This is a genomic window from Ruegeria sp. CDSC021 (assembly GCF_059610845.1).
Genome location: NZ_JBXWOK010000004.1, coordinates 1 through 54993, shown reverse-complemented (window position 1 = coordinate 54993; position 54993 = coordinate 1). Strand labels below are relative to the sequence as shown.

61 protein-coding genes (1 of these 61 only partly in view) are annotated in these 54993 nt (G+C 57.4%); 26 read left to right on the top strand and 35 right to left on the bottom strand.

The window, feature by feature from the left end; all coding sequences use genetic code 11:
• From AC2FGB_RS08875 to AC2FGB_RS08855, 5 genes are all read right to left on the bottom strand, one after another.
• A protein-coding gene (locus AC2FGB_RS08875) for a 2-hydroxyacid dehydrogenase (protein WP_496693877.1) crosses the window boundary here: on the bottom strand, positions 1-21 show its 5' end (the start). It extends 930 nt beyond the left edge of the window; only the first 21 of its 951 coding nucleotides appear in the window; its start codon is at positions 19-21; the stop codon falls past the left edge of the window.
• Positions 21-359, bottom strand: a complete 339-nt coding sequence (locus AC2FGB_RS08870; RefSeq protein ID WP_496693878.1) for a tRNA-binding protein — start codon at positions 357-359, stop codon at positions 21-23. The genes AC2FGB_RS08875 and AC2FGB_RS08870 overlap by 1 nt, the downstream gene beginning before the upstream one ends.
• The gene (gene proC / locus AC2FGB_RS08865; RefSeq protein WP_142636570.1) at positions 352-1167 is read right to left on the bottom strand and encodes a pyrroline-5-carboxylate reductase; all 816 of its coding nucleotides are present in this window, start codon (positions 1165-1167) and stop codon (positions 352-354) included. Before proC ends, AC2FGB_RS08870 begins: the two co-directional genes overlap by 8 nt.
• Before the next feature lie 36 nt (positions 1168-1203).
• Positions 1204-1704: a type III secretion system chaperone family protein gene (locus AC2FGB_RS08860; RefSeq protein WP_142636568.1), complete on the bottom strand. Its 501-nt coding sequence runs from the start codon at positions 1702-1704 to the stop codon at positions 1204-1206.
• Between the two features lie 308 nt (positions 1705-2012).
• The gene (locus AC2FGB_RS08855; protein ID WP_142636566.1) at positions 2013-2261 is read right to left on the bottom strand and encodes an accessory factor UbiK family protein; all 249 of its coding nucleotides are present in this window, start codon (positions 2259-2261) and stop codon (positions 2013-2015) included.
• 97 nt (positions 2262-2358) lie between these two features.
• Here AC2FGB_RS08855 and lgt point away from each other — a divergent pair, with 97 nt between their 5' ends.
• The 5 genes from lgt (at position 2359) to AC2FGB_RS08830 (ending at position 6571) form a co-directional block, all read left to right on the top strand.
• Positions 2359-3240 (top strand): prolipoprotein diacylglyceryl transferase, encoded by an 882-nt coding sequence (gene lgt / locus AC2FGB_RS08850; protein WP_496693879.1) that lies wholly within the window; start codon positions 2359-2361, stop codon positions 3238-3240.
• On the top strand, positions 3240-4307 hold the full coding sequence (locus tag AC2FGB_RS08845) for a class I SAM-dependent methyltransferase (protein ID WP_142636562.1): 1068 nt from the start codon (positions 3240-3242) through the stop codon (positions 4305-4307). The genes lgt and AC2FGB_RS08845 overlap by 1 nt, the downstream gene beginning before the upstream one ends.
• Positions 4304-5062: a peptidoglycan editing factor PgeF gene (gene pgeF / locus AC2FGB_RS08840; protein WP_496689554.1), complete on the top strand. Its 759-nt coding sequence runs from the start codon at positions 4304-4306 to the stop codon at positions 5060-5062. The genes AC2FGB_RS08845 and pgeF overlap by 4 nt, the downstream gene beginning before the upstream one ends.
• Positions 5063-5331: 269 nt before the next feature.
• Positions 5332-5460 (top strand): hypothetical protein, encoded by a 129-nt coding sequence (locus AC2FGB_RS08835; protein ID WP_496693880.1) that lies wholly within the window; start codon positions 5332-5334, stop codon positions 5458-5460.
• Between the two features lie 328 nt (positions 5461-5788).
• The gene (locus AC2FGB_RS08830) at positions 5789-6571 is read left to right on the top strand and encodes a Hint domain-containing protein (RefSeq protein WP_271949219.1); all 783 of its coding nucleotides are present in this window, start codon (positions 5789-5791) and stop codon (positions 6569-6571) included.
• 116 nt (positions 6572-6687) lie between these two features.
• Here the strand turns inward: AC2FGB_RS08830 and AC2FGB_RS08825 are convergent, their stop codons facing one another.
• Complete coding sequence (locus AC2FGB_RS08825) at positions 6688-7188, bottom strand: Lrp/AsnC family transcriptional regulator (protein ID WP_142636556.1); 501 nt, start codon at positions 7186-7188, stop codon at positions 6688-6690.
• 225 nt (positions 7189-7413) lie between these two features.
• On the opposite strand from AC2FGB_RS08825, the gene trxB reads away from it, so the two are divergent.
• From trxB to AC2FGB_RS08805, 4 genes are all read left to right on the top strand, one after another.
• Positions 7414-8355 carry a thioredoxin-disulfide reductase gene (trxB, locus tag AC2FGB_RS08820; protein WP_281972663.1) on the top strand — a complete coding sequence of 314 codons (942 nt, stop codon included), beginning with the start codon at positions 7414-7416 and terminating at the stop codon, positions 8353-8355.
• 4 nt (positions 8356-8359) lie between these two features.
• Positions 8360-8827, top strand: coding sequence for an RES family NAD+ phosphorylase (locus AC2FGB_RS08815; RefSeq protein ID WP_496693881.1), 468 nt, complete (start codon positions 8360-8362; stop codon positions 8825-8827).
• Between the two features lie 60 nt (positions 8828-8887).
• Positions 8888-10558, top strand: a complete 1671-nt coding sequence (locus AC2FGB_RS08810; protein WP_271949208.1) for an adenylate/guanylate cyclase domain-containing protein — start codon at positions 8888-8890, stop codon at positions 10556-10558.
• A 217-nt stretch (positions 10559-10775) separates the two neighbouring features.
• A complete protein-coding gene (locus AC2FGB_RS08805) occupies positions 10776-12494 on the top strand; it encodes a bifunctional sulfate adenylyltransferase/adenylylsulfate kinase (RefSeq protein ID WP_142636548.1) in 1719 nt (572 codons plus the stop codon).
• A gap of 57 nt (positions 12495-12551) precedes the next feature.
• On the opposite strand, the gene AC2FGB_RS08800 is transcribed toward AC2FGB_RS08805, so the two are convergent.
• The 4 genes from AC2FGB_RS08800 to AC2FGB_RS08785 all read right to left on the bottom strand — a co-directional run bounded on the left by AC2FGB_RS08800 (position 12552) and on the right by AC2FGB_RS08785 (position 15032).
• A complete protein-coding gene (locus AC2FGB_RS08800) occupies positions 12552-13412 on the bottom strand; it encodes a hypothetical protein (protein WP_496693882.1) in 861 nt (286 codons plus the stop codon).
• On the bottom strand, positions 13412-14296 hold the full coding sequence (locus AC2FGB_RS08795; RefSeq protein WP_142636545.1) for a PhzF family phenazine biosynthesis protein: 885 nt from the start codon (positions 14294-14296) through the stop codon (positions 13412-13414). Before AC2FGB_RS08795 ends, AC2FGB_RS08800 begins: the two co-directional genes overlap by 1 nt.
• Before the next feature lie 92 nt (positions 14297-14388).
• The gene (locus AC2FGB_RS08790) at positions 14389-14613 is read right to left on the bottom strand and encodes a DUF1150 family protein (RefSeq protein WP_142636543.1); all 225 of its coding nucleotides are present in this window, start codon (positions 14611-14613) and stop codon (positions 14389-14391) included.
• Between the two features lie 5 nt (positions 14614-14618).
• On the bottom strand, positions 14619-15032 hold the full coding sequence (locus AC2FGB_RS08785; protein WP_142636541.1) for an Hsp20 family protein: 414 nt from the start codon (positions 15030-15032) through the stop codon (positions 14619-14621).
• Between the two features lie 163 nt (positions 15033-15195).
• On the opposite strand from AC2FGB_RS08785, the gene AC2FGB_RS08780 reads away from it, so the two are divergent.
• The 4 genes from AC2FGB_RS08780 to AC2FGB_RS08765 all read left to right on the top strand — a co-directional run bounded on the left by AC2FGB_RS08780 (position 15196) and on the right by AC2FGB_RS08765 (position 17804).
• Complete coding sequence (locus tag AC2FGB_RS08780; protein WP_037308505.1) at positions 15196-15420, top strand: YdcH family protein; 225 nt, start codon at positions 15196-15198, stop codon at positions 15418-15420.
• 76 nt (positions 15421-15496) lie between these two features.
• Positions 15497-15982 carry a 5-(carboxyamino)imidazole ribonucleotide mutase gene (gene purE, locus AC2FGB_RS08775; protein WP_271949196.1) on the top strand — a complete coding sequence of 162 codons (486 nt, stop codon included), beginning with the start codon at positions 15497-15499 and terminating at the stop codon, positions 15980-15982.
• Positions 15979-16734 (top strand): NAD(P)-binding domain-containing protein, encoded by a 756-nt coding sequence (locus AC2FGB_RS08770; RefSeq protein ID WP_496693883.1) that lies wholly within the window; start codon positions 15979-15981, stop codon positions 16732-16734. The genes purE and AC2FGB_RS08770 overlap by 4 nt, the downstream gene beginning before the upstream one ends.
• 2 nt (positions 16735-16736) lie before the next feature.
• Positions 16737-17804 carry a 5-(carboxyamino)imidazole ribonucleotide synthase gene (locus AC2FGB_RS08765; protein ID WP_496693884.1) on the top strand — a complete coding sequence of 356 codons (1068 nt, stop codon included), beginning with the start codon at positions 16737-16739 and terminating at the stop codon, positions 17802-17804.
• A 1-nt stretch (position 17805) separates the two neighbouring features.
• Here the strand turns inward: AC2FGB_RS08765 and AC2FGB_RS08760 are convergent, their stop codons facing one another.
• The 6 genes from AC2FGB_RS08760 to AC2FGB_RS08735 all read right to left on the bottom strand — a co-directional run bounded on the left by AC2FGB_RS08760 (position 17806) and on the right by AC2FGB_RS08735 (position 23657).
• A complete protein-coding gene (locus AC2FGB_RS08760; RefSeq protein ID WP_496693885.1) occupies positions 17806-18957 on the bottom strand; it encodes an alpha-D-ribose 1-methylphosphonate 5-triphosphate diphosphatase in 1152 nt (383 codons plus the stop codon).
• Positions 18954-19727 carry an alpha/beta fold hydrolase gene (locus AC2FGB_RS08755; RefSeq protein WP_142636531.1) on the bottom strand — a complete coding sequence of 258 codons (774 nt, stop codon included), beginning with the start codon at positions 19725-19727 and terminating at the stop codon, positions 18954-18956. The genes AC2FGB_RS08760 and AC2FGB_RS08755 overlap by 4 nt, the downstream gene beginning before the upstream one ends.
• 38 nt (positions 19728-19765) lie before the next feature.
• On the bottom strand, positions 19766-20608 hold the full coding sequence (locus AC2FGB_RS08750; protein ID WP_496693886.1) for a DMT family transporter: 843 nt from the start codon (positions 20606-20608) through the stop codon (positions 19766-19768).
• A gap of 239 nt (positions 20609-20847) precedes the next feature.
• Positions 20848-22488, bottom strand: a complete 1641-nt coding sequence (groL, locus tag AC2FGB_RS08745; protein ID WP_496693887.1) for a chaperonin GroEL — start codon at positions 22486-22488, stop codon at positions 20848-20850.
• Between the two features lie 55 nt (positions 22489-22543).
• Complete coding sequence (locus AC2FGB_RS08740; protein ID WP_120632017.1) at positions 22544-22831, bottom strand: co-chaperone GroES; 288 nt, start codon at positions 22829-22831, stop codon at positions 22544-22546.
• 151 nt (positions 22832-22982) lie between these two features.
• Positions 22983-23657: a DUF2161 domain-containing phosphodiesterase gene (locus tag AC2FGB_RS08735; protein ID WP_496693888.1), complete on the bottom strand. Its 675-nt coding sequence runs from the start codon at positions 23655-23657 to the stop codon at positions 22983-22985.
• Between the two features lie 136 nt (positions 23658-23793).
• Here AC2FGB_RS08735 and AC2FGB_RS08730 point away from each other — a divergent pair, with 136 nt between their 5' ends.
• The 7 genes from AC2FGB_RS08730 (at position 23794) to AC2FGB_RS08700 (ending at position 29836) form a co-directional block, all read left to right on the top strand.
• A complete protein-coding gene (locus AC2FGB_RS08730; protein ID WP_271949178.1) occupies positions 23794-24774 on the top strand; it encodes a TraB/GumN family protein in 981 nt (326 codons plus the stop codon).
• Positions 24775-24874: 100 nt separating this feature from the next.
• The gene (locus tag AC2FGB_RS08725) at positions 24875-25795 is read left to right on the top strand and encodes a manganese-dependent inorganic pyrophosphatase (protein ID WP_496689538.1); all 921 of its coding nucleotides are present in this window, start codon (positions 24875-24877) and stop codon (positions 25793-25795) included.
• 126 nt (positions 25796-25921) lie between these two features.
• Positions 25922-26797 (top strand): HAD family hydrolase, encoded by an 876-nt coding sequence (locus AC2FGB_RS08720; RefSeq protein ID WP_142636518.1) that lies wholly within the window; start codon positions 25922-25924, stop codon positions 26795-26797.
• A 100-nt stretch (positions 26798-26897) separates the two neighbouring features.
• Positions 26898-27341 carry a MaoC family dehydratase gene (locus AC2FGB_RS08715; protein ID WP_074736482.1) on the top strand — a complete coding sequence of 148 codons (444 nt, stop codon included), beginning with the start codon at positions 26898-26900 and terminating at the stop codon, positions 27339-27341.
• Between the two features lie 58 nt (positions 27342-27399).
• Positions 27400-28332 carry a bifunctional riboflavin kinase/FAD synthetase gene (locus AC2FGB_RS08710; protein ID WP_142636514.1) on the top strand — a complete coding sequence of 311 codons (933 nt, stop codon included), beginning with the start codon at positions 27400-27402 and terminating at the stop codon, positions 28330-28332.
• Complete coding sequence (locus tag AC2FGB_RS08705; protein WP_142636512.1) at positions 28329-28802, top strand: YcgN family cysteine cluster protein; 474 nt, start codon at positions 28329-28331, stop codon at positions 28800-28802. The genes AC2FGB_RS08710 and AC2FGB_RS08705 overlap by 4 nt, the downstream gene beginning before the upstream one ends.
• The gene (locus AC2FGB_RS08700; protein WP_281994979.1) at positions 28802-29836 is read left to right on the top strand and encodes a threonine aldolase family protein; all 1035 of its coding nucleotides are present in this window, start codon (positions 28802-28804) and stop codon (positions 29834-29836) included. The genes AC2FGB_RS08705 and AC2FGB_RS08700 overlap by 1 nt, the downstream gene beginning before the upstream one ends.
• Positions 29837-29852: 16 nt before the next feature.
• Here AC2FGB_RS08700 and AC2FGB_RS08695 read toward each other — a convergent pair whose 3' ends face one another.
• Both AC2FGB_RS08695 and AC2FGB_RS08690 read right to left on the bottom strand, forming a co-directional pair.
• On the bottom strand, positions 29853-30665 hold the full coding sequence (locus AC2FGB_RS08695) for an alpha/beta fold hydrolase (RefSeq protein ID WP_496710116.1): 813 nt from the start codon (positions 30663-30665) through the stop codon (positions 29853-29855).
• Positions 30666-30674: 9 nt separating this feature from the next.
• Positions 30675-31277 (bottom strand): 2-hydroxychromene-2-carboxylate isomerase, encoded by a 603-nt coding sequence (locus AC2FGB_RS08690; RefSeq protein ID WP_496693890.1) that lies wholly within the window; start codon positions 31275-31277, stop codon positions 30675-30677.
• Positions 31278-31385: 108 nt separating this feature from the next.
• Here AC2FGB_RS08690 and AC2FGB_RS08685 point away from each other — a divergent pair, with 108 nt between their 5' ends.
• Both AC2FGB_RS08685 and rpiB read left to right on the top strand, forming a co-directional pair.
• Positions 31386-32405, top strand: a complete 1020-nt coding sequence (locus tag AC2FGB_RS08685; protein ID WP_142636504.1) for a ribose-phosphate pyrophosphokinase — start codon at positions 31386-31388, stop codon at positions 32403-32405.
• Between the two features lie 60 nt (positions 32406-32465).
• Positions 32466-32918, top strand: a complete 453-nt coding sequence (gene rpiB, locus AC2FGB_RS08680; RefSeq protein ID WP_496693891.1) for a ribose 5-phosphate isomerase B — start codon at positions 32466-32468, stop codon at positions 32916-32918.
• 14 nt (positions 32919-32932) lie between these two features.
• Here the strand turns inward: rpiB and AC2FGB_RS08675 are convergent, their stop codons facing one another.
• The 7 genes from AC2FGB_RS08675 to AC2FGB_RS08645 form a co-directional block, all read right to left on the bottom strand.
• Positions 32933-33283 carry an H-type lectin domain-containing protein gene (locus AC2FGB_RS08675; RefSeq protein WP_142636499.1) on the bottom strand — a complete coding sequence of 117 codons (351 nt, stop codon included), beginning with the start codon at positions 33281-33283 and terminating at the stop codon, positions 32933-32935.
• A gap of 114 nt (positions 33284-33397) precedes the next feature.
• Positions 33398-33808, bottom strand: coding sequence for a F0F1 ATP synthase subunit epsilon (locus tag AC2FGB_RS08670; RefSeq protein ID WP_142636498.1), 411 nt, complete (start codon positions 33806-33808; stop codon positions 33398-33400).
• A 12-nt stretch (positions 33809-33820) separates the two neighbouring features.
• The gene (gene atpD / locus AC2FGB_RS08665) at positions 33821-35245 is read right to left on the bottom strand and encodes a F0F1 ATP synthase subunit beta (RefSeq protein WP_142636495.1); all 1425 of its coding nucleotides are present in this window, start codon (positions 35243-35245) and stop codon (positions 33821-33823) included.
• A 20-nt stretch (positions 35246-35265) separates the two neighbouring features.
• Positions 35266-36141, bottom strand: coding sequence for a F0F1 ATP synthase subunit gamma (locus tag AC2FGB_RS08660; protein ID WP_496691024.1), 876 nt, complete (start codon positions 36139-36141; stop codon positions 35266-35268).
• 15 nt (positions 36142-36156) lie between these two features.
• Positions 36157-37695, bottom strand: a complete 1539-nt coding sequence (atpA, locus tag AC2FGB_RS08655; RefSeq protein WP_282027582.1) for a F0F1 ATP synthase subunit alpha — start codon at positions 37693-37695, stop codon at positions 36157-36159.
• On the bottom strand, positions 37696-38256 hold the full coding sequence (locus tag AC2FGB_RS08650) for a F0F1 ATP synthase subunit delta (RefSeq protein WP_142636489.1): 561 nt from the start codon (positions 38254-38256) through the stop codon (positions 37696-37698).
• A gap of 310 nt (positions 38257-38566) precedes the next feature.
• Positions 38567-39301 carry a class I SAM-dependent methyltransferase gene (locus AC2FGB_RS08645; protein WP_281972650.1) on the bottom strand — a complete coding sequence of 245 codons (735 nt, stop codon included), beginning with the start codon at positions 39299-39301 and terminating at the stop codon, positions 38567-38569.
• Between the two features lie 61 nt (positions 39302-39362).
• Between AC2FGB_RS08645 and gloB the strand changes: the two genes are divergently transcribed.
• Together gloB and clpA are read left to right on the top strand one after the other, a co-directional pair.
• Positions 39363-40130, top strand: a complete 768-nt coding sequence (gene gloB / locus AC2FGB_RS08640) for a hydroxyacylglutathione hydrolase (protein ID WP_271949161.1) — start codon at positions 39363-39365, stop codon at positions 40128-40130.
• 174 nt (positions 40131-40304) lie between these two features.
• Complete coding sequence (clpA, locus tag AC2FGB_RS08635) at positions 40305-42629, top strand: ATP-dependent Clp protease ATP-binding subunit ClpA (protein ID WP_496693892.1); 2325 nt, start codon at positions 40305-40307, stop codon at positions 42627-42629.
• A 137-nt stretch (positions 42630-42766) separates the two neighbouring features.
• Here the strand turns inward: clpA and AC2FGB_RS08630 are convergent, their stop codons facing one another.
• From AC2FGB_RS08630 to AC2FGB_RS08620, 3 genes are all read right to left on the bottom strand, one after another.
• Positions 42767-44446 carry a peptidoglycan -binding protein gene (locus tag AC2FGB_RS08630; RefSeq protein WP_496693893.1) on the bottom strand — a complete coding sequence of 560 codons (1680 nt, stop codon included), beginning with the start codon at positions 44444-44446 and terminating at the stop codon, positions 42767-42769.
• A gap of 3 nt (positions 44447-44449) precedes the next feature.
• The gene (locus AC2FGB_RS08625; protein ID WP_496693894.1) at positions 44450-45631 is read right to left on the bottom strand and encodes a biopolymer transporter ExbB; all 1182 of its coding nucleotides are present in this window, start codon (positions 45629-45631) and stop codon (positions 44450-44452) included.
• 69 nt (positions 45632-45700) lie between these two features.
• On the bottom strand, positions 45701-46231 hold the full coding sequence (locus tag AC2FGB_RS08620) for a gamma-glutamylcyclotransferase (protein ID WP_142636477.1): 531 nt from the start codon (positions 46229-46231) through the stop codon (positions 45701-45703).
• Between the two features lie 67 nt (positions 46232-46298).
• Between AC2FGB_RS08620 and AC2FGB_RS08615 the strand changes: the two genes are divergently transcribed.
• The gene (locus AC2FGB_RS08615; RefSeq protein ID WP_142636475.1) at positions 46299-47300 is read left to right on the top strand and encodes a DUF2125 domain-containing protein; all 1002 of its coding nucleotides are present in this window, start codon (positions 46299-46301) and stop codon (positions 47298-47300) included.
• On the opposite strand, the gene AC2FGB_RS08610 is transcribed toward AC2FGB_RS08615, so the two are convergent.
• From AC2FGB_RS08610 to AC2FGB_RS08595, 4 genes are all read right to left on the bottom strand, one after another.
• A complete protein-coding gene (locus AC2FGB_RS08610) occupies positions 47297-48016 on the bottom strand; it encodes an extensin-like domain-containing protein (protein WP_282027583.1) in 720 nt (239 codons plus the stop codon). The two genes, AC2FGB_RS08615 and AC2FGB_RS08610, sit on opposite strands and share 4 nt — an antisense overlap.
• Positions 48013-48933: a prephenate/arogenate dehydrogenase family protein gene (locus AC2FGB_RS08605; protein ID WP_496677616.1), complete on the bottom strand. Its 921-nt coding sequence runs from the start codon at positions 48931-48933 to the stop codon at positions 48013-48015. Before AC2FGB_RS08605 ends, AC2FGB_RS08610 begins: the two co-directional genes overlap by 4 nt.
• Positions 48930-50015, bottom strand: a complete 1086-nt coding sequence (gene hisC, locus AC2FGB_RS08600) for a histidinol-phosphate transaminase (protein ID WP_496677614.1) — start codon at positions 50013-50015, stop codon at positions 48930-48932. The genes AC2FGB_RS08605 and hisC overlap by 4 nt, the downstream gene beginning before the upstream one ends.
• A 65-nt stretch (positions 50016-50080) precedes the next feature.
• Complete coding sequence (locus AC2FGB_RS08595) at positions 50081-51496, bottom strand: aminotransferase class V-fold PLP-dependent enzyme (protein WP_282027584.1); 1416 nt, start codon at positions 51494-51496, stop codon at positions 50081-50083.
• Between the two features lie 103 nt (positions 51497-51599).
• Between AC2FGB_RS08595 and AC2FGB_RS08590 the strand changes: the two genes are divergently transcribed.
• Complete coding sequence (locus tag AC2FGB_RS08590) at positions 51600-52061, top strand: Lrp/AsnC family transcriptional regulator (RefSeq protein ID WP_142636466.1); 462 nt, start codon at positions 51600-51602, stop codon at positions 52059-52061.
• Positions 52062-52190: 129 nt separating this feature from the next.
• On the opposite strand, the gene rpsD is transcribed toward AC2FGB_RS08590, so the two are convergent.
• The 3 genes from rpsD to AC2FGB_RS08575 all read right to left on the bottom strand — a co-directional run bounded on the left by rpsD (position 52191) and on the right by AC2FGB_RS08575 (position 54818).
• Positions 52191-52811 (bottom strand): 30S ribosomal protein S4, encoded by a 621-nt coding sequence (rpsD, locus tag AC2FGB_RS08585; RefSeq protein WP_058279997.1) that lies wholly within the window; start codon positions 52809-52811, stop codon positions 52191-52193.
• A gap of 213 nt (positions 52812-53024) precedes the next feature.
• The gene (locus AC2FGB_RS08580; protein ID WP_282027585.1) at positions 53025-53528 is read right to left on the bottom strand and encodes a hypothetical protein; all 504 of its coding nucleotides are present in this window, start codon (positions 53526-53528) and stop codon (positions 53025-53027) included.
• Between the two features lie 282 nt (positions 53529-53810).
• Positions 53811-54818, bottom strand: coding sequence for a helix-turn-helix domain-containing protein (locus tag AC2FGB_RS08575; protein WP_496689488.1), 1008 nt, complete (start codon positions 54816-54818; stop codon positions 53811-53813).
• Between the last annotated feature and the right edge of the window lie 175 nt (positions 54819-54993).

Here is a 54993-nt window from a genome sequence, read left to right as displayed (position 1 = left end):
TCGGGCAATGAACACACGCATCAATGCATCCGCCCACCGGTTGGAACCTTGCCATCCGGCCCGATCAGGACGATCTCACCAGTCTCATCGGGCAATCCCAACACAAGCACTTCGGACATGAACTTGCCGATCTGGCGCGGAGGGAAATTTATCACCGCCATCACCTGCTTGCCCACCAATGAGGCGGGATCATAATGCGTAGTGATCTGGGCCGAGGTTTTCCGCTCGCCGATATCTCGTCCAAAATCGATCCACATCTTGATCGCTGGCTTGCGCGCTTCGGGGAAGGGCTCGGCGCGGATAACCTCGCCGACGCGAATGTCGACCTTGAGAAAATCGTCGAATGTAATTTCACTCACGAGACAGCTCCTTGGACCGATCGGTTGCGGCTTTAACAGCGCGGTGCAGCAGGTCGGGAAAACCGAATTCGTCGTGCATCAGGACCTCAAGCGCGGCCTGCGTGGTACCATTAGGCGAAGTGACATTGACGCGCAGTTGCGAAGGGTCCTCGTCAGACGCCATGGCCAAGGCCCCTGCCCCGGCGACCGTGGACTTGGCCAGCCTCATCGCCAAATCATGTGGCAGGCCCTGAGCCTGACCCGCAGCAGCGAGCGTTTCTATAAGGTGGAATACATAGGCAGGGCCGGACCCGCTCAGCCCGGTAACGGCATCAATCTGCGCCTCATCCTGCAATCTGACCGTCTCACCGACCGCAGATAGCAGGTTTTCGGCTAGGGCCAGATCCGCATCCGAAACAGCAGAATTTCCAATCAACGCTGTAATTCCCTGTCGGATCGCCGCCGGGGTGTTCGGCATGGCACGCACGATTGGTGTTTTCTGGCCCAACACCTCTTCGAATGTGGAGATTGAGGTGCCCGCCGCGACCGACACGAACAGGCTGCGCCCGCCGCCCAAGGCTGTAATTGCGGGCAGCGCATCGCCCATCATCTGCGGCTTTACCGCGACCAGCACAACTGCAGGCGCCTCGGGTAGCGGGGTATTGATGTTGACGCCCGACGATTTCAGCCAATCCGACGGGAAAGGGTCAATCACCCAGACTGACGAGGCAGGAAGGCCATGCTCTAACCACCCGGCAAGCATGGCCGATCCCATCTTTCCGCATCCCAAAAGCACCAGCCCCTGTTCGGCGACGCGTGACATGTCCATGATTGCCCCTCCGCTTATTTGGCTCGGGGCAAAGCTTTACGCGCGGCCGTAGGCCTCTGCAATGGCGACTTGCATCGCGTCTTCCGGGGTACGGTTGCCCCATGTGACCAGTTGGATCGCGGGATAATAACGCTCGGCGCTCAGGACCGCTGCAGTGATCATCGTATCAATCTGTTCCGGGCTGGCCATCTGACCACCCGCAAGAACCAGACCGTACCGGTAAACCATCAGCTTCTGATTGGCCCAGTATGTGAAGGCCCCGGCCCAGCACTGATCGTTCATCTTGTTCAGCAGTTCATAAAGCTCGGTCTCGCGCGCCTCAGGTGGCTCCATCTCGAACGAGCACACCATACGCAGCGTTTCGTCATAATTCGACCAGGCTAGCGTAATCGAGTAGGTGCGCCACTGTCCTTCGACAGCCATTGCGATCTGATCATCCCCGATCCGATCAAAGTCCCAATCGTGATGTTCGGCAAGATGTTCAACAATGTCGATCGGATGAAGGTCTTCTTCAAGAAACTGCTCGGAAAGGGCCATAATGCCACCTCACTAATTTCTAGCATTTCGGGGCTGGCAGCGCCCCAGCGCTAGTTGCCTGCTCTACAAGCCGGGCTTCCCCCATAGGCCTGTACTAAATATGGTGCGCTGTGGGTGGTGGCCTGACAACCCCCATTTTTGGGGATAACAGCAATAAGTTGTGGATAGCTGGCAACGGGGATCAAAATATTGGCATCAGATGCAGCTTTGTCTTGATTAATTCCCGCAAGACGGCATGATGCACAACACCGCACAACCCAGAACCGGATTGAGCGGCGTTTGTCTTTTTTCGAAAATTTCGCGGGGGATTATTCGCCCAGCTTGGCTTCCAACGCTGCAATGCGCGCCTCGAGCGCTGTGTTTTCCTCGCGCGCTTTCTGAGCCATGGCACGGACAGCGTCGAATTCTTCGCGTGTGACGAAATCGCGATCAGCCAGCCAACGGTCGATCATCGACTTCATGGCGTTCTCCGCCTCGTCCTTTGCGCCTTGGGCAACACCCATGGCGTTGGTCATGAGTTGGGAAACATCATCCAGAATCTTGTTGCGGGTTTGCATGGTTATCCTCCGATTTGGCGGTTGGTCTCTATATGGGGAATGATTGGCGCAGGCTCAAGGTTGACTTAACCCTCAAAGCCCGGGCAATGAGACGCACATGCAGGCTGTTCTGAATTTCCCCGATCTGTCGCCCGAACTTTTCTCGATCTCGCTGTTCGGGATGGAGTTCGCACTTAGATGGTACGCCCTCGCCTATATCGCCGGGATTGTGATTGCATGGCGCCTGGGGGTGATCGCCCTAAAGCGCCCCGCCCTGTGGCCCGACAAGGCGCCACCTATGCAACCCGCCCAGCTTGAGGATCTGATCACCTGGATCATCCTGGGCGTGATTCTGGGCGGGCGACTTGGGTTCGTGCTGTTTTATCAACCAACTTATTACCTTTCGAACCCGATCGAAATTCTGATGGTCTGGCAGGGCGGCATGGCCTTCCACGGTGGATTGCTAGGCGTCGTCGTGGCCTCATATATCTATGCAAGACGTCACCAAATTTCGATTTTGCCGCTTGCTGATCTGATCGCGCATACCGTGCCGCCTGGGCTGTTATTGGGTCGTGTCGCGAATTTCATCAACGCCGAACTGTGGGGAAGGCCCAGCGACCTGCCCTGGGCCTTTGTATTCCCCGGTGCCGCCGCCCAAAACTGCCCGGAGGTTATTGGTCTTTGCGCCCGCCACCCCTCTCAGCTTTACGAAGCCGCGCTTGAGGGGTTGCTGCTGGGTGCCTTGCTCTTGTGGCTGGTCTATCGGCGCCACGCTTTCCAAAGACCTGGATTGGTCACGGGAGTGTTTCTGTCCGGCTATGGCGCATCGCGTTTCATTGTCGAGTTTTTCCGGCAGCCCGATGCGCAGTTTGTTTCACCCGGAAATCCGCTTGGACTTGCCTGGCAAATGGGCGGCTACGGCCTGACCATGGGCCAGTTGCTATCTTTGCCAATGATTGCCCTTGGCCTTTGGCTGGCTTTACGCGTTAAGGCCAAGTGATGACCCTCGCCAACCTCTTACAGGCTCGTATCGCACAAGACGGCCCGATGAGTGTAGCCGACTATATGACCGAATGCCTGCTGCACCCGACACTGGGATATTACACCACCCGCGATCCCCTTGGCCCGCAGGGCGATTTCATCACCGCCCCGGAAATCAGCCAGATGTTTGGCGAACTGATCGGGCTCAGCCTTGCGCAATGCTGGATTGACCAGGGGCGTCCGGGCCGTTTCACGCTAGCGGAGCTGGGTCCCGGGCGCGGAACGCTGATGGCTGACATACTGCGTGCAACACAGGGCGTGGATGGCTTTCACGCGGCGGCAGATATTGTTCTGCTTGAGGCCTCACCAACCCTGCGCACCATTCAGGCAAAGACGCTGGATGCCTATGCTCCACGCTGGATTACATCGGTCACCGATCTACCCGATTCCCCGCTTTTGCTGGTGGCAAACGAGTTCTTTGACGCTCTGCCCATTCGCCAATTCATCCGCGATGACAGCGATTGGCGGGAACGTTTGATCGGGATGAAGGACGAATCACTGGCTTTTGGCCTGGGGCCGCGGTCGCCACAGATCGCTTTGAAGAACCGGCTTGAGGACACGCAGGATGGGGATCTGGTCGAGCTTTGCCCTTCGGCCATACCGATCATCACTGTGATCGCCGGACGGATCGCGACACATGGCGGGGCCGGACTGATCCTGGATTATGGCGACTGGCATTCGCTTGGGGATACTTTTCAGGCGCTACATGCCCACAAGCCGATAGACCCGCTTTCCAGCCCCGGACAAGCTGATCTGACCGCCCATGTGGACTTCGAACCTCTGGCGAGCGCAGCGCGAGCTGCGGGCTGCGCCCATTCGCGCCTGACACCCCAAGGCGTTTTTCTGGAACGGCTGGGCATCACTGCGCGGGCGCAAGCATTGGCGAAACCACTCAGCGGGTCCAAGCTTGAGGCGTTGATAGCCGCACATCGCCGGTTGACGCACCCAGAGGAAATGGGAAACCTGTTCAAAGTACTGGGCCTGTACCCATCTTATGCCGCATTACCACCGGGACTGGAATCATGACGCTGGAAATTCTGACTTCGGATCTCTTGTCATCCGTACGCCATGGTTTTTTCTGCCGCCGAGGCGGGGCCTCATCCGGGATATTTGCAGGGCTCAACTGCGGTCATGGATCATCTGACCAGACCGAGGCTGTCGCGATAAACCGTAACCGCGTAGCGGATGCGATGGAGGTCGATCCCGGATCCCTTATCGGGGTGCATCAGGTGCATTCACCGACGGTCATAACTGTTGATGGTCCAATCGACGGGGAAAAGCCTAAAGCAGACGCGTTGGTTACGGCCTATCCCGGGCTGGCGCTGACCATCCTCACGGCGGATTGCCAACCTGTTCTTTTTGCCGACACCCACGCAAAAGTGATAGGAGCTGCACATGCGGGTTGGCGCGGCGCGCTAGACGGTGTGCTTGAGGCCACGTTGGACTCCATGGAGGCGCTAGGAGCACGGCGCGAGAATACAGTGGCTGTCATAGGGCCCACAATCTCTCAAACTGTGTATGAGGTCGGACCCGAGTTCCTAGAAGAATTTGCCACTGAATCATCAGAAAACCTGCGATTCTTCGCAAATGGAACGGGTGATCGGATGCAATTTGACCTCCCGTCCTATGGGCTGCACCGGTTACGTCAGGCTGGTGTCGGGCATGCAGAGTGGATTCGTCATTGCACCTATTCGGACCCGAACAGATTCTATTCGTACCGCCGATCGGTTCATGCAAAAGAAGCCGACTACGGCCGCCTGATTTCCGCCATCAAACTGTGACGCGTGTCCTGATTGTGGCGAAATCGCCGCTTTTTAGCCACATTTGTTGTGTCTATATGAGTCGCCAAAATTAGGTTTTATTGCCCTCTCTCAGATGGTTATCTGCATATTTCTGAATGTGAGCGCGGCTAGATTAAGAAAAGGAAACAACCAACTTTCTTTTGTCCCAGATTCAACCCGCGTCAGCCTTATGGCTGCCTCAATATCGCGACACGTTAGTCTCAGATTGGGTCGTTAGGCACTAAGCCTTGAACGAGTAGGACAACAGAATGAAACAAAGATCCCGCTTTCTCAGCGCTGTTCTGAAAGCGTCCAGAGAGCAAAAACTGGAGATGCCGTGGAAGCGGGTTTCCAGCCGTTCTGCCAGTGTGGCGCGCCGTTTGGCTTCGCGACGCTGACTAGACAGGCCTACCAAAGCCATTCTGCCGGCTTTGAGGGTCAAGACACACAGCGGGGGTGCTCCGATCCGGTGTGTGGCGCTTCACAGACGCTTTCTGTGAATGTGTTTAGGAGTTTGTGTGCGTAGACAATTTTCGTCTGCGAGTTGTGAGTTTGTCTGGGGGGTCAATGTGTTGACCAAGAGTTTGCGAAATTCCATCGCACTGCGCGGCCGTTACAGCCGACGTCTCGAAGTCGCCATAGCATTCAAGACAAAGAAAACCGATCAGGCGGGCCTGTACGGGGGTTCAGCCTTCCTGAGCGGATGTTTGAGGGGACGGAATTAGTATGACTATTCCACATTCTTTGGCCCGCGCCGCCAGAAACGCCGTCGATACGTCGACAATGCTGCGCGAGATTCCAAGAAATACAACAAAACAAAAAGCGCAGCTGCGGCGCTATGAGGTCAGTTCATTGTTGAGCAATGGCGAGGTATCCCAAACCCGCCACATCGCGCCAGCGCTGCCCATGTTCGAGGATGCGTTTTGTGCCTTTACGCGGGGTTCGCTTGTCGAAACCGAAAACGGGCCGATAGCGATCGAAGATCTTTTGCCTGGCGATACGGTTTTGACCCAGAATGGAACTTCGGAAACCGTGGTCTGGAAGGGCTCGGTGACTTTGATCCCCGGGCGCGAAGACTCGCGTGGTCGCACACGCCCGCTGACACGCATCATGGCGGATACCTTCGGAATGCAAAAACCGATGTCAGGCGTGACTGTCGGTCCGGCTGCGCGCCTGTTAGGCACCCCAGCACATCTGCGGCACTTGTATGGCGGATCTCCTGTTTTGACGCCCGCACACGAGTTCCAAGACGGGATGGGTGTCATCGAGATGCTACCGCCTACCCCAATCGAATTGTTTCACATCTGTCTGAAACGCCATTCGGTTATCAAGGTAGACGGATTACAGTTTGAATCATATCATCCAGGCGTAAATGCGGTTCGGATGATCAGCCATTCGCTTCGCTCAATCTATTTGAACTTGTTCGAGCATGTCGAATCGCTGAATGACTTTGGCCCGCTGCAGTTACCGCGTGCCGGAGATGGAGAGGTGGACGCAATCACTGCCTGAGTTTTAACCAGTACTGCAAAGTGGGGGCTTTATGCAGATTTTAATTAGTTGGGTGTTGTTTCTGGTTGTCACGGCGATTTTGCCGCCGTGCACCAGCCGTCACAAAAGGATGCGCTTTACGCCGTCCGGTTCATTCGTTCTTCCAGGACGTCAAACGGTACACCGGGCTCGTCCTTAGCGCCGCGTATCACAAGTGAGGTTTTAACGCTGGCCACGTTTGGCGTGGTCAGCAACTCGCCTGTTAAAAACTGCTGAAAGCTGCTGAGATCAGGAGCGACGCATTTCAGAATAAAATCCACTTCGCCGTTCAGCATGTGGCATTCACGGACAAGTGGCCACTCGCGGCAGCGTTCCTCGAATGCGCTGAGTTCGGCTTCGGCTTGGCTTTCCAATCCGACGCTTGCAAAGACCTGAACCTCAAAACCCAGCTCACGCGCATTCACTTCCGCATGGTATCCGCGGATAAGGCCCGAGTCTTCCAATGTGCGCACGCGCCGCAGGCACGGAGGCGCGGAAATTCCCACACGTTTCGCGAGCTCTACATTGGTCATGCGACCGTCTGCCTGCAATTCTGCCAGAATCTTGCGGTCAATCTCGTCCAGCCGTGTCGCGACCATAAAAAGCTCCTGAATTTTCGGTTGTTATATCAGCACCCAAGGGATGCGCAATAATGTTTCGCGTTTGCGCAATATTCTTTGGTTTTCCAGGTATTTTTCTAGCGCGAGTTGTGAAACGGATTCTCCGATACGGCACGAAGGGGCTTTAAGCGCCTCAAGGGGGTCGCTATATCCATTCGCCAAGGGGCCGCAGGCCCGTATCAGGCAGATCGAGTCGGGGGTATCATGGCCGAAACAAAACACACCAGGGTTCTGATAATCGGATCAGGACCTGCCGGTTATACTGCGGGCGTATATGCCAGCCGTGCGATGCTGGAACCGATACTGGTTCAGGGCATCGAACCGGGCGGGCAGCTGACGACCACCACCGAGGTCGAGAACTATCCCGGCTTTACCGAGGTTCAGGGTCCTGATCTGATGATCAAGATGCAGGAGCACGCCGCCGCGATGGGGTGCGAAATCATCGGCGACATCATCAGCGATCTGGATGTCTCGAAACGCCCGTTCACCGCCAAGGGCGACAGCGGCACCATCTACACTGCCGATGCGGTCATTCTGGCCACTGGCGCGCGGGCGAAATGGCTGGGATTGCCCTCGGAAGAGAAGTTCAAAGGCTTTGGCGTTTCCGCCTGCGCCACATGCGACGGGTTCTTCTATCGCGGGCAGGAGATCGTTGTAATCGGCGGCGGCAATACCGCCGTGGAAGAGGCGCTGTTTCTGACCAACTTTGCCAGCAAGGTCACCTTGATCCATCGCCGCGATGAATTGCGCGCCGAAAAGATCCTGCAGGATCGGCTGATGAAGAACGACAAGATCGAGCCCCTGTGGTTCCACGAACTGGACGAGGTCATCGGAACCGATGCGCCTTTGGGTGTCGAAGGCGTGCGCGTCAAGAATGTGAAAACCGGTGAGATTCGCGAAATCCCCTGCAAAGGTGTTTTCATCGCCATCGGCCACGCACCCGCGAATGAGCTGGTCAAGGACTCGCTGGAAACCCATATGGGCGGCTATGTGATCACCAAACCGGGCTCCACAGAAACCTCCATTCCAGGTGTCTTTGCTGCCGGAGACCTGACAGATCACATCTACCGTCAAGCCGTTACCAGCGCCGGGATGGGCTGTATGGCCGCGCTGGATGCTGAACGGTTCCTGGCCGAGCAGGATTAATCAGGTGATCGAATTCTCCGGCCCGATCTGGAGAATTCTGTTCCTCTCACAGATAGACGCCCCTTTGGCCCCAGCACGGGCGCCAGAGGGGCGTTTTCATTATGCGGGCCAATTCGCGCTTTATTCTTCGCTGAGCGCTGAGGGTGCCGAAGTAGCCATCAAACGCTATGTCTGCCCATCCGATCCACCACGCATTCTTCAAAAATGCCGGATCACCGGCGCTCGGCTGGTAGATCTGCGGGGGCGCAGCGAAGCCTCGGTCGTGTGGCAGGATACCCACGAAAAAGAAGGCGCCTCACCCACCTGGCTATTTTCGGATGACGCCCGCGCCAAAGGCGCCGACGGCTTGCTATACAGCTCGCGATCCCGGCCAGAACTCAGTCATGCGGTTTTGTTTAGCACCTCGCCAGAGGTAGTGTGCCTGGATGGGGATCCGCATCCCTGGTTGCCGGGGCATAGAGGCTTCGCTTGACCCCCGCTCTGCGCCGTTACAGACTCTGAGATGCGAGCAAAACGAACACAGGTGAACCGAGTGAAAAGCGTACTATGGCAAGGCGGGTGGGCTACCCGGCTGAGGATCATGAGCGGCCTGATCCTGTTCATCTTTGCCTTCTTTCACTTCATCAATATCGGTCTGGGACTGTTTCATACTGATTATCTCCACGGAATGCAGAAAGGCCGCCATGTCATTACGCGCAATAACATCGGCAGCGCGATTCTATATCTGGCCTTGCTCGTGCATTTTGGGCTGGCGCTGTATTCGTTAGCTCAGCGCAGAACCATGCGAATGCCTTTCAGTCTGGGGCTACAGGTGGTGCTTGGATTTGTGATTCCACTGCAACTGATCTCGCACCTTGTTCACACCCGATACGCACATTCAGTTTTCGGGGTTAATGATGAGATGGGTTATATCATCGCGCTAATGTGGCCCAGCTATGCAATCTGGACACAAAGCCTGCTTTTGCTGGTGGTTTGGGTCCACAGTTGCATCGGTCTTCACATGTGGCTGCGCCTGACATCCTGGTGGCAAAGGACGCTACCTTATTTGATCGGGCTCGCCGTGTTCATTCCGTCTTTCGCTCTGGCAGGTCTTTTGACAGAGGGCCGACGCATCTGGGCTGATTTCGCCGACCCGTTTCTGCGCGATCAGTATATCGAACATTACAACTGGCCATCGCCCGAGGCATTTCAGGCTCTGATGGGTGTGAGGCAAGATACGCTGCTTGCATTCGGGCTGGCGGTTGGCGCTACATTGCTTGTGTTTCTGGTGCGCAAAATTTTGCGACGCCGGCATTCGGTGCGCATCAAATATGTGGAAGGCCCCGAAATTGTGGCCGAAAAAGGCATGACTCTGCTTGAGATTTCTCAGGCCAACGGCATTCCCCACACTGCGCTATGTGGTGGCAAGGGGCGCTGCACCACCTGTCGCGTTATTGTCGAGAATGGTGCAGATCAGCTCCCCGTCCCCAGTGAGATCGAGGCCCGCAGCTTGGCTGCCGTAAAAGCACCCGAAGGCGCACGCCTGGCCTGTCAGATCCGCCCGACCGAGCCAATCACGGCCTTTCGGATGTACAATCCCGGTAGCGGTCGCAATCGCGCCCATGCCAGTCAGGGGCAGGAACGTAAACTGGCGGTGCTGTTTCTGGACATGCGTGGGTTCACGGCACTGACCACCGGGCAGTTGCCCTATGACATCGTTTTCCTGCTCAACCGGTTCTTTGACGCCATCGTACCAGCCATCACCTCGGATGGGGGTGTGGTCGACAAGTATATGGGTGACGGGCTGCTGGCAGTGTTTGAAACCACCGATGCTGCAAGTTCAGCACGGGCCGGGATGAAAGCTGCAGCCAATGTCAGCCGCGCATTGCAACGGTTCAACGAGCAACTCGAAACCGAGGGCAGCCCGCTTATTCGCATTGGAATGGGGTTACATCTGGGCGATCTGGTTCTGGGCGAAATCGGCGCCGTGGGCACTGCAAGCCGCACGATTATCGGCGACGCCGTGAATGTCGCCAGCCGCTTGGAGGCCGAGACCAAGGGGTTGGGTGTCGAGCTTTTGGTTTCGGGCGATCTGCTGAAGGCAGCGGGGCATGACGGTTGGCAGAACGATCTGCGCCCCTTCCAGTTGCGTGGGGTAACAAGGCCAATTTCTGCCCTGCCGGTCGAACGTGCATCCGACCTCAGCCCCAAGATTGCCGCCTGAGAACACACTCATTCAAACCGGTCTATTTGGCCTTGATCCAAGGGATTGTCGTCGGGTTTCGCGTCAAAATGTGGAAAATCCTTCCAATCCGGAGAAAAACCGCGCATATCGTCCTTTGTTTCATAAATCCATCTGGACTTCACCCGGCCGCCGGGGCACATGCCCGGCAAACGCCCCTGAATCACTGGCCAATCCATCCTTCGACAAGAGAATTCCCATGACGATGTTAAGCAATCTGGCGCCGATCTCTGAACTTTATGTTTCGTACGAGTCCGCACAGAAACTGAAAGTAGAAGCTGCCGACCTGACAAGCTGGGACCTGAGCCCTCGTCAGATCTGTGATCTGGAACTGCTGATGAATGGCGGGTTCAACCCGCTGAAAGGGTTCCTAAGCGAGGCCGATTACGACAATGTCGTCGAAAACATGCGCCTGGCCGACGGCACCCTTTGGCCGATGCCAATCACGTTGGATGTCAGCGAAGACTTCGCTGAGGGCATCAAACTGGGTCAGGACATTGCACTGCGCGACCAAGAAGGTGTCATTTTGGGCACCATGACTGTGACCGACCGCTGGACGCCGAACAAGGCGCGCGAGGCGGAAAAGGTCTTTGGCGCAGATGACGATGCTCACCCGGCGGTCAACTACCTGCACAACACTGCGGGCAAGGTTTACTTGGGCGGTCCTGTTGTTGGTATCCAACAGCCCGTTCACTATGACTTCCGCGCTCGCCGCGACACACCGAACGAGCTGCGCGCCTATTTCCGCAAGCTGGGTTGGCGCCGTATTGTTGCGTTCCAAACCCGCAACCCGCTGCACCGCGCGCATCAGGAACTGACCTTCCGCGCCGCCAAAGAGGCGCAGGCCAACCTGCTGATCCATCCGGTTGTTGGTATGACCAAGCCGGGCGACGTGGACCACTTTACCCGCGTACGTTGCTATGAGGCTGTTCTGGACAAGTACCCGGCCTCGACAACTTCGATGTCACTGCTGAACCTGGCGATGCGTATGGCAGGCCCGCGCGAGGCGGTGTGGCACGGGTTGATCCGCGCCAACCACGGCTGCACGCATTTCATTGTCGGCCGTGACCACGCAGGCCCCGGCAAGAACTCAGCCGGCGAAGATTTCTATGGCCCCTACGACGCACAGGATTTGTTCCGCCAGTTCCAGGATGAAATCGGCGTCGAAATGGTCGATTTCAAGCACATGGTCTTTGTGCAGGAACGCGCTCAATACGAACCGAATGACGAGATCGCCGACAAAGACAACGTCACGATCCTGAACATCTCCGGCACAGAACTGCGCCGCCGTCTGGCCGAAGGCCTGGAAATCCCCGAATGGTTCAGCTTCCCTGAGGTTGTGACCGAACTGCGCAAGACCAAACCGCCGCGCAGTCAGCAGGGTTTTACCGTATTCTTCACCGGTTTCTCCGGCTCGGGCAAATCGACCATCGCCAACGCGCTTATGGTAAAGCTGATGGAGATGGGCGGTCGTCCGGTGACCCTGCTGGATGGTGACATTGTTCGTAAAAACCTGTCATCGGAACTGGGCTTCTCGAAAGAGCACCGCGACCTGAACATCCGCCGCATCGGCTATGTGGCCAGCGAGATCACCAAGAACGGCGGCATCGCTATCTGTGCCCCAATCGCACCCTACGCCACGACCCGCCGCGCCGTCCGCGAAGATGTCGAAGCGTTCGGCGCTTTTTGCGAGGTTCACGTGGCCACCAGCATCGAAGAATGCGAACGCCGCGACCGCAAGGGCCTGTACAAGCTGGCGCGTGAAGGCAAGATCAAGGAATTCACCGGAATTTCCGATCCCTACGACGTACCTGCCAATCCTGAGCTGAGCGTCGAGACCGAGAATGTGGATGTAGACAACTGCGCCCACCAGGTTCTGCTCAAGCTGGAAAGCATGGGTTTGATTGCCGGATCGTAACCTGCGCAAAGAATCAAGCAAAAGGCCTTTGGTTTCCGGGGGCCTTTTTCTATTGAATTATAGTTCTGCCCGAATGGCGGCGACAGCGCGTCCTTCGAAATCACCAAATTCCGCCGCTTTGGACTGGCTGGCCCGCAGGGCATTTAGACGCGCGGCATAGTCTTCGACCGAAGCGGCTTGAATCGCACTCCGAATGTCGGCCTCGGAATCGCACAGGACCATCCCGGATGTGTCGAAGAAATCACCAATATTGGGACAGCCCCAATAGATCGGCACAGTCGAGCACAAAATCGCGTCTGTCAGCTTTTCCGAAAAGTAATTCCGCTCCCGCACATTCTCGATCACCACCGAATAGCGATATGGGGCTAGCCCGTCAGACTTCAGGTCAAACGGAGTATAGCCACGCCCCATAATAACGACATCTGCCCCGGATTCACGAACCCAGTCGATCACGGAATGGCGCAGCTGATGTCCTTCGAGATCACGTTTGGCCGAGGCAATCAGAGAACAGGATTTAGATTTCTCAACCAAAAGTTCTCGCCAATCAGGCACCATCGTCACGCCATAAGGCAGAAACACGGCGTTTGGGATACCTTGCAACAATACATCATGAAAGGTCAGCACCCGGAAGAACCGCCGCCACGTATAGCGCAACATGCGATCATGTTTGGCATGGATGGCCGAAGGCTCTCCCATCATCAAAGATATCCGCGCACGTGTTCCCCGACGAAGACGCAAATGTACGGTGGAATTGGGGTACATGATCAGATGGTCCGTGTGCGCAAGATCGCCCACTTTTTTTCCGATCAGACGATCCGGGCAACCTTCGGGCCAAGTCAGTTCCGACAAAGGAACCGTGGCCAGTTTCGGCCCCAACCGATGCCCATAGGGCAGTATGGCGATTGCAGGTTCTGTCATCATCCGGCATCTGGTAAATTAACCTGACCCCGCATAAGGATATGCCCGCGACCGGCGACCTTGATGCCTGTCATCGCATCCGATGGGCCAGCTCGGGTAACAGTCGCCTGACCGGGGCGCCCCATATCATGGCCTTGCTCGGCAATAAAAACGTCCTTTGGCATCAGCCCATGTTTCCAGAGATACGCCGCCATCGCACCAGTGGCAGATCCGGTAAACGGATCCTCGGGCGGGCTGGGCGGGGCCAACAGCAATCTCGAGAATGTATCGCCTGCTTTGGTCGCGCCTTTGAGCGTTACAAGAAAAGGTTCGGCCATATCGGAGCCGGAAAAGCCCGCCTTTTCGGCAATCTCGCGCAAAGGCCTTTCGACCAGTTTTGCCGCGCGCAGGGCGTCGTGATCACGAAGAACAGTGACACAGAAGGGCAGCCCGGTAGAAACAAATTGCGGCGGCGAGATGATCGCCTCTTTGGGCAGGCTGATGGCAGAGGCGACCAGCTCGGCGGGAACATAGGCGCCGAATTGTGGTGCAATCTGCGTCATCTCGATTTCATCACCGCTGATGCAGATCGAAACGATCCCCGCGCCGGTTTCAAGCGTCAGGGTATTGCCTTGCAGCATTCCTCTGGACTGCATTGCAGCTACGGTTGCGATCGTGGGATGCCCGGCAAAGGGGATTTCGCGACTGGCCAGAAAATAACGAACCCGGAAATCGGCGACATCGGACGGGCCAGTAAAGGTGCATTCAACCAAGGACGTCTCGCGCACATAGGCCATGCAGACGTCTTCGGACAGAGCTGCCCCACCATGAACAACAGCGCACCCATTGCCACCAAAGGCGCGATCGCTGAAGGCGTCTACCCAGTCAAAGTCGAACCAATTCATGTGTCGTGCACTCCGATATTCGAACCATCATAGGTTCGACTGTCTCGCCCGACAGGCCATGGATGTCACGAGGAAAACGTACGGAGGCCGCTTTAGTGCACGGCCACCGGTGAAAAATCATGCTCGCGCGCCAGGTTAAACGCCAGCTTGCGATCAGCAACCAGTGCCAGTTGCTGGCCGTCGGCATCGTGTACCGCATATAGCAGGCTCAGATCTCCGGCCTGTTCGCGAACTTCCCGAGGTAGATCGGCGACTTCAACTGTTTTGACATAGACGATCCGATCGCCTTCGGCGTTGATTTCAAACGGTGTATTCATTGCTCTTACCCCTTCCTTATGTTGATCGTTTGCACCACGGTTTCGGGCACGGCGCGGGTCAGATCCACATGCAGCAGACCATTTTCAATGATCGCTTCGCCAACCTCGACCCCATCGGCCAACACGAACATGCGCTGAAACTGACGTGCCGCGATCCCACGGTGTAGAAAGATACGTCCTTCGCTGTCGTCGCGCTGACGTCCCCGGATCACCAACTGTCGATCTTCGATGGTAATCGACAGGTCCTCTTCTGCAAACCCAGCCACAGCCAGGGTAATGCGGTAGGAAAAATTCGAGGTCTGTTCAATATTATAGGGCGGATACCCCTCATTTCCGGCCTTTGCAGACCGCTCCAGAAGGCGTTCCAACTGCTCGAACCCCAAAAGATGCGGGTATGAGCCCAGAGTAAGTTTAGACACGTATTTTCGTCCTTTATTGCCAAAGCGACGTGTTGTGCGGCCCCATTCTGGCAACCGCGTATAATAGAATATGGGAATATACAGCGATGTCCACAAGGTCTGGCCGGATCAAGCCTGACACACTATCTTGTGTGACAAGCACCACAACAACTCTGAGTCGCCAATGAACGCGCCCACCGATCTTTCGATGAAAACTGATGAGGTTCTGCGGGTAGAGCTGGAAGTTTTCCGCCGTCAACACCGTGATCTTGACGAAGCAATCGAGGCGCTTCAGGCCACTGGCACCTCGGATCAACTGACGATCAAACGGTTGAAAAAGCAGAAACTGCGCCTGAAAGACATCATTCGCCTGATCGAAGACCGCCTGACCCCGGATATCATCGCCTGAGACATCTGAACCGCATTGCCACAAAGGCGGATTTGGCTATAGTTCGCGCTCTTTCGGAAGGCAGGGACGCAAGCGGATGAGCGACGTTAAAGTGGGGATCATCATGGGAAGCCAGTCAGACTGGTCCACGATGAAAGAAGCCGCAGATATTCTGGATGAGTTGGGCGTGGCCTATGAAAAACGCATCGTTTCAGCGCACCGCACCCCAGATCGCTTGTGGGACTATGGCAAGACTGCTGTCTCGCGCGGATTGCAGGTGATCATTGCAGGGGCCGGCGGGGCCGCGCATTTACCGGGTATGATGGCCTCGAAAACACGCGTTCCTGTGATCGGCGTTCCGGTGCAGACGCGGGCACTGTCTGGCGTCGATTCGCTCTATTCCATTGTTCAGATGCCCAAAGGGTTCCCGGTTGCGACTATGGCGATCGGGTCGGCAGGCGGTGCCAATGCGGGATTGATGGCCGCTGGCATTCTGGCGCTGCAGGATAACGCTCTGGCCGACCGGCTGGATGCCTGGCGCGACGCGCTATCGGCCTCAATCCCCGAAGAACCCGAGGGATGAGCCGGATCGGATTCATCGGCACGGGCCATATTGCGGCCCCGATGGTGCGTTTTTTGGCCCGTAAAGGGCACGAGATCTCCGTGACAGAACGCAATGACCAGGTTTCAACCGCGCTAAAGGCTGAACTGGGTGTGTCTGTCACGACGCCACAGGCCGTGATTGATGCATCCGAGATCGTGTTCCTGTGCCTGCGCCCACATATCGCTGCGGACGTTCTGGCCGCCTTAACGTTTCGATCCGACCATCAGATCGTCTCGGTCATGGCAGCAGTTTCGAAAGATGAACTAACCGAGCTCTGCTCTCCGGCGCCGGCAATCGTGCAAACCATTCCGCTGGGATTTTTGGAAGCCGGTGGTTGCCCGCTTGTCGCTTTCGGCAACGATCAACTGCTGGCCGATTTGTTTGCACCGGAAAACCCGGTGATCAAGGTCGTAGATGAGGCGGCACTAAACGCACATTTCGCCATTTGCGCCATGGTCCCCGGCCTTCTGGACCTGATGGCGACCGGAGCAACTTGGCTGGGAGACACAACCGGAGACGCAGCCGGGGCCGAATTCTACACCACCCAGTTGGTATCGGGCTTTCTGCACGCGATGGATAAGAAGGCCGCAGGCCGCCTAGAGGCCGAACGCGATGCGCTGGCCACTGACGGCACGCTGAGCCTGCAAATGACACAGACCCTGCAAGATCAGGGCGCGCACAAGGTATTGCACGCAGCACTTGGCGCTATTGGCAAACGTTTGGAGAGTTGAGAATGGTGGAAATGCTTGCCCCCGGCGCGACAATCGGGATTTTGGGCGGCGGTCAACTGGGCCGTATGCTGTCCGTTGCTGCAGCCCGGCTGGGTTTTGTGTCGCATATTTATGAGCCCGGTGCGACCCCGCCTGCGGGTCATGTGGCGGATCGTGTGACCACCGCCTCTTATGATGATGCCGAGGCCCTCAAGGCCTTTGCCGAAGCAGTCGATGTCATCACCTATGAGTTCGAGAACATCCCCACCGAAGCACTGGACATTCTGGAAGTCCACCGCCCCATCCGCCCGGGGCGCGAGGCGCTGCGGGTCAGTCAGGATCGACTGAACGAAAAGGCTTTCTTGCATGGGCTGGGCCTGAATACCGCACCCTTCGCCGATATCACGGATCTGGACAGCCTGAAGGCTGCGATTGACCAGATCGGCACCCCTGCCATCCTGAAGACCCGCCGATTTGGCTATGACGGCAAGGGACAGGCCCGGCTACTCAGCCCCGATGACGCTGAAACTGCTCTGGCCGATATGGCGGGTGCGCCTGCGATCCTTGAAGGGTTTGTCGATTTCAGCCACGAAGTATCAATCATCGCCGCGCGCGGATTGGATGGTCAGGTCGCCTGTTTCGACCCCGGTGAGAACGTGCATCGCGATGGCATTTTGCATACCACCTCCGTCCCTGCCCGCCTGCCCGCAGCAAAGCGCACAGATGCGATCCTGCTGGCGGCAAATATCCTGAACGCCTTGGACTATGTCGGCGTCATGGGGGTCGAGTTGTTCGTGACTTCGCAGGGCCTGATTGTGAACGAGATCGCACCGCGCGTGCATAACTCGGGCCATTGGACACAGAATGGCTGCGCGGTGGATCAATTCGAGCAACATATCCGTGCCGTGGCAGGCTGGCCTCTGGGCGACGGGCAGCGTCATTCAGACGTGGTGATGGAGAACCTGATCGGCGACGATATGGACCGCGTACCTGAACTCGCGACCGAACGTGATATTGCGCTGCATCTTTATGGAAAGGCCGAGGTGAAGGCAGGCCGAAAGATGGGTCATTTTAACCGCATCACGCGGTAAATCAGCCTACAAACCGCGCGGCGATATCCCCGGCCATATAGCTGACGCGCCCGGCAGCCAGCGTTGCCGCGACACGGTTTGTATCTGCCTCCAGAATGACCAGATCGGCACGCTGCCCGGGGGTGAGCGTGCCGCGATCTTGCAACCCAAGTACGCGGGCTGGCCCTGACGACACCAGCGCCCATGCGCCCGCCATGTCCAGAAGGCCGGATTTGGCCAGCATCAAGGCTGCCCGGCGCGGGCTGGGATAGTGATAATCCGAGGCCAGTGCATCGCACAGCCCCATCGCAATCAGGTCCAGCGCGCTAACATTCCCTTTATGCGACCCGCCGCGCACCACATTGGGCGATCCCAGGATGATGTGATCCCCGGCGGTGCGGGCGGCCTCGGCGGCTTCCAGCGTTTCGGGGAACTCTGAAATCCGCGCGCCCCGCGCGCGCCAATCGGCGCGAGTTTGGGCTGTGGCGTCATCGTGGCTGCCCATCCGGACGCCCTGCTTTGTCAAAGCAGTACAGAGTACATCCAGTGCGGTATACACCTCATCCCGGCGAGCATGCATCGACAGCAGCATTTCGAAATGCACCTCGGGATTGCGACCGGCCTTGAGCGCCTGTCCGGTCAGACGCGGGGGCTTACGCCCCTCAGCCAGACGGTCATGCGGCAGGTGGTCGTTGAACACGACATAGGGCACCTGCCAAGCCGCAATCTTTTCTGCCAGTCCGGCGTAATTGTCCAGCATATGCGTTTCGAACCGAAGCTGGGGCATCAGATCGGTGACGGTGTGGTCCTTGACTGCCGCAATGGCATCAAACACCTGCCCTGCGAACTCAGGCCCGCGCACCCCACCTTCCCAACTGTAAAACTGGGCTAGAACGGCTGTGGTGATGCCATTGGCCGCCAGTTCAGCCTCGACCGAGAGGATCCCTTCGTTCATCTGCTTCATGGCACCGCGACGGGGCGCGATGTGCCGTTCAAACCCATCACCATGCAGGTCGATAATACCGGGCAGAACCAGATATCCTGACAGGTTGATCTGCCGCCCGGCAGGGCCTGTCTGAACCACGCCATCGGCAATAGACAGATCGGCATCCGTCAGCCCCTCGTCGGGCAGAAGAACCTCTGCACCGGTCAGGGTCAGGCTTAATGCGGTCATTGCGTGGACTCCGAGTCAGGTTCCGAGCAATCCTGTCCGATGCAGATCTCGTCAATAGCTTCCATCACCCCGTCAAGCCAGGTGATCTGCGGGTCGAACTGGCCGAATTCGATGAAGTGCAGGGCCTGAGCCATGACCCGCGGATTGTTCATCATAAACGTGTGGGTCACCGGCAGAACCAGGTGATCAGTCATTCCTTCGACCTTGGTGCTTTCAACCGAAACCTTACCGTCATCAGGCCCATCAATCAGTGAAGAAAATACCGGGTTTAAGGAGTTTTCGCCGGCGATAACACCTAGTTCAAAATCCACCGGCGGTAGACGACCCGGGATCCCTTCGGCGCCTGTGCCCAGTTGAAGGCCCGCAGGTCCGTTGAGATAGCCGAACACCTCCCACGCGCTAAGTTCATCGACCAGTTGGCTGCCCTGATTGGGCGGCCCCAGCATGACGACACGACCCAGGTTTTCCGGGCTATGATCTTTGAGCCAATAGCGCAACAAAATGCCGCCCATCGAATGTGCCACCACATTGACAGTGTCATCGCCACAAGACGCAAAGGCATCAGGAATGGTTTGTTCGGCCAGTTCGGGAATACCGATCTCGGTCGAGGGATAGCCCGGGCGCACAACCGAATAGTCATGTGACTTGAACAGCTGCTCCATCACGGTGAAAGAGGCCTCGGTCCGCGCAAGACCATGCAACAAGACCACGCATTTCGCGCTGGCCGCGGCGGGGAGCAGAAAGATAAGCAGGGCGATCAGAATTTTCATAAGCGCCAGATAATGCCTTAGCGCCGCTGATGAAAGCCCTACCCCCGCTGACGTAGCAGCACCGCCAGCGCGATGCCGCCCAACACCAGCGCTGCGCCAATCAAAAGCCGGGCCTCTGCTGTTTCGCTCAGCAAGAGGACACCGCCCAGAATAGCAATCACGGGCACGCTCAACTGCACCACAGCTGCAACGGTCGGTGCCAGTTGGGGCAAAACACGGTACCACAACGCATATCCCAGCCCCGAAGTGACCGCCCCGGATATTGCCGACAGTAGCAAACCGGTGCCCGTCATCTGCCAACCTCCGCCGAGCAACAGTAAAGCTCCGGCCGTCACCGGAAGGGCAATAACGAAATTCGCCGCCGTCCCGGCAAGCGCATTTGGCTCGGACCGTCCCGCCAGAGAATATGCTGCCCAGCCAATCCCGGCAGCGCACATCAGGGCGGCTCCGACCGGATCCACCTGAACCGTGCCCGACGGCCAAAGCACATAGGCGAGGCCACCCAGTGCAATCGCCGCTCCCAGAAGTTGCTGTCGTGTCGGTGAATTTCCAGTCACGGCAGTGGCCACGAACATCGTGATTTGCACCACCCCGAAAAGGATCAAGGCGCCCAGCCCGGCATCCAGTGTAAGATAGGCGATCGAGAACCCGATCATGTAAAGCGACAAGGCGCCAGCGCCAATGAACCGGCGAGGGCTGCGCAACGGCAGGCTGCCGCCACGTATCAGAACCAGCACCGCCAGCATCAGCGCCCCTGCCAGAACGCGCATAACTGCAAACCCGGCCGGGTCGCTATCGCCGCCTTCAACGGCCATCCGGTTCAGAATGGAGTTCGCTGCAAAGGCGCACATGGTGAGGGCGGTCAGAAGGAACAGTCGCATATCAACCCGATATCGGTTTCACACCGGTTTGGGTACTCACTTTCCTGAAGGGACCGGTTAGACCGTCGACCTCGGAACAGTTTGAGCCACAGTTTCAGTCAAAAGCGGCGTGTCAAAACGAAACGGGGTCGTCCGAAGGCGACCCCGTTCCTTAGCTCTGCAGCTCCCCTCTGGGCGGTTTGGCTAGGCTGCCAAGCGCCTGTGGGGCCGTCAGAATTCGCCTAAGCGAATTCGACGTTTTACATCATGCCGCCCATGCCGCCCATGTCGGGCATGCCGCCGCCAGCAGGTGCATCTTTCTGCGGCTTGTCAGCAACCATTGCTTCGGTAGTGATCAGCAAGCCAGCAACCGACGCTGCATCTTCCAATGCGGTACGGACAACTTTGGCCGGGTCAATCACGCCGAATGCGAACATGTCACCATATTCTTCAGTCTGCGCGTTGAAGCCAAATGCCACATCATCGCTTTCGCGAACTTTGCCAGCAACAACCGCACCGTCAACGCCTGCGTTTTCAGCAATCTGACGCAGCGGAGATTCGATGGCTTTACGAACAATGTTGATGCCCGCGTCCTGATCGGCGTTTGCGCCTTGCAGGGTGTCCAATGCTTTACCGGCCTGAACCAAAGCAACACCACCGCCCACAACAACGCCTTCTTGAACAGCAGCGCGGGTCGCGTTCAGTGCATCGTCCACACGGTCCTTACGCTCTTTCACTTCAACTTCGGTCATGCCGCCGACGCGGATAACAGCAACACCGCCTGCCAGTTTGGCAACGCGCTCTTGCAGCTTCTCACGGTCGTAGTCCGACGAGGTTTCTTCGATCTGGGTGCGGATCTGAGCAACACGTGCTTCGATCTCGGCTTTTTCGCCAGCACCGTCGACGATGGTGGTTTCGTCTTTGGTGATTTCGATTTTCTTGGCAGTGCCCAGCATGTCCATGGTCACGGACTCAAGCTTCATGCCCAGATCTTCGCTGATGACCTGACCGCCGGTCAGGATTGCGATGTCCTGCAGCATGGCCTTACGGCGATCGCCGAAGCCCGGTGCTTTGACAGCAGCAATTTTCAGGCCGCCGCGCAGTTTGTTAACAACCAGAGTTGCCAGCGCTTCGCCTTCAACGTCTTCTGCAATGATCAGCAGCGGCTTTTGCGACTGGATCACCTGCTCGAGCAGCGGAACCATCGGCTGAAGCGAGGACAGTTTCTTTTCGTGCAACAGGATCATGCAGTCTTCGAGGTCTGCAACCATCTTGTCAGCGTTGGTGACAAAATAAGGCGACAGGTAGCCGCGGTCGAACTGCATGCCTTCGACAACATCGGTCTGGGTTTCCAAGCCTTTGTTTTCTTCGACGGTGATAACACCTTCGTTGCCGACCTTCTGCATCGCGTCTGCGATTTGCTGGCCGATCTCGGTTTCACCGTTGGAAGAAATGGTGCCAACCTGAGCAACTTCAGCCGAGTCCTTGACTTCACGCGAGGCGTTCTTGATGCCTTCAACAACCTTGGCAGTTGCCAGATCGATGCCGCGCTTCAGGTCCATCGGGTTCAGGCCCGCTGCAACCTGCTTCAGACCTTCTTTGACGATGGACTGAGCCAGAACGGTTGCGGTGGTGGTGCCGTCGCCGGCTTCGTCATTGGTGCGGCTGGCGACTTCTTTCACCATCTGCGCGCCCATGTTTTCGAACTTGTCTTCCAGTTCGATTTCCTTGGCAACCGAAACACCGTCTTTGGTGATGCGCGGTGCGCCGAAAGATTTGTCCAGAACCACGTTGCGGCCTTTGGGGCCCAGGGTCACTTTGACAGCGTCGGCCAGGATGTTCACACCTGCCAGCATGCGGTTACGGGCATCGGTGTCGAACTTGACGTCCTTAGCAGCCATGTCGTTTCTCCTTGAGAAAATGTATTGGGTTGAAGATCAGAGGAAGCGCGTGGGCTTACTCGATGATCCCCATGATGTCGCTTTCTTTCATCATCAGCAGCTCTTCGCCGTTGACTTGGACCTCGGTGCCCGACCATTTGCCGAACAGGATCTTGTCGCCAGCTTTTACAGCCATTGCGATCAGCTCGCCGCTGTCCTTGCGTGCGCCTTCGCCGGTCGCAACAACTTCGCCTTCGCTGGGCTTTTCTTTTGCGCTGTCGGGAATGATCAGACCACCAGCGGTTTTCTCATCGCTTTCGGTACGGCGAACCAACACGCGGTCATGAAGCGGTTTCAATGCCATCTTTGCAGCTCCTTGGGCTCAAAGTTTATTTATCCTCCCCTCACCTTGCGGTGAGGCGTTAGCACTCGATCCTTGCGAGTGATAACGGCGTATAGCTAGGGGGTCGAAATCCCTGAGTCAACAAGCGTGAAGAATTTTTTATCCTTGGGACTCAGTCAGGCTGATCCCAGCTATAGGCCCAGTGCTTCAGTCCCTCTTGTCCGGATTCCGACAAGGCGTAGACACCTTTTTCAATTTTGTCGAACCAGCCATAATGGTTTTCGCGCATCAGCCGGGTCGCAATCGAAACACCGGTTGCCTTAGCAACATCTGCCCCTTTTGTGGCACCACATTCTGCAAGATGCGCCGCACAGCGCAAAGCATCCTGACGATAGGCGGTGACGAGGCCGTGGCGTGTGGCGCCGCCTGCGTTCGGATCACCTTCAAGCCTGTCAAACTCGCGCAGCAGCCGCGCTGTTTTGACCTTGTCCTTTCGCGGGGCGTAGGGCCCAGGGTCACAATGCACCTCGACAATGCCATCCGCCCGAACAGTTATCAGGCCAAGGCCCAACCTTCGACATAGCGCCGTGTTGTCCTTCAACGCCCGCCTGGCCGTGCGTCCGCGGGGCTTGAGAACACAGATATAGACATTTTCAGTAACCTTCAGTCGGGTGATTGCCTGGTGAAACAGCGCCAATGAGAAACGCAACTTCAACTCTACAATCACAGGCTCTTCACCCTCACGAACAGCCATGACATCGACCGCACCGACCTCGCCTTTGACGGTATAGCCCTGACGCTCTAACAGCGCCTTGATTGGGGGGTAGAGATCCTGCTCGCGGTCCATGTGGCTCATGCTATTCGAATTACTGTGGAATGCCAGACACAGATCAGGTCAGTGTCCATCCTGGCAGGTTGAACACCGGCCTTGGCCCCGGCAAGGTCGCACCCCATATAGGGATTGATCCAACCAGGATGGTACGATGCGTTTTTTGATCTTTTTGGCTTGTCTGCTGGTACCTTTCTCGGCCCAAGCGGCCTGCGAGGGGCGCGACCTGAGGTCTGACCTAAGTCCAGAGGCGCAAGCTGATTTGCAGCAGGCTTTGGCCGACTTCCCGTACCCGGAAGGCAATCACTGGATCGCGACAAAAGGCGATACAGTTCTGCATCTGATAGGAACGCTGCACACAAACGACCCGCGTATGGACGCCGTCACAGAAAGGCTGGAACCGACACTCAGCCAGGCGGATGCGTTCTATTTCGAAGTGACCCAGGACGAAATGACTGCATTTGAACAGGAACTGGCCAAAGACCTCAGCCCTGTTCTGATCACCTCAGGTCCCACCCTGATTGAGCTGATGCCGGAAGAAGACTGGGCCGCCCTGTCCAGCGGCCTGGCAGAGCGTGGCATCCCCAGTTGGATGGCTGCAAAAATGCGCCCCTGGTTTCTGAGCATGATGCTGGGTGTCCCCCCATGCATGACCGAGAATCCGGAAGCCAGCTATGGAATGGACGCGCGCCTGACCGACATGGCCGAAGCCCATGACATCCCCCAGTACTCTTTAGAGCAGATTGACGATCTGATGGCGATGTTTGACCAGCACCCGATCGAAAAGCAGGTGCAATCACTGATCCGCATGGCCAGTGCCTTTGAAAGCAGCGAGGATCAGCTGGCGACTATGGTCAATGCCTATCTGGAAGAAAAGCACGCAGAGATCATCCAATTTGCCAGACTACAGGGGCTTGAAACATCCGGTCTGTCGCAAGAGGTTTTCGACGAAGAGTGGTCCAGTTTCGAACAGCAACTTCTAGTCGGGCGCAACAACAACTGGATGCAGCACATATTGGCCATTCAGGACCAAACGGTGGTCATTGCTGTGGGCGCCGGACATTTGGGCGATGACCATGGTCTGTTGAACCAGTTGGAACAGGCTGGATACACGCTAAAACGTGCCGCTTTCTAGGCCCGGCCTTACCCTTCGTCGCAGTTTACGCAGGGGCGGGTGACAAGTGTGCCAGACCACCCTATAAGGCGCCCAAATCTACTCTCCTCAGGACGCTGAAATGACAACCCTCGTATTTGGACATAAATCCCCCGACACTGATTCCACTGGTTCGCCGATCCTGTGGTCGTGGTACATGAACGAAATCAAAGGCGAACAGGCCGAGCCTGTCCTGCTGGGCGAACCCAACACTGAAGCAGCCTTTATGCTACAGCACTGGGACCTGCCCAAGCCGCGCATCATCGCAGACGTAGAGGCTGACGCACCGGTTGTTATTGTCGACACGAACAACCCCGCCGAGCTACCCGCCAGCATCAACGGCGCCGATATTCGCGCCATTATCGACCACCATAAACTGGTCGGCGGTCTGGAAACCAAAGGCCCGATCGACATCACCGTGCGGCCGCTGGCCTGCACCGCCACTATCATGGTCGACATGATCGGCGACGATGCCGCCAAAATGCCCGATGCCATCAAAGGCGCGGCGCTGACCTGCATCCTGTCGGACACGTTGGAATTCCGCTCGCCCACCACAACCGCGCATGACCGCGCTGTGGCCGAAAAACTGGCCGCGGATCTGGGTCTGGACGTCTCGGCCTATGCTGCAGAAATGTTCGCGGCCAAATCAGATGTGTCCTCATTCTCGGACGCCGAGCTGATCCGGATGGACAGCAAGGAATACGAAGTCGACGGCACCAAATTCCGCGTTTCGGTTCTGGAAACCACAGCACCGGGTGTCGTGCTGGACCGCAAAGACAGCCTTGCGGCGTCGATGGCCGACGTAGCCAAAGAGGACGGTGTCGATCAGGTATTGCTGTTCGTGGTCGATATTCTGAACGAAGAAGCCACCCTGCTGGTTCCCAACGATCTGGTCAAAGCCGTGGCCGAGAAAAGCTTTGACGCCTCGGTTGATGGCGACGTGGTCGTTCTGCCCGGGATCATGAGCCGTAAGAAACAGATCATTCCGAACCTCAAGGTCTGATCCCAAAATCACCAAAGGCGCCTTGATCGGGCGCCTTTTTTGCTAGGCATTGCCCTTACTGGCCAAACACCACACGCACTGTCTTAGGCTCAAACGACACTCTTTGCAGATCAATGGGGGCCCATCATGACGCAGATCATCCACGCATTGCCCGAGGTTTCCAGCCGTTATAAGGCCCTGTTCGTCGATCTTTGGGGCTGTGTACACAATGGCATCACTGCTTACCCCGAAGCGGTTGCGGCCCTGCAGGCCTATCGCGCGCAAGGCGGCATTGTTGTCCTGGTGACCAACTCTCCCAAGCCGCGTGCTGGAGTCGCCACCCAGCTGGCGCAATTCAATGTCCCAGACGACGCCTATGACACGATTGCAACCAGCGGAGATTCGGCCCGGTCGGCCATGTTCCGGGGCGCAGTGGGCGAAAAGGTCTATTTCATGGGCGAATGGCAGCGGGACGCGGGATTCTTTGAACCGCTGAAGTTGTTGGACCACCCGATTCATATCGAGCGCGTGCCGCTGGCCGAGGCAGAGGGCATTGCTTGTTGCGGCCCCTTCGATCCCATGGCCGATCCGTCCGTGAACCGTGCTGATTTCCTGTACGCCAAACAAAAGGGGCTGAAGCTGCTTTGTGCCAATCCCGATATTGTGGTGGACCGCGGCGAGGTTCGGGAGTGGTGCGCAGGTGCATTAGCCAGGCTTTATACGGAAATGGGTGGCGAAAGCCTATATTTCGGAAAGCCTCATCCGCCGATCTATGATCTTGCCCGCCGCAGGTTGCAGGAACTTGGCCACGACATTCCCGATGGGGACATTCTTGTCATCGGAGACGGTCCGCACACCGACATTCTGGGTGGAATGGGGGAAGGCATTGATTCTCTTTTCATCTCGGGCGGGCTAGCCGCGGCCGAGACAAAAACCGAAGCACATCCGCATCATGAATCCCTAACTGATTATATTCAAAAGGAAAAGATAAATCCGACCTATACGATCGGCCGCCTTAGGTAGTCAAAAAAGGCTTGATTTTCTGCAGTTGCAAAGTAATAAAGTTTCCCAACAGGGGTGACTTTGATTTTTTTGTTGCCCGATGAATTCGAGTGAGGGCAACATGTTGGATAATCTTCCACGCGGCACGATCTGTATTGAAGACATCGAGATGGGCATGTCCCGTCACCTTCGCAAAGTGGTGACGGACGAGGATATCGAAATGTTCGCTCAGGTGTCGACCGACAGAAACCCCGTACATCTGGACGACGATTACGCCCGCGACACGATCTTCGAGGGGCGCATCGCGCATGGGATGCTGACCGCGGGTCTGATCTCGGCCGTGATCGGCGAGCAGTTGCCAGGCCACGGCACAGTTTACATGGGGCAGTCGCTGAAGTTTCTCGCTCCTGTTCGCCCGGGTGACATGGTCTATGCCGAGGTCAAGGTGATCGACATTGATTTTGCCAAGCGTCGGGTCAAGCTCGATTGTCACTGCGCAGTGGATGGCAAGAAGGTGCTGGTCGGCGAAGCCATGGTGCTGGCCCCGTCGCGCAAATTCGACTGAGCGTTTCCGGGGGTCTCAGACCCTTGAACAAGCGCGCCTGTCCCGCTAGGCAGTCGCTATGCGCATCATTCGTGACCTCCAATTCATCGAACCCCAAGATCGCGGCGCCAGCGTGGCGATCGGGAATTTCGACGGCGTTCATATCGGCCACCAATCTGTGATCGAACTGGCCCGCAGCGCCGCGCCGAGTGCACCTTTGGGCGTACTGACATTCGAGCCGCATCCCAGAGAATATTTCGCCCCGGACACCCCGCCCTTTCGCCTGATGCGCGGCAATGCCCGCGCGCACCGGTTAGCAAAACTGGGGGTCGAAAAGCTGTATGAGCTGCCGTTCAACGCCGCATTGGCTGGCCTGACGCCAAGGGAATTCGCCCGCAACGTGATCTGCGACGGGCTCGGCCTGTCGCATGTCGTCGTAGGTGCCGATTTCTGTTTCGGCAAAGGCCGCAGCGGCACCGCTGATGACTTGGTGCTCTTTGGGCAAGAGATGGGGTTCGGTGTCACCATCGCTCCGTTGATGGAGCGGTCCGAAAATGTCGTTTCATCCACTGCGATCCGTACTGCACTGACCGAGGGCCGCCCGCAGGATGCCGCTACTATGTTGGGTCACTGGCACCGGATCGAAGGCGAGGTGATCGGAGGCGAACAACGGGGCCGTGAACTGGGATTTCCCACCGCAAACATGTCCATTGAGGGGCTGCATCCGCCAAGATTCGGCGTCTATGCCGTTCTGGTCGATGTTCTGGATGGACCTCATCTGGGCAGCTATCAGGGCGCAGCCTCGGTTGGGACGCGACCGATGTTCAATGGTGAGGTCCCCAATATCGAAACCTTCCTGTTCGACTTCTCGGGCGACCTTTATGGCGCGACCCTGTCGGTGGGTCTGGTAGAATACCTGCGCCCCGAGATGACCTTTGACAGTCTGGACGGCCTGATCGCGCAGATGGATGCCGACTGCGACAAGGCCCGCGGCCTGCTGGCGGACCGATGACAACGGATCCGATCGACCGCACCGGCCTGGCCCCCAGGTTCTGGGAACGAAAACCGTTAACCCGCATGAACCAAGCTGAATGGGAAGCTTTGTGCGATGGCTGCGGCAAATGTTGTCTGAACAAACTGGAAGATGAAGACACCGGTGAGGTTGCGCTGACCTGCGTCGCCTGCCGTCTGTTGGATGACGAAAGTTGCCGCTGCACCCAATACGATATCCGCCACCAATTTGTGCCGGAATGTATCGTGATGACGCCGGGCAATATCAACGATCACGCCTATTGGCTGCCACAGACCTGTGCCTATCGCCTGTTGTGGGAGGGCAAACCCCTACACGATTGGCACCCGTTGATTTCGGGCACACCGGACAGCGTTCATGCCGCCGGAGTCTCGGTGCAGGGGCGGACCGTGTCCGAATTCGAAACTCCGCTGGAAGAGTGGGAAGATCATATCATCGAGGAGCCCAGCTAATGTACTTTGCCTCTGACAATTCGGGGCCGGTTCACCCGGCGGTCATGGAAGCGCTGAATGCTGCCAATCAGGGCTATCAGATGGCCTATGGAACCGACACCTTGATGAATGAGGTCCGGGATCGCATTCGCGGGGTGTTCGAGGCACCTGGCGCCGCCGTGTATCTGGTGGCCACCGGGACGGCCGCGAATTCGCTGGCGCTGGCGACGCTGGCGCAGCCGTGGGAGACGGTGTTCTGCTCACCCGTGGCACATATCCACGAGGATGAGTGCAACGCGCCCGAGTTTTACAGCGGCGCCAAGCTGACGCTGGTTCCGGGCGCGGACAAGATGGCGCCGGACGCGCTGCGCGGCTCGATTCTGGCCGAAGAAACACGCGGCGTGCATGGACCGCAGCGCGGACCTGTATCCATTACGCAGGTGACCGAACGAGGGTCTGTTTACACCCTGTCAGAATTGCAGGCGCTCTGCGCCGTGGCCAAAGAGTATGGGCTGCCAGTCCATTTAGACGGTGCGCGTTTTTCCAACGCCCTTGTTGCGTTGAACTGCTCACCCGCCGAGATGACGTGGAAAGCAGGCGTGGATGCGGTCAGTTTTGGCGGGACCAAAAACGGGCTAATGGGCGTCGAAGCCGTTGTCTTCTTTGATGAAAGCAAAGCCTGGGAATTCGAATTGCGCCGCAAGCGCGGGGCGCACCTGTTCTCCAAGCACCGCTATCTGTCCGCCCAAATGGCGGCGTATCTGCAGGATGATCTGTGGCTGACACTGGCCCGTCAGGCCAATAACAACTGCGCCCGTCTGACCGAGGGGTTGCGGGCCAAAGGTGCCTCTTTCCTGCACGCGCCGCAGGCGAATATGATTTTTGCCCAGTTTTCACGCGCCCAACACAAGCAACTGCATGCCGCAGGTGCTGTTTATCACTTGTGGGGGGCAGAGCTGGACGGGGCAGATGACAGCGAAATTCTAGCCTGTCGGCTGGTTTGTGACTGGTCCATCGAGCCTGCGCAAATTGATCGGTTCATCGCGCTCTTGTAACGAGGCGCCCGAAGCTTCAGGCAGTGGCAGGCAGTCTGTTCCAAAAAGCCTCGATCAGAGCGCCGGTCTCTGTCGGGTGAGAGATCGGAGCCATATGCCCTGCCCCTTCGATCACGGCGCTTTCGGCCATTGGAAGACGGGATTTCAATCCAGAGTTTATCGCGACCATCACTGGGTGGGTGAGCGCGCCATGCAGCAGCAATACCGGCATATTGGCGTGTGCGATCCGCTCGGGCCGTAGCAAGCCTTTGGAATCCATTATCAGTTCGTTTTCGACCTCGGATACCAGATGAATTCCACGCACCATCCCCGCCCGTGCAGTTTCGGGCATGTCTGACCAACGCGGTCCCCTATCTCCGGCCCACAACCGGTTGAACAGCCTTGCCGCCAGAGGTTCGTCGCCTGCTGCAAGCGCGTCCATACAGGGTTGGGCAACATGCGCGTATTCCGCCACAAGGTCCGGGGCATCCTGCTGTGCCACGGCAAAATACACCGGTTCGATCAGTACGACACTGCGAACCAATGTTGGGTGCTCGACCGCCAGCCGCAATGCAATCGCCGCGCCAAAAGAATGCCCAACCACGTCCATCGGCTCGGTCAGATGTTCAAGTGTGGCTTCGGTCAGCCGGTCATACAGATCCCCCTGGCGATCCCAGTCCGGGCTGCGCCCATGGGACAGCATATCCGGTGCAATAAAACTTGCCTGCCCTTTCATCGCCGCGGCTAGGCCTGCCCAGACCCCGGAATGAGCAATGGTGCAATGCAAGGCCAGCACAGGGCGATCACCCTGCCCCAACTGCGTGACACGCAGGTTCTGCGCAACGGCCATTATGTTGTCCTATCCCTTCAGCCCGGCCAGATGCCTGTCCAGATCGTCCAACCTGTCTTGGCCCCAGAACCGCTGATCGTCTTCCGTTATATAGAACGGAGCTCCAAAAACTCCGCGTTCCACGGCTTCTTCCAGATTGGCGGTATAGGTCTCAGCCCCGAGCAGCAAGCCGCTAACGGCCAGATCCGGGGAAAACCCAGCGTCAGCCAGGCAAGCGCGGATCACGTCGTCCTGCGCGATGTCCTTTTCCTCGGCCCAGCAGGCGCGCACAAAGGAATGCACCAGCTGCCCCACATTCCCCGACCCGTCCTGAATGGCCGCGATAATGGCATAGGAAGACGGCGCCGCATTGGTGGGCCAATGGGCCGGTTGCAGGTTGAACGCCATATCCAGCTTTTTTGACTGTCGCTGCATTTCTTGCATCCGGTATTCGATGCGCGAGATATGGCGGTCCTTGGGCGGAACACCTCCCGTACGTCCGAACAGGGCGACGATATCAAGCGGCTTGTAGTTGATTGTCGCACCATGTTTGGCCGCAATCTCCTCCAGGCGCAGTCCCGCCAGGTAGGTGTATGGTGAGAGTGTCGCAAAATAGTAGTCAATTTGGGCCATGTTCACTTTCTCCGCAGCGTTATCTTTGCTGGACGGTAAGGCCATGCTAAGCGGTGTCAACATCACGAATCTGTCACATTTGCCATTGCTGCCCGGGGACCTCAGCCGATGCCGACACTTCACGAACCCAAGTTAATCGCTGGGAACGCTAATCTTCCGCTTGCCGAATCCATTGCACGCCGAATGAGCCTGTATCGCGGCGTCGATCAGGGTCTGGTCGATGCCCGGGTCGAACGGTTTAACGACGGTGAAATCTTTGTCGAAGTGTTCGAGAACGTGCGCGGCGAAGATATGTTCATCGTCCAGCCCACCTCGAACCCGGCCAATGACAATCTGATGGAGCTGCTCATCATTGCTGATGCGCTGCGCCGTTCGTCGGCCCAACGGATTACCGCCGTGATCCCCTATTTCGGCTATGCCCGCCAGGACCGCCGCACCAAGGCCCGCACGCCAATCAGCGCCAAGCTGGTGGCCAACATGCTGACTGGCGCCGGGATCGAGCGCATCCTGACCATGGATCTGCACGCAGCGCAGATTCAAGGGTTCTTCGACATGCCTGTCGACAACCTTTATGCTTCGCCGATCTTTGCGCTGGATGTGAAACATCAGTTCAAGGACAGCCTCGACGAGATTATGGTCGTTTCGCCCGATGTGGGCGGCGTGGCCCGGGCGCGCGAGTTGGCCAAGCGGATCAACGCCCCGCTGTCGATCGTGGACAAACGCCGCGAAAAAGCAGGCGAAGTCGCTGAGATGACCGTAATTGGCGATGTCAGAGACAAGATCTGTTTGATCGTGGACGACATGTGCGACACGGCCGGTACCCTGTGCAAAGCGGCGCAAGTACTGCTGGATAATGGTGCGAAAGAAGTTCATTCCTACATCACACACGGCGTCATGAGCGGCCCTGCGGTCGAACGCGTGACCAATTCGGTGATGAAATCTCTGGTGCTGACCGACACGATCCAGCCGACAGAAGAAATTACCAAGGCCAAGAACATCCGCATCGTGCCCACAGCCCCGATCTTTACGCAGGCGATCCTGAATATCTGGAACGGCACCAGTGTATCGTCACTGTTCGAGGATAAGACCCTGACGCCGATCTACGAGTCGATGTATCATAGGGATTGATCGAACGCGGCGGCCCAAGGGCCGCCTCTTTTCTTTCTGCAATACAGGTCGGAGTTTACCGTGACAGCCTCAAAACGCATTGTTCTATCCAGCGACCATGCAGCTATCGAATTACGCCAGGCGGTCGCCTCTCATATTGCGGCCCAGGGATGGGACGTCGTCGATATCGGCCCCAAGACACCTGAGAGCACCCATTACCCTGTTCATGGCAAGGCCGCCGCCCAAGCAGTGGCTTCCGGGGATTGTCAGCTTGGCATCGTTCTGTGTGGAACGGGTCAAGGTATCATGATGGCGGCCAACAAAATCCCCGGCATTCGCTGCGGTGTCTGCTCGGATGCCTTTTCCGCACGCATGATCCGCCAGCATAACGACGCCAACATGCTGTCTGTCGGCGCCCGGGTCGTGGGTGAGGGTCAGGCGCTGGATATAGTGGATGCGTTCCTGTCAGCCGAATTCGAAGGCGGACGGCATGCACACCGGGTCGCCATGATAGAGGCATCGGACGAGTCCTAAACCCAAGGCTGGCTTCACAGAATATCCCAGTCATCCTCATGCGGCACTTCGCCGAACGCTGTCCAAGATATTCGGATGCGCGCGATGCGGGTATCCGACCAGGTACGAAACACCGCAGCAAATCCCTCGGGCGTGATGTCCTCGGCCTTGACCTCGGCGCGCAATGCCGAAGATGTATCAACATCCCACAGTGACACGCTGATCTGTACAACAGGCGCGGAACGGAATGGCTGGCTGAATTCTATGTCCGAGCGTCGTTCGCGCGGCCCCTCGCCTGTCCACATGTCGCCGCCATCTGCGAAGTCGGAGAACAGCACAACTTCGCCTTGGTCGATACCAATCGGATGGGTACTAAAAGTCTGCATTTTGTCGTCTTTTATAAAGAATTACGGAACCTTAGACCGCCCTTCATCCAAAATCACCACAAAAAAACGGCCCCGCACAGGCAGGGCCGTTTCTAAATCTACATGTCCTGAAACTTACAGGCTCATATGTGTCCCAAGAGCTTCCATATCGGCCAGCAGCTTGGCCGCATCGTCGACGACTGATTGATCGTCGCCGCCTTTGGCCGCGTCATGCGACGCACGTGCCTCGGCGATCAGATCGTCCAGATGCGCGCGGGTCACTTCAGAGACCGGAATGGCCTTTTCGGCCAGAACCGACATGCTGTCGCCATTGATCTGGGCAAACCCGCCGGTGACCAGGTATTCGCTGGACCCTTCGGGTGCCTCGACCTTTAGCAGACCGGGGCGCAACGTGGTGATGGTGGGGGCATGATCGGGCATCGCCGTCATGTCCCCGTCCGCGCCGGGAAGCTGGACCGCAGTCACCGCGAGCGAAGCAAGGCTCCGCTCGGGGCTGACGAGGTCAAAGTGCATCGTGTTTGCCATCAGGTGTGCTCCTTAGGCGGCTTCTGCGGCCATCTTTTCCGCTTTGGCGATCACTTCATCGATGCCGCCAACCATCAGGAAGGCTGCCTCGGGCAGGTGATCGTATTCGCCGGCCACAACGGCCTTGAACGACGCGATGGTGACATCCAGAGGAACCTGAACACCAGGCGAGCCAGTGAAGACTTCGGCCACGTCAAACGGCTGCGACAGGAAGCGTTCAATCTTACGGGCACGGGCCACGGTCAGTTTGTCTTCTTCCGACAGTTCGTCCATGCCGAGGATCGCGATGATGTCCTGCAGCGACTTATAGCGCTGGAGGATCTGCTGAACGTCAGTCGCAACGGTATAATGCTCTTCACCGACGATGGCCGGGTCGAGAAGACGCGAGGTCGAGTCGAGCGGGTCAACGGCAGGGTAGATACCCTTTTCTGAAATCGCACGGTTCAGAACGGTGGTCGCATCCAAGTGTGCGAACGAGGTGGCCGGCGCAGGGTCGGTCAAGTCATCCGCAGGAACATATACGGCCTGAACCGAGGTGATCGACCCGGATTTGGTCGAGGTGATGCGTTCCTGCATCGCGCCCATGTCGGTCGCCAGTGTCGGCTGATAGCCCACCGCCGAAGGAATACGACCCAGCAGAGCCGAAACCTCGGAACCCGCCTGCGTAAAGCGGAAGATGTTGTCGACAAAGAACAGAACGTCGGCACCGGTTGCATCACGGAACTGTTCCGCCAGGGTCAGACCCGACAGAGCGATCCGCATACGGGCTCCCGGAGGCTCGTTCATCTGGCCGTAAACCAGCGCGATTTTCGAATCTTCCAGCTTGTCGGGAACGATAACGCCGGATTCAATCATCTCGTGATACAGGTCGTTGCCTTCACGGGTCCGCTCACCAACACCGGCGAACACGGACACGCCAGAGTGCACTTTGGCGATGTTGTTGATCAGTTCCATGATCAGAACGGTTTTGCCAACACCGGCGCCGCCGAACAGGCCGATCTTACCGCCTTTGGCGTAAGGGGCCAGCAGGTCAACAACCTTGATGCCGGTCACCAGAACTTCGGATTCAGTGGCCTGATCCGCGAAATCCGGCGCGTCCTGGTGGATGGAGCGCGTTTCGGTGGTTTCCACGGGACCTTTTTCGTCGATGGGCTCGCCCACAACGTTCAGGATACGGCCCAGGGTGGCGTTGCCGACCGGAACCGCGATGGGTGCGCCGGTGTCCGTGACTTCGGCACCACGTACAAGACCTTCTGTCGCGTCCATCGCAATGGTGCGGACAGTGTTTTCGCCCAGGTGCTGTGCCACTTCCAAAACCAGCTTCTTGCCGTTGTTGGTGGTGTCCAGCGCGTTCAGAATTTCAGGCAGTGCGTCATCGAACTGCACGTCGACGACGGCCCCGATAATCTGAGTGACTTTGCCTTTTGCATTCGCCATGTTTCGTCTCCGGTTTGTCTCTACAGCGCTTCGGCGCCGGAAATAATTTCAATCAGCTCGTTGGTGATCACGGCCTGACGCGAACGGTTGAACTGGATCGTCAGCTTGTCGATCATCTCACCCGCGTTGCGTGTCGCGTTGTCCATCGCGGACATCCGTGCACCCTGTTCCGAGGCCCCGTTTTCGAGCAGTCCCGAGAAGATCGCAGTCGCAACCGCCTTGGGCAGCAGATCGGCCAGGATGGCCTCTTCGCTGGGCTCGTAATCAAAGACCGCGCCGCTGTCGTCCCCTTCGACATCCTCGAACGAGGCAGGGATGATCTGCTGTGCCGTCGGGGTCTGGCTTACGACGTTGACGAACTTCGAGTAGAAGATCGTGGCTACGTCGAACTCACCCGCGTCGAAACGGGACAGGACGTCTTTTGCGATGTCCTGCGCGTTGGTATACCCCAGACGTTTGACCTCGCTCAGATCGACATGGCCCACGAACAGGTCGCCAAAGTCGCGCTTGATTGCATCACGACCTTTTTTGCCAACGGTCAGAATTTTGACCGTCTTGCCTTTTGCCTTCAGCTCGTAAGCTTTGGCGCGGGCCAGCTTGGCGATGTTCGAGTTGAAGCCGCCACACAGGCCGCGTTCAGCTGTCATGACAACCAGCAGATGGACATCATCACTGCCCGTACCACGGAGCAGCTTGGGGGCGCTGTCGCTGCCCCCGACCGATGCCGCCAGCCCCGCCATCACGGCATTGAACCGTGCGGCATAGGGGCGCGAGGCTTCGGCAGATTCCTGGGCGCGGCGCAGTTTTGCGGCCGCGACCATCTGCATGGCCTTGGTGATCTTGCGGGTCGATTTGACCGACTCGATCCTGTTTTTTAGATCCTTAAGATTTGGCATGTGCCCGCCTCTCCCTTAAGCGAAGGTTGCGGCGTATTCGTCCAGCGCAGCCTTGATCTTGTCGGAAGCATCACCCTTGATCTTGGGATCTTCGTCCGTGATCCACTGAAGCAGATCCGCGTGCTTGCCACGCAGATGCGCTAGCAGACCAGCTTCATAGCGGCCAACTTCGGATACGTCGATCTTGTCGAGGTAACCGTTGGTTCCGGCGAAGATGACGCAAACGATTTCAGCGTTGGTCAGCGGTGAGTACTGCGGCTGTTTCATCAGCTCGGTCAGACGCGCACCACGGTTCAGCAGCTGCTGGGTTGCGGCGTCAAGGTCGGAACCGAACTGCGCGAAGGCAGCCATTTCACGGTACTGAGCCAGTTCCAGCTTAACCGGGCCGGCAACCGACTTCATCGAGTTGGTTTGAGCCGAGGAGCCCACACGCGAAACCGACAGACCGGTGTTCACAGCAGGACGGATACCCTGATAGAACAGCTCGGTTTCCAGGAAGATCTGGCCGTCGGTGATCGAGATCACGTTGGTCGGAATAAACGCCGAAACGTCGCCACCCTGGGTTTCGATAACCGGCAGAGCCGTCAGCGAGCCCGCGCCAAAATCTTCGTTCAACTTCGCCGAACGCTCCAGCAGGCGGGAGTGGAGGTAGAAAACGTCGCCAGGATAGGCTTCACGTCCGGGCGGACGACGCAGCAGCAGCGACATCTGACGATAGGACACGGCCTGTTTCGACAGGTCATCATAGATGATCAGCGCATGGCGGCCATTGTCACGGAAGAATTCGGCCATCGCGGTCGCGGCATAAGGTGCCAGGAACTGCATCGGCGCCGGGTCGGACGCGGTTGCGGCCACAACAATCGAATATTCAATCGCACCGGATTCTTCCAGTTTCTTCACCAGCTGAGCAACGGTCGAACGCTTTTGGCCGATGGCCACATAAACGCAGTACAGCTTCTTGGACTCGTCGTCGCCTGCTGCTTCGTTGTACACTTTCTGGTTCAGGATCGCGTCCAGAGCAACGGCAGTTTTACCGGTCTGACGGTCACCAATGATCAACTCTCGCTGGCCACGGCCAATCGGGATCATCGCGTCGACCGATTTCAGGCCGGTTGCCATCGGCTCGTGAACCGATTTACGCGGGATGATGCCCGGCGCTTTGACGTCTGCAACGCCGCGCTCGGTGGATTCGATCGGGCCCTTGCCGTCCAGCGGGTTGCCCAGGCCGTCAACAACACGACCCAGCAGACCGTTGCCGATTGGCACGTCCACGATCGAGTTGGTGCGCTTAACAGTGTCACCTTCTTTGATGTCACGGTCAGAACCAAAGATAACAACACCGACGTTGTCGCTTTCCAGGTTCAGCGCCATGCCCATGATGCCACCGGGGAATTCGACCATCTCACCGGCTTGCACATTGTCCAGGCCGTATACACGGGCAATCCCGTCACCGACGCTCAGCACGCGACCGATTTCGGCCACTTCGGCTTCCTGACCAAAATTCTTGATCTGGTCCTTCAGGATTGCAGAAATCTCTGCAGCTTGGATTCCCATTTATCCGACCTCTTTCATTGCATTCTGTAGGGAGTTGAGCTTGGAGCGGATCGAGCTGTCGATCATCTTCGAGCCCACTTTAACGACAAGACCGCCGATGAGGCTTTCATCAACGGTCGCATTTATTGTCACGGTCTTGCCCACACGCTCGGACAGCGTTTTGGACAGTTTATCCATCTGTGTCTTAGTCAGCGCCTTGGCCGAGGCGACATCGGCGGTCACTTCGCCACGCTCTTCGGCCAGCATGTCGCGCAGAACCTGCACCAGTTGCGGCACAACGAACAGACGGCGTTTCTGCGCCATCAAACCCAGCGTGTTGCGCAGGATGGCGTTCAGACCCATCTTGTCGGCAATCGCTGTAATCGCGCCTTCTTGTTCAGCGCGCGAAACCAGAGGCGAGGCGATCAGGTCGCGCAGATCGGCACTGTCGCCCAATGCTGCTGCCAGATCGTTGATTCCGGTTTCCAGACCTGCGAGGTCTTTATTCTCTTTAGCGATCTCAAAAATCGCTGTGGCATAGCGCTCGGCGATGCCTGTGGAAATCGAAGCTGGTTCGGACACGTCCACCCTTCCGATATTTTGGGCCCCGAATTCGCGTTGCGGCAGCTACCCGGGGGCGTGAAGAAACCCCGTCCATAAGGCCGGGGATCAAAATCAACGGGGATGTAGCAGAGGTAAACCCAGCTAGCAACATATTATCACCATGGGCACCTTATCCACAAAGCGTTCTATTTCAGATACTTAGCTTGGGTGCGACCCTTTTATACGGCTGATGAGGGTGAAAAATGTTACCAAACCGCAAGGTTTTGCGATTCCTGCAGCCATTTTCGCGTGTTTCGGCGTTATGATGGAAGCTAGTACAGGCGTTGCGCTAGGCTGGCTTGAGCAGGCCATCCAGCGCCTTGATCTGACGGCGCCCTGTCGCTTTGGTGACGGTTCCGCTGGGCGGTCTGATTTGCTTTGTCGCCTCAACCATCAGAACGCCGCCTGCCATGATCGTCGGCAAACGCTGGCCAGTTTTCTCTATCAGGCTGCCGGATTTCAACCAGAACCGACGGAAGGACGGAGGCAAATACAAGGCGGAACGATAGTTATCCGTCATAAAGTGATGCGCTCTAAGCTGACTTTCCAACTGCGAGGCAGAATAAGGGCGCCCGAATCCAAATGGCGTTCGATCGGTCCGTGACCACAGCCCCGCACGGTTCGGTACGATAAAAAGCGCCCGTCCACCGGGACCAAGCACACGCCAGCATTCCGCCAGCAATTCGGCGGGACGTTGTGACGTTTCAAGCCCATGCATCACCACCAGCTTGTCCACATGACCCGTTTCAATCGGCCACAAGGTCTCTTCCGTCAAAACAGATACGTTGGGCATTCCCGCAGGCCAGGGCATCACCCCCTGCGGCCCGGGCATCAGCCCGATGACGCGGCGCGCATCTTTCAGGTAGGGCCGCAACAACGGCACAGCAAAGCCAAACCCTACGACGGTTTGACCCTTGGCCTCGGGCCACAGATCAATCATTCGCCCACGAATGGCCGCCTGCGCTGCACGACCAAGAGTGCTGCGGTAGTAGAAATTCCTCAGATCCTGCACATCAAGATGCATTGCGGACACCTGGCCAATCGGATTAGCTGAGCGCAGTCTAGCAACGAAAGGGCAAAAGGCCATGCCTCTTGAGATCGTCACCATCCCATGTCTCAGCGATAACTACGCATTTCTGGCGCATGACGCGGTTAGCGGCAACACCGCATTAATCGACGCGCCTGAAAGCGGCCCGATTCTGTCAGAACTGGAACGACGTGGCTGGGGCTTGTCTCATGTGTTGCTCACGCATCACCATTTCGACCATGTCGACGGGTTGCCGGCCATTTTGGAACAGCACCCGGCGACGGTGATCGGCGCGGCAGCCGACGCACATCGCCTGCCACCCTTGGATCAACAGGTCAATGACGGCGACAGTTTTGAAATCGGCGGGGAACCCGTCCTTGTTCTGGACGTTTCGGGGCATACTCTTGGTCATATCGCCTTTCACATGCCGCAAAGCGCGGTGGTCTTTACCGCCGACAGCCTGATGGCAATGGGTTGTGGACGCCTGTTTGAAGGCACCGCACCGCAGATGTGGGAATCGCTGTGTAAACTGAGCGCCTTGCCGGATGACACGCTGGTTTGTTCAGGGCACGAATACACGCAGTCCAACGCCAAATTCGCTCTCACCGTCGATCCAGGAAATTCTGCGCTGCAGAAACGCGTCGCAGAAATTGACAGCACCCGAGCCGCCCAACAGCCTACGGTTCCCTCCACTCTGGCGTTGGAAAAGGCCACTAACCCCTTCCTGCGCGCTGCTGACCCGGCGATTCAGGCGCATCTGGGTATGGCAGGCGCCGAACCAGCCAAAATTTTTGCTGAAATCAGGGCTAGAAAAGATCGGTTTTGATACCTATTTCACCTACTTCACAGCCACGGTCACAACAAATGTGACTGTCAAGAGCAAGAAAACCCTTGAAGCCGGGCTCCGATCAACCAAACTCTAATAGTATGAGGACATGGTTGGGATGGGGATCCGGCCTTCAGCCCGCCCCCTTCTGACCCAAGACAGAGGAGCACCCGCGTGCCTTCATTCTCGAGCACACTAGAACAAGCCATCCACGCGGCCCTGGCGGCTGCGAATGAACGGCGACATGAATTCGCAACGCTGGAGCATCTGCTTCTGGCATTGTTGGAAGAGCCCGATGCGATCCGCGTGATGAAAGCCTGCAGCGTCGATCTTGACGAGTTGCGCAGCACTCTGGTGGAATTCATCGACGAAGACCTTTCGAACCTTGTCACCGATATTGACGGGTCCGAGGCTGTACCGACAGCCGCTTTCCAACGTGTGATCCAGCGCGCTGCGATCCATGTTCAAAGTTCGGGCCGGACCGAAGTGACCGGGGCGAATGTTCTGGTCGCAATCTTTGCCGAACGCGAAAGCAACGCAGCCTATTTCCTGCAGGAACAGGATATGACCCGGTACGATGCGGTGAATTTCATCGCCCATGGTGTGGCCAAGGACCCGGCCTACGGCGAAAGCCGTTCGGTATCGGGCGCGGATCAGGCGGAAGAGGAATCTCCGGCCAGCACTGCCGATGGCGAGCAAAAAGAAAGCGCGCTGGGGAAATACTGCATCGACCTGAACGCGAAATCGCGCGCGGGCGATATCGACCCGCTGATCGGTCGTGCTGATGAGGTTGAGCGCTGCATTCAGGTGTTATGCCGCCGGCGCAAGAACAACCCGCTTCTAGTCGGTGATCCGGGCGTTGGCAAAACCGCAATCGCAGAGGGACTGGCATTTAAGATCATCTCTGGCGAGGCCCCCGATGTCCTGTCAGAAACCACCATCTATTCGCTGGATATGGGTGCATTGCTGGCGGGCACCCGCTATCGCGGTGATTTCGAAGAACGCCTGAAAGCGGTCGTGACCGAGCTTGAGGATCACCCAGACGCGGTTCTGTTCATTGATGAAATCCACACCGTCATCGGTGCCGGTGCCACCTCGGGCGGGGCAATGGATGCCTCGAACCTGCTGAAACCGGCCCTTCAGGGTGGAAAACTGCGCACTATGGGTTCGACCACCTACAAAGAGTTTCGCCAGCATTTCGAAAAGGATCGCGCGCTCAGCCGCCGGTTCCAGAAGATTGACGTGAACGAACCTTCGGTCGAGGACAGCGTAAAAATCCTGCGCGGTCTGAAGCCCTATTTCGAAAAGCATCACGAGATCAAATATACAGCCGACGCGATTAAAACCGCGGTCGAGTTGTCAGCACGCTACATCAATGACCGCAAGCTGCCCGACAAGGCGATCGACGTGATTGACGAAGCCGGTGCAGCCCAGCATCTAGTTGCTGAAAGCAAGCGCCGCAAGACCATCGGCGTCAAAGAGATTGAGGCCGTTGTTGCCAAGATCGCCCGCATTCCACCCAAGAACGTCACCAAGGACGATGCCGAGGTTCTGAAAGACCTTGAAAAGTCGCTCAAACGGGTGGTCTTCGGACAAGACGTGGCGATTGAGGCGCTGTCCAGCGCCATCAAACTGGCGCGCGCCGGTCTGCGCGAGCCGGAAAAGCCCATCGGCAACTATCTGTTTGCTGGCCCAACCGGTGTGGGAAAGACCGAAGTCGCGAAACAGCTGGCGGATACGCTGGGAGTGGAACTGCTGCGTTTTGATATGTCGGAATACATGGAGAAACACGCGGTCAGCCGCCTGATCGGTGCGCCTCCGGGCTATGTCGGGTTCGACCAAGGCGGTTTGCTGACTGATGGCGTCGACCAGCATCCGCATTGCGTTCTGCTGCTGGATGAGATTGAAAAAGCCCACCCGGACGTGTTCAACATCCTGCTGCAAGTGATGGACCACGGAGAGCTGACCGACCACAATGGTCGCACGGTGAACTTCCGCAACGTGGTGCTGATCATGACCTCGAATGCAGGGGCGCAAGAACAGGCAAAGGCGGCCATCGGCTTTGCCCGCGACCGCCGCGAAGGTGAGGATACCGCCGCGATCGAACGTATGTTCACACCGGAATTCCGCAACCGTCTGGATGCTGTCATTTCCTTCGCGCCGCTGCCGAAAGAGGTCATCCTGCAGGTGGTCGAGAAGTTCGTGCTGCAGCTTGAAGCACAGCTACTGGACCGCAATGTGACCATCGACCTGACGCCAAAAGCCGCCGAATGGCTGGCCGACAAAGGCTATGACGACAAGATGGGCGCACGCCCATTGGGACGCGTCATTCAGGAACACATCAAGAAACCTCTGGCCGAGGAGCTGCTGTTCGGCAAGCTGGCCAAGGGCGGTGTCGTTCGTGTCTCGGTCAAGAAGGGAGAGCTGGATCTGGACATTTTTGGCCCCGATCAACCGCGCATCCCTGGCGACAAACCCCCGCTTCTGACTGCAGATTAAAAGCAGCGCATCAAATCAAAGCCCGGCTTCTACGCCGGGCTTTTTTCTTGCCCGAGCCGAGTCACCTGTCTCAAAAGAAAATCTCAGGGGCGCCCGGAAAACCACCCAACTCTGACAATGGGCCTTCCTTGCTGCAATCAGCGCTCTGTCAGCTTCAATTCGATCCGGCGATTCTGAGCGCGCGCTTCTGGGGTGTTTGCGGGGTTGAAGGGTTGGAATTCACCAAAGCCATTGGCCGCCAGACGTTGCGGTGGAATACCCAACGCATCGACCATATAACGGACAACCGACAAGGCGCGTCCCTGGCTAAGCTCCCAGTTGTCCCGATAGCGGCCAGTTCCGGCCAGCGGGACATTGTCGGTATGGCCGTCAACGCGAATAACCCAGTTCAGGCCTTCGGGAATTTCAGCCGCGACACTGCGCAGTATATTGGCCACCTTGGCGATCTCAAGCTGACCCTTGGGCGACAGCACTGCTGATCCTGTATCGAACAGTACTTCGGACGAGAACACAAACCGATCGCCTTCGATCCGAACGCCTTCCTGATTACCCAGCACATCGCGCAACCGGCCGAAAAATTCAGAGCGATATCGCTGAAGATCCTCGGCCTGCGCCGTAAGTTCTTGGTTCTGGCCCGAAAGGGCTTCGGCCTCGGCCTCAAGCCGGGCGCGCTCGGCCTCTTCCAACAAACGGCGGCGACGCTCTTCCGAGGCGGCGCGGGCGAGTGCGGCGTTCAGATCCTGACCCAATGTTTGAATACGAATATCAGCGGCGGCGTTGCGGTCTTCGTAATCGTCCAGCAAGGCCTGCAATCCACCCAACTGCTCGCGCAGGGCTGCCATCTGCTGGTTTAGCAAGGCAGTCTGACGCTGCGCCTTTGCTGAAACGGCTTTCTCGGCAGAGATTGCCTCACGCGCAACGGCCAGCAAGGCTGCGCGTTCTTCGGCCAATGTACGCTGTATCTGCTCCGCTGTCAGAGCGTCGGTTTGGGCGGCCAATGCCGCTTGCAGCTGGGCCTGCAACTCCTGACTATCAAGTTCACCAAATTGCCGCTCGAGCTCAGCCTTGGCAGCTTGCGCAGCGGCCAACAGGGTCAGGGTTTCTTCGGCTTGCTTGCGTTGCGCTTCCAGAGCCAGCGTCATAGCGGTCAGTTCCGCATCCGCGTCCTGCAGACGATTGCGCAGGTTTTCGGCAGCCGCAGCTTCGGCCAGGCGCGCGGCCTCTTCGGCGTCAAGCTGGCCTTCAAGCTCGGTGACCAATGCGGCCTGCGCGGCCTCATTTTGTTCCAGATCCGCCACCAACGCTTCAAGCGCTTCGCGGCGGGCAGCATCAAGCCGGGCGGCCTCGGCCTGGGCATCGACCTCGGCACGGCTTTGGGCAAGGGCCAGGTTCAGGGCCTCTTGTTCATTCAGCAATTCCGAACGCTCAGATTCCAGTGAGGCGATAACCCCCAGCGACCGCTCCTGATCGGCCAACAGAGATGCGACCTGTGCTTCGAATGACGTGATCCTGGTTTCCGCCTGCGCCAGATCTTCCTCGGCCTGCGTCAGGGTCGCATTCAGCGCCCCTAACCGGGCCTGAAGGCGGCTGTTTTCCCGTTCTTCCAACCCAAGCGCACCCGCAAGGGCCGCCACTTCGCCGGACAGGGCGGTCAGTTCATCCTCTTGCCCCGAAATCGTCTCGCGCAGCACGAATTGCACCACCATGAAGATGGTCAACACAAAGGTCAGCACCATCAACAGCCCGGTCATCGCATCCACGAAACCCGGCCAGACCGACCCCTGAAACCGCTGACCTGTGCGACGGGACAGAGCCATGGATTACTCTCCTTCCGGAGCGGTTCGAACGGCGCCTCGGGGCAATGTAAGAGCTTTGACCAACAGTTCGATGTCCTTGCGCAGCTCGCTCATGCTTTCTTGGCGGCCTGCAGAAATTTCTTCGAGGATACGCAGCAACTGAACATCCATCGAGCGCAGGCGCATGCGGCTTTCTGCGTCTATTCCTTCGCTGGTCCCCTGTTCCCGCAGATGATCCAGCAGAGCGTCCTGCCCCAGTGCGACACGTTCCAGCGCAGCGGTGACATTCTCGGTCTCAGACTGACGCTGGTTCATATCTCCGATTGCGCCGACAAGATGCCCCAGCTTGCCCGACAGCTCGGCCCGGTCGGTTTCCTGCGCCGAAAACAAGTCCTGCAGGGCGTTCATCTGTTCGGACATTGCATCCAGAACCGGTGTCAGAACCGCCAGTTCGGTGCTGCTGCCGTCATCGCCTGCTGCAAAGCCGACACGGGTGATCGAGGACAACCATTCTTCGAGCTCTCGATAAAACCGGTTCTGCCCGTGGCCCGCGAACAGTTCCAGCAACCCCACAATCAGCGATCCGGCAAGGCCCAGCAACGAAGACCCAAAGGCCACGCCCATTCCCTGCAGTTGGGTTTCAAGGCCAACCATCAGGCGATTGAACACGGCCAGCCCTTCTTCGCCATCCTGCGGATTGAGACTGCGGATCGTGTCGACAATAGCGGGGACCGTCGTGGCCAAGCCAAAAAACGTTCCCAAAAGCCCAAGATAGATCAGAACATTGGTGATATAACGCGTGATCTCACGCTCTTCCTCGACCCGTTCGGCCACCGAATCCAAAATAGACCGGGTCGAACTGGAACTGATCTGCGACCGCGCACCCCGGTCCCGCAGCAGCGACGCCAGCGGTGCCAAAAGCTGAGGCGTGCGCGCGTCCTCATGAACAACGCCACCAACGAAGGACTCGATCCAGCGCACCGAACCGATCAACTGTGTCACCTGATAAAAACAGGCAACTACGCCGACGAAAAATACCAGAAGGATAAAACCGTTCAGATACGGGTTTGCATAGAAAACCGGCAAAACGTAAGGCAGCGCCATGAAGATGCCCATACCAGCCAGGCCGATCGCCACAAGCATCGTTACGATCTGACGAATGGGTTGCGAGAAATGCGGTCTCGCGCCCTGTTGTGCCTGCGCCATGCGCGTTTTTCCCGGTTCTTTTCTGCTCTGACGCGAATCTACCGAAAATCTGCCGGTGACGCCAAGGGTTTATGAGGTAATGCTTCGCACCCGTTGCGCTAACCACTCAAGATCGGGATCACGCAGACCAATCTCGGTCAGATGTTCAGCTGTGTTATAAAGGTATTCGGTATTTGGACCGCGCCCGCCGACAGCATGGGCAATGATCTGCGCCTGGTCTTCCAACGGCATGCCCCCGCAATACTGCACGTGATCTGCGTCGATAACATAGGTGACAGCCGTTACGACCTCGTCCGTTTCCAAATGCACATCAAGCATCTTTTCGACATAGGCCGACGAGATCAGCTCGCGCTCGCGCAGTTCATGCAAGGTACGCTCTTCGTGGCCTGCCTCGACGGCGAGGGCCAGACCTTTGCACAGGGTGTCACGCTGTTCATCCAACGCCAGAACAAGGCCGGGTTTCTCTTCGGTTCCGCGGTGATGAATCGAACTCATGCAGAAAGACCGCGCATATCCATTCAGGGTTGCGCGTTCGCTGCGGGACACGGGAAAGCCGGGATTCCACAGCAGCGACCCATATCCGAAAACCCACATCGTCATAGCACTGGTCCTTGCCCGTTTGCGCCTATAAACATCAATTTCAAGGCGGGAAAAAGGGCCATTAGCAATGCGCGGGCTAATACGAGTAGTCATTTTCATCACTGCGATCTGGAGCGCCTATTGGTTCGTCGCCGGATATGGATTGCGCAACGCGATCACAACTTGGTTCGACAACCAACAAGAAAGAGGCTGGCTGGCCGATTTTTCGGACGTAGCCACAGCAGGCTATCCATTCAACCACGTCACCCGACTGAACAGCCCCGCTCTGGCCGACCCGGTCAACGGCACCGCCTGGAGCGCCGACTGGATCGAATTCCAAAGCCCCGCGATCTGGCCGGGTCGACAGGTTCTGCGTTTCGCGGAAACGCCGCAGCTGCTGTCCTATTTCGATCAAACGTCGACCATCGTTGCAGCTGACCTGCAGGCCGAGCTGCAGTTGCAACCTGGTGTCGCGCTGGTGCTAGAGAAAATGTCTCTGACTGCCGGACCATGGTCCGTTGCCAATGATGCTGATTTGCTAGCAGCGGGAACCACGCTTGGTCTGGTGATGGAGCAAACCGAAAATCCTCAAGCCTATGCGATCAGCGCGCGGATCGATGGCTTTTCCCCCGGCGATGATCTGCGCGCCATGATGCATTCCGCCACCACACTGCCCCAGACATTCGATGCGCTGGAAATGGATATGGTCGCCACCTTTGACAAACCGTGGGATCGATCTGCACTGGAACAAAGCCGACCTCAGCCCACCCGGATCGACCTGCGTCTGGCTGAGATGAAATGGGGTGCATTGCGCCTGTTCGCTGCCGGAGAGCTGGACGTAGACGATCAGGGTATTCCTACCGGAGAGATTTCGATCAAGGCCGAAAATTGGCGTGAGATGGTTGCCATGGCCAACGCCGCAGGGGCCCTGCCCGATCAGGCGGTAGACCCTGTGACACGTGCCCTGAAATTCATGGCTGGCTTGGGGGGCAATCCCGATTCGCTGGATCTGCAGTTGAACTTCCGTGAGGGCTATGTGGCGCTTGGCCCGCTACCCCTTGGTCCGGCCCCGCGGTTGATCCTGCGTTAACGGCAGTACGGGCCACGGCGATACCGGGCTGTGTCCAAGTGAAAATGATCCCGGTGATACCGGTCCGCATTCGGGCCAAGTACCGTTCCGAACGGCCCGCAGGCGGCGCGCCAGATCTTGGTCAGTTGCTTCTTTGACGGGTTCTTGCGCCAACCGTTCAGAACGGTCACAACCTCGCCATTCGCCATCTTGAAACCTGATATGTCTATGGCCCGGCCCTTACCGTGTTCCGATATCCGCGCACCCTTGCGGTTGTTGCGCGTTCGGCATGCGTAGTGGGCCGCGACCTGCAGTTCGACAACGGGACCGCGCCTTTTGAAGGTGGGCTTCACGCTTTTCTCGACCCATTGGTTCAGCGCAATTGCTGTGCCGCAATCCATGGTGGACGGACGGCTAAGCGCCACACCAGAAACTGAGGTGATCTGTACCGCTTCCTTGATCCCGCAGGCTTTGATCTTGCCGGGAACATTACCCACCGGCTTGCCCTGAATTTCGATATTCCCGCAGACCGATGTTTTGCGCAGCTTACGCTTTTTGAACAGCACCTGCTGTACCAGCGTATTCGGTTGCAACTCTGGCTGCATCCCGACCGGAGCGGCAAAGGCCAGAACCGGTTGGTCATCGGGGGTCAACCGGTGTTCAGATGGCGTTGCATTCCCCATTGTGGCACCAAGTACCAACCACCCAATCGACAGAACGCTCCAGCCGCGCCTCATGGGTTGGTTTTCCCGCGACCGAAATCCGGGGCATCCGTATCCTGCCCGGCATCAATGATCCCGCGCCGGATCGCACGTGTGCGCGTGAAATAATCGAACAGCTGATCGCCGTCACCTGTACGAATGGCCCGCTGCAGCGCAAACAGTTCTTCGGTGAAACGCCCCAATATCTCTAGCGTCGCATCCTTGTTAGTCAGAAACACATCGCGCCACATAGTCGGGTCCGAGGCCGCGATCCGGGTGAAATCCCGAAAGCCCGCGGCCGAGTATTTGATGACCTCGCTATCGGTCACACGGCGCAGATCATCCGCTACGCCGACCATCGTATAGGCGATAAGGTGTGGCGCATGGGATGTCACTGCAAGAACCAGATCATGGTGATCGGCATCCATCTCATCAACATTCGAACCCAAACCCGTCCACAACGAGCGTAGTCGCGCAACGGCCTCCGGGTCCGAGCCCTCTACCGGCACCAAAAGGCACCACCGATTATCGAACAGCTCGGCAAATCCGGATTCAGGGCCGGAATGCTCGGTCCCGGCCAGCGGATGCGCGGGAATGAAATGAACATCCTGCGGGATGTGAGGTGAGACATCCTGAATGACGTGTCGCTTTACCGAACCCACATCTGACACGGTCGCGCCCGACTTCAGGGCAGGCGCAATCTCCTGCGCTACCGCACCCATCGCGCCAACAGGCACGCACAGAACCACAAGGTCTGCACCCTCAACGGCCTCTTGCGCGGTGTCACAGATCCGGTCGCATAGGCCAATCTTGCGCGCGGTGTCGCGCGTGGCCTCGGACCGGGCATAGCCGGTTACTTCGGCGGCCAATCCAGCACGTTTAATCGCCCAGAACATCGACGATGCGATCAGGCCCAAACCGATCAGCGCAACGCGGTCATATACCTGGCTCATGCGGCGCCCCCTTTGAAAGCGGTTATGGCCGCAACGACACGGCGACAAGCCTCCTCGTCCCCAACCGTGATCCGAAGAGCATTTGGCAGGTTATATCCCGCGACGCGGCGCACGATCAAACCCTGTGTCTTGAGGTAATCGTCGCACGCTTCGGCCTCGGCCTGATCCTTAAAGCGGGCGAGAATAAAATTGGTGCTGGACGCATCCGAAGATACGCCGATTTTGGACAACTGGGCCGAAAGCCAAACCCGCAAGCGTGCATTTTCGCTGTGGCAAAAGGTCAGGTACTCTTCGTCCTTTATGGCGGCTTCGGCAGCGGCCAACGCAGTCAGCGACAGGTTGAAGGGCTGGCGCACCCGGTTCAGCACATCAATGATCTCTTGCGCCGCATAGCCCCAACCGACCCGCATCCCGCCCAGTCCATAGATCTTGGAAAAGGTCCGCGTCATGATCACATTCTCGAACCGATCCACCAGAGCGCGGCCTCCGTCGAACCCTTCGACAAACTCGGCATAGGCGCCATCAATCACCATCAGACAAGTCTGCGGCAAGCTTTCGGCCAGTCGGATAAGATCAGCCTCGGGGATCATGGTCGATGTCGGATTGCCCGGATTGGTCACGAACACGATCCGGGTCTGGTCAGTCACAGCGGCAAGAATGTTGTCCACATCCACGTGACGATCGGTTTCAGGCACCATCACCGGAGTTGCCCCCGCCATCCGAGCGATGATCGGGTACATCGAAAATCCGTGTTCGGTATAGATAACCTCATCCCCCGAACCGGCATAAGCCTGTGCCACGAATTGCAGCACCTCGTCACTGCCCACGCCGCAGATAATGCGCGCTGGGTCCAGCCCGTGGCGTTCGCCAATGGCCTTACGCAGACTGGCGTGATCTGTACTGGGATACCGATTCAGGGTGGCCGCACTGTCCCGTACTGCCTCGATCGCTTTGGGGCTGGGGCCAAAGGGGTTTTCGTTCGAGCTCAACTTGATCACATGGTCGACCCCCGCCACCTTCGACTGGCCGCCCTGATAAAGCGCGATGTCCATAATGCCGGGTTGAGGGGTGATCTGGGTCATAAGAGGCTCCGTATTTAGAAGCCCCTCATACCCGTCTCAAAGCGTTGAGAAAAGCGGCAATTCCCTTATGCCGCCTTGAAGCGGGCTGTCGCCGGGTCGGCGTCGTAAAAGGGAGTAAACTCTTCGGTCCGCCGGGACAGGTCATTGACGCTGTCGATGATGAAGCGGACAGTCTCTTGGGACATCAGATATGAAAAGTTCAGACGCACCCAACCGGGTTTTTTCAACTCTTCTCCAGCACCAAGCGCCGCATGCAACTGCTCCGAGGCTGCACGATCAATACCCAGCAACCGATGGGCATAGGGCCCGGCACAAGCACACCCACCCCGGGCTTGAATGCCATAAACATCACTCAGCATCCGGGTGAATAACTGCTGGTGCACCGGCTGACCTTTACTGTCATGAACAAGAAAGGAAAAAATCGGCAACCGATGTGGATTGTCCGCGCCCAACAAGGTCAGACCTGGGTTATCTCCCCACCCTTCCAATGCCATCTGGTTGTAAAGCGCCTCGCGCCTTGCGATTTCGTCTGCGCCAACTGCATCTTTGACCATGAAAGCCAACGCGGCACGGATGTCGCCTATGACATTCGGCGTTCCCGCCTCTTCGCGCGTTGCAAGATCGGCGCTGTAGTCATGCCCCCAAGGGGACACGAAACTCACAGTGCCACCACCGGGCCAGCTGGGGCATGTGCGCTGCACAACGTTTTGATTGACGATCAATACACCAGACGCGCCGGGCCCACCGGCAAATTTATGAGGAGAGACCACGATCGCATCCTTGCGCGCATCCGCCGGGCCCATTTCCATTGGCAGATAAGGCCCACCGCCCGCATAATCCCAAACCGCTACAGCGCCATTAGCCTTGAGCAGCCGCGTAACCGGGTCGGGATCAGTGATTATGCCCGTCACATTCGAAGCGGCCGAAAATGATCCGACGATCAGATCCGCATCCGCGTTTTCAACCAAGGCACGCTCTAAAGCCGACAGATCGACACCCCCTTCGGGTGCTTCGGGGATTTCAATCACCAGCGCTTTGCTTTCCCGCCACGGCAGGATGTTCGAATGGTGCTCATATGGGCCGATCATTACCACTGGTCGTGCAGCAGCCTCGATCCCCAACAGATTGACCAGCCGGTTGAGACCCGCTGTAGCGCCCGATCCCGTAAAGATCACCGCATCATTTTCCCCGGCGCCAACAATCCGGGAGATTTCCGCACGGGCCTCGCGGCGCAGTCGGGTCATGTAGGCCCCGCAATAAGACGCCTCGGTGTGGCTGTTGGCATAAAACGGCAACACATGCGCGGCCACAAAATCCTCGACCTGCTTCAATGCGCGACCCGACGCGACATAATCCGCGTAAACCAAAGGTATGTCCCCGCGCAGCCCCGGGATCATTACATTCTCGCCGATTAAGCCATCGCGCAACGTGTCGCTACGAACAGCAGCTTCAATGTCAGAACGAAATTGGGAAAGTGTCATTATACGGACTCCGAAGTTTCCCAACAAATATGATTGATATGTGTTGTGTATATAATGCATATTTTTAGATGGTATTCATAAATCTTGTGTCATATGATTTTGAATGTCCAAAAATCTAGATCATATTGACCACCGCCTGCTGCGTGAACTGCAAACCGACGCTACGCTGTCCCAACGTGAACTGGCCGACCGCATCGGGCTGTCGCAAAACGCCTGCTGGCGTCGGCTGAAGGCCCTGAATGATCAGGGCGTCATCATCGGATCGACGGCGCAAATCGCGCGCGAAAAACTAGGGCTGAGCCTTGTGGTCTTCGTCATGCTTCGTACGCGGCACCACTCGGCCGAGTGGTTACAGGCCTTTCGCAGGCATGTTCTGACGATACCAGAGGTCGTGGACTTCCACCGCATTGGCGGCGACTACGACTATCAGCTCAAGGTTGTTACGCAGGATATGGCTTCGTACGACAAGGTCTATCAACGCCTCATCGAAAAAGTCGAGCTGGACAGCGTAACTTCATATTTCGCGATGGAGGCAATTGCAGAAGGACGACCCTTGCCAATCTGATCCGCTCTTTATTTGGCCAAAAAAATTGCTCGGGGGGCATCGCGGCTGATCGTGATTGGGGGCAGAGCCCCCTAAAACGAAAAAGGCCGCGCAACCGCGCGGCCTTTCGAATTTCGATTTCGGCGAAGATTAGTTCTTCGCGTAGAATTCGACAACCAGGTTCGGTTCCATCATGACAGGGTAAGGCACATCGCCCAGACCCGGTGCGCGCACGAAAGTCGCGGTCATTTTCGAGTGGTCGGCGTCGATGTAATCAGGAACGTCACGCTCGGCCAGAGCAGCAGCTTCAAGAACAACGGCCAGTTGCTTGGACTTGTCACGTACTTCGATGACGTCGCCTTCTTTGACACGGTAGCTGGGGATGTTGACCCGCTTGCCGTTCACTGTGACGTGGCCGTGGTTCACGAACTGACGCGCGGCGAACACGGTCGCGACGAATTTGGCGCGATAGACGACGGCGTCCAGACGGCGTTCCAGCAGACCAATCAGGTTTTCACCGGTATCGCCGTTGACACGAACAGCTTCGGCATAGATGCGGCGGAACTGCTTTTCGGTCAGGTCGCCATAGTAGCCCTTCAGCTTCTGCTTGGCGCGCAGCTGCAGACCGAAGTCAGACAGTTTGCCTTTCCGGCGCTGACCGTGCTGACCAGGGCCGTATTCACGACGGTTGACCGGGGATTTCGGACGACCCCAGATGTTTTCGCCCATCCGGCGGTCGATTTTGTACTTGGCAGACGTGCGTTTGGTCACGGCTGATCTCCTTCTTAAGGTCGAGGCCCTGATAGGCCACTATGAAGGGCGTTGTCCTCTTGAGGTTTCCCTCATGACAGGCCTCCCCTTGCGGGGGCCACCAACACCAATGAAGCCGCGCTTATATCCGCAGCGCTGGCAGAGTCAACATGCCGAACGGAAGGAACCGAACCTTTCTGAAATTCGATTCAAAGACGGCACCACTAACGGGATTTAGTCCGCTAAAGTGGCACCGTTTACAGTTGCGCGTAGGTTCGCGACACCAGTGTACTGGAACTGAGTGGCCTTGCGATGAAACGCGACGACAGTTCCGTCCTGCTCTGCAACTTCACCACTCTGATGCTTGATCTGAGTATATGCGCTGATCCAGAATTCCTGATCGCGTGAAGGACAGCCGCTTTCAAACACCAGCGACGGGCTTTCATCATCATCGGAAACGACCAGTAACGCTGAAAACCGTTGCGCCCCGTTCATAAGCTCGAGCGTTCCGACGACATTATCCGAAAAAGTCGTGGCAGAAATAACGCGCCCGATTGTACCTGATGCAAATGCGTTTTTACGCCCGACAACTTCAGCGCTGCCTGCTAGCATCGATGCCTGACCGCGCCAGGACCAGGCCGACCCTACATTTAAAAATGCCAGAGGTGCCGCCTCTAGTCCATCAATCTCTGTCTGCGACCATGAAATGGCAACACGACCGTTTACCCCGGTATTCATTTTACCGCCCGTACCCCTCAACAAATCACTGCCCGATGGCCAAGGGTTTATCAGTGACGATTCCGGCAGAAAAGGGACGGAATTGCAGCAATCACGAGAATGTTGCAGAACAGAATCAGAATCCGGATGCAGAAACCCGCGTTTCAAAGACTTAAAGGATCATACTGAGCCCGAATGTCGGTCTGCCCTGCATTCGGTCTGATCAGGCTTTTTTCGATTCGCCGATCACAGCGGATTTAGATTTCAAATGCGTGCGCCCTAATCGGCATACTGCACGAGCCGTCAGTTCACCAGCCCCCGATCCGCCATTCCACCGGAAAAGCGGAGGCTGCGGATATCTTCCGGCATTGTCTTGTACTGGTCTCGAAAAGCACGTTTCAGTGACGTTTTAGACGAAAACCCTGTGGCGGTGGCAATCTCGATTTGTGGCAAATCCGTAAACCGCAGCAGGCTATGCGCACGTTCCAGACGCAATTCTCGGTATGTGGTCAATAGCTTTGCCCCCGTCTTGTTCAGAAACCGTCTCTGAAGCTGCCGGGTTGAAGTGCCAACCATGTTCGAAAGGTCCGTGATCCTGAGTGGCTCTTCGACATGGTTCAGCATTGCCTCAACCGCTGACATAACCAGGTGATCCCCGCCCGCACGATGGATCAAGCGATTGGCAAGCTGGCTTTCGCAGTCCCGCTTGGGTTCGGACAGGCCGATAAACCCGCGCAGGTTATCTGCCATGTTCTCACCATGGTCCAACGAAACAAAATCCGCCAACAAACGCAGCGTACTCAGACGTGTCGTCGCGCTATGCGTGCGCCCGCGCGCCGCCAGATATGTGCCTGTACCACAGTTGGTCAAACCTGCTTCACGCGCTGCTGCATCGAAGTTGGGGTGAATGGCCGCGACTGTTTTTTCCGACAATCTAATCTGGGCCAGCAAAAGCACGGCACCACCGACAAGAACGGTCCGTGGCGAAAGATTCAGAACTTGTGAGACCCATGTTCTTTCGGCGTCGGACAACGTCCAACAATCCGAAAAATCGCCCCAGAAAACAGCCGCTCTTCCGGTCCAGTACTGCGGTCCTCCTACAGACCCCGCACCAGCCAAACGCAGATTAACGACATAGGAATGGTCGCCGGTCAGATCGCTCAGGGCACGATAAAATTCCCTGATCATCTCGGCCGAGGCAAATGCACTACTATCGCGCACGATCACATCGATGTTGTGGGTTCGCACGAAGGCAGCAGAGGTTGGCTCAGCCAGATAGGCTAGGTCATTTTCGAAGATGCAATGCTTCATGTCTCCCCCGCTGAAATGCCTGGGCCACAGGCAAAGGCATATGACCCAGGATGGATCAGCCCCTGGCCAGTGCGGGGGCTGATCTGGTTGTCGTCTGTTTACTCTGCGGCTTCTTCGTAAGCGTCCATTGGTGGGCATGTGCAGATGAGGTTTCGGTCGCCGTATGCGTTGTCGA

Excerpts from the sequence above, each read along its gene's own strand:
- proC (WP_142636570.1), bottom strand. The coding sequence starts at position 1,167 with ATGGACATGTCACGCGTCGCCGAACAGGGGCTGGTGCTTTTGGGATGC.
- AC2FGB_RS08860 (WP_142636568.1), bottom strand. The coding sequence starts at position 1,704 with ATGGCCCTTTCCGAGCAGTTTCTTGAAGAAGACCTTCATCCGATCGAC.
- AC2FGB_RS08855 (WP_142636566.1), bottom strand. The coding sequence starts at position 2,261 with ATGCAAACCCGCAACAAGATTCTGGATGATGTTTCCCAACTCATGACC.
- lgt (WP_496693879.1), top strand. The coding sequence starts at position 2,359 with ATGCAGGCTGTTCTGAATTTCCCCGATCTGTCGCCCGAACTTTTCTCG.
- AC2FGB_RS08845 (WP_142636562.1), top strand. The coding sequence starts at position 3,240 with ATGACCCTCGCCAACCTCTTACAGGCTCGTATCGCACAAGACGGCCCG.
- pgeF (WP_496689554.1), top strand. The coding sequence starts at position 4,304 with ATGACGCTGGAAATTCTGACTTCGGATCTCTTGTCATCCGTACGCCAT.
- AC2FGB_RS08835 (WP_496693880.1), top strand. The coding sequence starts at position 5,332 with ATGAAACAAAGATCCCGCTTTCTCAGCGCTGTTCTGAAAGCGTCCAGA.
- AC2FGB_RS08830 (WP_271949219.1), top strand. The coding sequence starts at position 5,789 with ATGACTATTCCACATTCTTTGGCCCGCGCCGCCAGAAACGCCGTCGAT.
- AC2FGB_RS08825 (WP_142636556.1), bottom strand. The coding sequence starts at position 7,188 with ATGGTCGCGACACGGCTGGACGAGATTGACCGCAAGATTCTGGCAGAA.
- trxB (WP_281972663.1), top strand. The coding sequence starts at position 7,414 with ATGGCCGAAACAAAACACACCAGGGTTCTGATAATCGGATCAGGACCT.
- AC2FGB_RS08805 (WP_142636548.1), top strand. The coding sequence starts at position 10,776 with ATGACGATGTTAAGCAATCTGGCGCCGATCTCTGAACTTTATGTTTCG.
- AC2FGB_RS08800 (WP_496693882.1), bottom strand. The coding sequence starts at position 13,412 with ATGACAGAACCTGCAATCGCCATACTGCCCTATGGGCATCGGTTGGGG.
- AC2FGB_RS08795 (WP_142636545.1), bottom strand. The coding sequence starts at position 14,296 with ATGAATTGGTTCGACTTTGACTGGGTAGACGCCTTCAGCGATCGCGCC.
- AC2FGB_RS08790 (WP_142636543.1), bottom strand. The coding sequence starts at position 14,613 with ATGAATACACCGTTTGAAATCAACGCCGAAGGCGATCGGATCGTCTAT.
- AC2FGB_RS08780 (WP_037308505.1), top strand. The coding sequence starts at position 15,196 with ATGAACGCGCCCACCGATCTTTCGATGAAAACTGATGAGGTTCTGCGG.
- purE (WP_271949196.1), top strand. The coding sequence starts at position 15,497 with ATGAGCGACGTTAAAGTGGGGATCATCATGGGAAGCCAGTCAGACTGG.
- AC2FGB_RS08770 (WP_496693883.1), top strand. The coding sequence starts at position 15,979 with ATGAGCCGGATCGGATTCATCGGCACGGGCCATATTGCGGCCCCGATG.
- AC2FGB_RS08765 (WP_496693884.1), top strand. The coding sequence starts at position 16,737 with ATGGTGGAAATGCTTGCCCCCGGCGCGACAATCGGGATTTTGGGCGGC.
- AC2FGB_RS08760 (WP_496693885.1), bottom strand. The coding sequence starts at position 18,957 with ATGACCGCATTAAGCCTGACCCTGACCGGTGCAGAGGTTCTTCTGCCC.
- AC2FGB_RS08755 (WP_142636531.1), bottom strand. The coding sequence starts at position 19,727 with ATGAAAATTCTGATCGCCCTGCTTATCTTTCTGCTCCCCGCCGCGGCC.
- AC2FGB_RS08750 (WP_496693886.1), bottom strand. The coding sequence starts at position 20,608 with ATGCGACTGTTCCTTCTGACCGCCCTCACCATGTGCGCCTTTGCAGCG.
- groL (WP_496693887.1), bottom strand. The coding sequence starts at position 22,488 with ATGGCTGCTAAGGACGTCAAGTTCGACACCGATGCCCGTAACCGCATG.
- AC2FGB_RS08740 (WP_120632017.1), bottom strand. The coding sequence starts at position 22,831 with ATGGCATTGAAACCGCTTCATGACCGCGTGTTGGTTCGCCGTACCGAA.
- AC2FGB_RS08735 (WP_496693888.1), bottom strand. The coding sequence starts at position 23,657 with ATGGACCGCGAGCAGGATCTCTACCCCCCAATCAAGGCGCTGTTAGAG.
- AC2FGB_RS08730 (WP_271949178.1), top strand. The coding sequence starts at position 23,794 with ATGCGTTTTTTGATCTTTTTGGCTTGTCTGCTGGTACCTTTCTCGGCC.
- AC2FGB_RS08725 (WP_496689538.1), top strand. The coding sequence starts at position 24,875 with ATGACAACCCTCGTATTTGGACATAAATCCCCCGACACTGATTCCACT.
- AC2FGB_RS08720 (WP_142636518.1), top strand. The coding sequence starts at position 25,922 with ATGACGCAGATCATCCACGCATTGCCCGAGGTTTCCAGCCGTTATAAG.
- AC2FGB_RS08715 (WP_074736482.1), top strand. The coding sequence starts at position 26,898 with ATGTTGGATAATCTTCCACGCGGCACGATCTGTATTGAAGACATCGAG.
- AC2FGB_RS08710 (WP_142636514.1), top strand. The coding sequence starts at position 27,400 with ATGCGCATCATTCGTGACCTCCAATTCATCGAACCCCAAGATCGCGGC.
- AC2FGB_RS08705 (WP_142636512.1), top strand. The coding sequence starts at position 28,329 with ATGACAACGGATCCGATCGACCGCACCGGCCTGGCCCCCAGGTTCTGG.
- AC2FGB_RS08700 (WP_281994979.1), top strand. The coding sequence starts at position 28,802 with ATGTACTTTGCCTCTGACAATTCGGGGCCGGTTCACCCGGCGGTCATG.
- AC2FGB_RS08695 (WP_496710116.1), bottom strand. The coding sequence starts at position 30,665 with ATGGCCGTTGCGCAGAACCTGCGTGTCACGCAGTTGGGGCAGGGTGAT.
- AC2FGB_RS08690 (WP_496693890.1), bottom strand. The coding sequence starts at position 31,277 with ATGGCCCAAATTGACTACTATTTTGCGACACTCTCACCATACACCTAC.
- AC2FGB_RS08685 (WP_142636504.1), top strand. The coding sequence starts at position 31,386 with ATGCCGACACTTCACGAACCCAAGTTAATCGCTGGGAACGCTAATCTT.
- AC2FGB_RS08675 (WP_142636499.1), bottom strand. The coding sequence starts at position 33,283 with ATGCAGACTTTTAGTACCCATCCGATTGGTATCGACCAAGGCGAAGTT.
- AC2FGB_RS08670 (WP_142636498.1), bottom strand. The coding sequence starts at position 33,808 with ATGGCAAACACGATGCACTTTGACCTCGTCAGCCCCGAGCGGAGCCTT.
- atpD (WP_142636495.1), bottom strand. The coding sequence starts at position 35,245 with ATGGCGAATGCAAAAGGCAAAGTCACTCAGATTATCGGGGCCGTCGTC.
- AC2FGB_RS08660 (WP_496691024.1), bottom strand. The coding sequence starts at position 36,141 with ATGCCAAATCTTAAGGATCTAAAAAACAGGATCGAGTCGGTCAAATCG.
- atpA (WP_282027582.1), bottom strand. The coding sequence starts at position 37,695 with ATGGGAATCCAAGCTGCAGAGATTTCTGCAATCCTGAAGGACCAGATC.
- AC2FGB_RS08645 (WP_281972650.1), bottom strand. The coding sequence starts at position 39,301 with ATGCATCTTGATGTGCAGGATCTGAGGAATTTCTACTACCGCAGCACT.
- gloB (WP_271949161.1), top strand. The coding sequence starts at position 39,363 with ATGCCTCTTGAGATCGTCACCATCCCATGTCTCAGCGATAACTACGCA.
- AC2FGB_RS08630 (WP_496693893.1), bottom strand. The coding sequence starts at position 44,446 with ATGGCTCTGTCCCGTCGCACAGGTCAGCGGTTTCAGGGGTCGGTCTGG.
- AC2FGB_RS08625 (WP_496693894.1), bottom strand. The coding sequence starts at position 45,631 with ATGGCGCAGGCACAACAGGGCGCGAGACCGCATTTCTCGCAACCCATT.
- AC2FGB_RS08620 (WP_142636477.1), bottom strand. The coding sequence starts at position 46,231 with ATGACGATGTGGGTTTTCGGATATGGGTCGCTGCTGTGGAATCCCGGC.
- AC2FGB_RS08615 (WP_142636475.1), top strand. The coding sequence starts at position 46,299 with ATGCGCGGGCTAATACGAGTAGTCATTTTCATCACTGCGATCTGGAGC.
- AC2FGB_RS08610 (WP_282027583.1), bottom strand. The coding sequence starts at position 48,016 with ATGAGGCGCGGCTGGAGCGTTCTGTCGATTGGGTGGTTGGTACTTGGT.
- AC2FGB_RS08605 (WP_496677616.1), bottom strand. The coding sequence starts at position 48,933 with ATGAGCCAGGTATATGACCGCGTTGCGCTGATCGGTTTGGGCCTGATC.
- hisC (WP_496677614.1), bottom strand. The coding sequence starts at position 50,015 with ATGACCCAGATCACCCCTCAACCCGGCATTATGGACATCGCGCTTTAT.
- AC2FGB_RS08595 (WP_282027584.1), bottom strand. The coding sequence starts at position 51,496 with ATGACACTTTCCCAATTTCGTTCTGACATTGAAGCTGCTGTTCGTAGC.
- AC2FGB_RS08590 (WP_142636466.1), top strand. The coding sequence starts at position 51,600 with ATGTCCAAAAATCTAGATCATATTGACCACCGCCTGCTGCGTGAACTG.
- AC2FGB_RS08580 (WP_282027585.1), bottom strand. The coding sequence starts at position 53,528 with ATGAATACCGGGGTAAACGGTCGTGTTGCCATTTCATGGTCGCAGACA.
- AC2FGB_RS08575 (WP_496689488.1), bottom strand. The coding sequence starts at position 54,818 with ATGAAGCATTGCATCTTCGAAAATGACCTAGCCTATCTGGCTGAGCCA.